Raw genomic sequence first — 57,671 nt, 5'->3', positions numbered from 1 at the left:
ACTTCTGATGGCAAATTGACCAGCGCAGGTCTTGGCTTCTTCGTTGATGGCAAAGGAACACAGCTGCGTGTCGCACACAATGGATCTCAGGAGAAAGCGAAAACACGCCTCGTGATTTACCCGAACCGTCGCGACGGAGTTGTCGTGATGTCCAACAGCGAGAATGCTGATCCCGGACGGATTACGACAGCCATCTATCAGGCCCTTTCACAACCATAGCACTGTGTTTACAACCATAGCACAGTGTTTACAACCGGAGCCCAGTGTCCACTCATGCCCGGTGTCCGGAATGCCGCGTGATCCCCGCAAGGGATTCCATGAAAAGAGGGATTGCCTGCTTCGGCACCTATCGCCTCTGACAGGATATTGATTTCAGGGAGAGATCAGTTTCGGCCGGATATCAGCGTCGAATGTGAACTGTGACAGGTGGCGATGTAATACCATTGACTTTCGACTGCAGGTAGAACATGCGACTTTGTTCGGGAACCCAGTTTGCGACAGTGATGAAGATCTCTCTCTCGCTTTGTCCGGGCAGCAGCATCAGTCCATTCAGGCCAATGTTGTCGACGAAAACACCATGTGGCAGATTCCGTCCGGCATCTTCCTTTCCGAATTCCACATTGCCATCAAACCCATTCCGCACGACTCGAAGCAGGGCTCGTGTGGTTTGTCCGACGGGCAGGATCAGTTCTGCACTGTGGTCGCCGGACGCCATTCCGCTGGCATCCAATTCGTGAATGGAGACGGTGATTCTGGGTTGGTCGGTCAGCTTCAGTTCGGTCAGACCGCCAATTTCGTGGGAGATTTCCTTCCCATCAATCGTCGCCTTTGCAATGAATCGAACTTTCTGAATTGCTTCATCGCCTGGCTGATTTGCATCATCATTTGCCAGAATTGTCGCAAAGGCCTGAAGTTGCTGAGGTTCTATGCTGGTTGGAAGCGATGTTGAGAATCCTGCTGGCAGATTCTCTACCGACAGGTCAATCGGTCCGTCATAGCCATCAATTCGTGTGGCGGTAAATGAGAGTTCCTGACCTGTTCCCGGTTTGACGTTCACTTTGCCGCCCCCCAAGGCGATGGAGAAGTCGGGTTTTGGAGACCGCAGGGTGAGCTGATAACGAAACTCGTCTCCGGAGAACCCTCGAGCATCCCGAATTCGGACGATGTATGTCGCATCTTCGGGGGCAATGAATGTCAGGCGAGAATCACTGCCCCACATGCGCAACGGGTCGTCATCGTTTTCATAAAATACCGGGAACACCGGCAGACCATTGTCGACAACAGGCCTTCCAGGGCGAATGGGTTCAACAATAAACGCGGGTGCCTGAAGGGCGTGTGATGTGGGTGTTGTCCCGAAGTATGTGTAGCGTTTTCCGAATCCCGGATAGACTTTGAAACCGGAATCCGGCCCTCGTGGGTAAAGCCACAGTTTGACGACCTCTCCATCCGAAAACAGATACTGGTTCAGTTCCATTTCCCGCCAGTTAAACATTCGGAAATCGTCACTTGTGTCTGAGTCCTTTCCGCGGAAGGTGAAGTAGGAGTCGCGAACCGCCTGAAGTTGTGCCTGCAGAATTCGATCACCATTTGCTGTCAGGACTTCGATATGTGAATCCAGTGGTGATTTGTCCTGCGCGGCCCGGACTTCGATTTGAATTTGTTGTCCCCGGACAGCAGCGAATGCATAGTAATCACTGCTGTCGGAATCGGAACCAGCGAGGACTGTGTCCTCCGTTTCCTGTTTTTCCGATGGGGCACTGGGGGAAATGGTTCCAGTGATAACAGCGGGAAAGGCGACCAGTTGCGCTTCTGCGGGTGCATTGTTTGGTTCGGCTTCAGCAACAGTATTCAGCGGTTGGTCAGTAGCGAGCACGATTGCTGACATCTTGTTGCTGCCGGAATCGATGGTTGATGACGTTTCCGTCGGAACTTCCAGAGTTTCGATCTTTCCGGAGATGGTGCCAATGAATGTCTTTGGTTGCGCCGGGTGGAACTTTAATGACGCTGGCAGATCGTTTTGCAGCTGGGTGACGGCGATTTGTGTGAGGCTGTCTGAATTCCAGATCTTGATTGAACCATCTTCGGCTGCTGTTGCCAGGTACAAGCCGTCACCGGAAATACTGATCTGGCTGATCGCAGCTTCATGTGCGAATCTGGCTTCCAGTAACGGATTAATCCGGGGTTCTGTACGACTTACCAGTTGCCACTGACGAATGCGGTTGTCGGCCCCGGCAGCATACAAAAATCGGCCATCAGGGCTGAAGACGCAGGCATATTGTTCCGCCTGGGGTTGGCTTAAAGTATCGAATCGTTCGCCGGTCTCAGCGTTCCATATCTTGATGGTCCCGTCCGCACTGGCACTGGCAAGGATCGAAGTATCGGGACAGAAGGACAAATCAAAGATGGCTCCGTTGTGTCCGGTGAGTGTTCGCAGGATTGTGCCGCTTTGGCCGTCGTGAATCCGGATCAGTCGATCATATCCAGCGGTCGCGATGAGTCGGCCGTCATTTGTTGCTGCAATGCTGTAGACAATGTCTGTATGTCCGCCGAATTCCGTCTGAATGGATCCATCGGGCAAACTGATGCGCAGACCTCGGCCAGAGAACCCCGCAATGCCCGTGGAGATCAGCAGCGAATCGTCGGATTTCGGGTCCGGCTGAGCAGACGTAATTTTCCCTCCCTCGACAGTGACGACTGCTGACGCCTGATTGGAGGAGCCTTCTGATAAGTTGGCGATGTGGACGCTGCGGAATCGTCCCTCAAATCTCTGATGTCCGTTTCGACTGAATGCCAGACTGAAGACCGATGTCTGGTGGCGATTGCCCGTGGGAGAAATCGGAGGCAGAGTCTTCATCAGCAAATGGTCGCCGTCGAATTTTGCTCCCTGATGAAGCCATTGTCGGATCAGTTCGATTTCGGATTCTTCCGGCTGAAGTTCGTCTGCCGGGGGCATATGGTCATCGCCGTCGGATGTCAGAACTGAGAGCAGCAGGCTGTTGGCAGGGTCGTCTCCGGACAGGAGGGGACCATTGTCGCCGCCGGCTTGTATTGCCGCTTTTGTGTGAAGCGAAACGCCTCCTTCGGTTTCAGACGAGTTATGACACCCGAGACAATACCGCTGAAGGATCGGAGCCACTTCCTTTTGATAGGACACGGCAGTCGGCCTGCTTGAGCCAGTTTCATCGACGGCCAGCGCGATGGTGCAGAAATGGAAGAAGAACAAACAGCAGGGGCTGAAAAACGCAGATGCGCGGAGCATGGCAATGTTTCCGGTACGCATGGTTTGGTCTGTGTGATTGGTTTGAAGGACGGCACAAAACGCAGGCAAGCCGTCGGCAGTGAGCCAACTGCTGAAAATGGCGGGGCGATCACTCTAACGGTTATGAAATGTTGTGGCCAACGATCCGGACAACTTCAGATCCGGACCGACCACTGACAAATGCGATCCACAATTTCCTGAAAGCTTGGAGACGGAGGGCAGGAAATGGTGATTTCCTTCTGCGTCCACGGATGAACGAACGATAGTCCGGTTGCCGCCAGCATCAGTCGACTGAGTCCAAATTGCTGCCTGAAGAACCGGTTCTGCGTATTGTCGCCATGCGTCGTATCACCGATGACGGGATGTCCGATTCGGTTAACGTGCCGCCGGATCTGGTGCCAGCGACCGGTTTCCGGATGCAACGTTGCCAGGCTGCAGCGTGTGGTGTCGTAGCGAGTTGATTTGAAGGGCAATTCGTAGCGTGCGTTGGTTACGTATCGAGTGCAGCATTCCTGTTCGGGCAATTCCACATTGGAAATGGGGACGGACTTGTCCGCTGAATTTGGCTGTCGCGGACGAAGCGGAAATTCAATTGTACCGCAGTCGTCACAGTATCCCCGAACCAGTGCGACGTAAGTCTTTTTCACACGCCGTTCGCGAAACATTGCATGCAGTTCAGAAGACGCTTCTTTGGTTTTCCCGAAAAGAACCACACCTGACGTGGCTCGATCCAGGCGATGAATCGTGTAGACGCGTTGCCCGATTGTCTTCCGGACTGTCTGCAGAAGCGGTGTGAGATGGCGATCCCAGCCATCGGTTCGGTGAACAAAGATCCCCGTGGGTTTGTGCACCGCTGCAAGATGCTCGTCTTCGAAAATTACGAAGTCTGGGTGAGATGTGCCGGGCATGGTGTGAAGTTTCCGAAACAGAAATTGAGAAGAACCCAGCGCGAACTACGTCGGGATTGCCTTATTCATTGCGTAATTTTGTAATTGGGGGTGGGTAGGGGTTTCCCTATTTTGCCTGAATCTTGTCCGGTTATGTCCGTTTGCTGCGATGGACTTTCTGTGCAACTTAACGGTTTGCAACCCGTCGTCGACTCTTCAATTCAGGGAAGAAGCAGAGTCCCTCAATCTGTGCTATTGCGGACGCATGCAACCTCATCAAATTGATCCGGATGTCAATTCTGCGCTGATTGATTCGCTGTGCTGGTCCGATTGGACTGCCTGGTGTTTCTTACAGCGAGGTGAGCCCGCGGTACGCCATTGCTCGCGCGGATTCCTGAAACTTTGGTCGATCGAGCTGCCTGAAAAAGCGGTCGCAAACCACTGCCCGCACGTCAGCGAAAAGCAATTCCGGTCCTGCCTGACTCAGGCTGGCGTAGACGCAGATCTGCTGGATGAGATTCGAAAGCATGAGTTCGACGCAGAGGGCAAGTTTGAACTTATCACAAGTACAGGATTACCGATCGACCTTCGCTGGCGGACGGTTCTCGATATCGAAGCGGAAGCTCGGGGGTGGTTGCTGAGGTTTCAGACCGGCTCAACGGAGACAGAAGAACCCGGATTGCCGACTGCGATCACCGGCCGTATTCAGGATGCCCTGATCCGGTTAAAGTCGCTGACGGAACGGGAAAAAGAAGTTCTGGATCTCTTGTTCGAAGGTCGAACAAACAAAGCGATTGCTCTAACGATTCATATCAGTGAAAAGACCGTTGAAAAACACCGCGCGAGAATTATGCAGAAACTGAACGTTTCAAACCCGGCGCAGCTGTTTCGCATTGCTTCGCACGCTTCCCTCGCGCGGTTTGTCGATATTAGTGCCGACTAGGCAGAGCTAGTTGGCTGGCTGGCCCGCTTCGGCTGGCTTCGTGCGTGAGACTGCAGGATTCAGCCGAAAACCGCCAACAGTCGAAGTGTAGGGCTCCGGTTCCGGCAAGTCTGCGGCCTGCATTTCAATCAGCCCCCATCGGGCTGCATGTGGGATCAGGCTTTCGGCAGATTCGACATCGTAGGACTCTTTGAGAACGTCGATCGCTGAATCCGCCTGAATCATGCCCAGGGCTCGGATGCAGGTGTTGCGGACGATGGTCCATTCCGGAGGCATTCCATCGCGATCCCGCGCTCTCGAAATGAGCTTCCCGGACAGACCCGCGTTTCCGGATTTCTCATTCAATAGTCCCAGCGCCCACATGGCCGCTGCTCGTTTCTCAACAACACCGGGTTCAGCCTTGCTGAAACTGTTTTCAAGTCTGGGCTCCACGCTCCTGAGCCTCTGTAATCCCGCAAAGTGGAACAAATGTGTGACCTGGAGCCCGAAGCTTTCACCAGCGGGCATTCCGACCCATTCGCCGGACTTGACCAGGTCATCCTTTCGACTGATAAGTTCCAGGACCTGATCATTCACCCGGTCGTCGGGGTAAAGATGAAGCAGCCATGCCGCAGTGACTGCCACTTCGCTACGGGGATAGTCGACCAGGGGAATGCATCGCTGCGCGTAGGAGGTTCCATGCAGTTGTGCCAGCAACAGCAGGCTTTGCTCCAGACCCTGCCAGTTGGATTCTTCCTTCAGCAGGTTATCTGAAGCCGCATTGACGATGGATGCAAGAAAGTCCTGCGACTTATTGGCAATCAGAACCAGCTGTTCACGAGCTGTATTTCGGACCTCCAGGTGTTCATCTCCGAGCATTTCATTGAGCCACTCGCAGTGTTGCATGGATTCGTATGTCTGCATGCATTCTGCGGCCGTCATACGAATGACTGCGTCATTGTGGTGTCTGCCGGTTTCCAGCAATGACACAAGTCGCTGCGAATCCAGCCTGTAAACCGCAGTCCATGCGGCGGCCGCAACACCATCGTTTGGGTCGATGCAGAATGTTTCCAGAGCCTGAAGAGATTCCGGTTTGTCGATCATCAGCAGATGAACGGCCAGTATCCGTTCCGGAACAGACCCTTTGCCAAGCAGTTGTGCGAGTTCGATGGGCAACAGCGCCGTATTGAGAACAGAGATCGCTTTGGCTGCCGGAAGTCGACGGGCGAATGGTGCCGAGTCGTTCATGACGAGTCCTGCCAGGTCACTGACCGCTTTTGCACGTTCCAGCCGCGGCCAGTCCTTCGCAGGCCAGTCGAATTGATGTGGCTGTGACGAAACGATCGGTCAGTCGTTGTTCCCACATGCCGACAGCTGCCTGGTGTTTCCACCTCGCTAATGCTGGTTCTGCAACGAGTCGACCGGACTCCCCATCAGCTTGAGCGTAGTTCAACAGGATCAGCAGAGTCCTGATCGTCTGCGGCAACCAGTGCCATCGCGCATTGAAGCTGGACAACGGCATCCGGGTTTTCGGTGAGATGCCTGCGAAGAATATCGAATGACCGGGAAATATCTGCGAGTGATTCGCGGGCGAAGGTGGTCAGTCCCACGGCCGCCTGCTCCTGCAGTTCTGAATCCTCACTTTCCCGCAGAACCCGGTCGAAGAGCGGAAGGTGTTCCGGGTGGACCGTTCGATGTTTCGGCGGCGTAAACTCAGGTTCGAGGAACATGCGCATCGGCAATTTGTCGTATCGCGCAATGTGTGGAATCGTCAATGAGCCGGAGAAATTCTGGATGCGTATACAGGTTCAACCGAATCCAGTTTTGCGGTGTCTGCTCGCTGAATCGGTTCGTCGTATGCACGCGGAAGCGTTCAATGCGGTGCGTGAAAGCCCCGGAAACATCAGCCACTGCTACGCGAATAGTTAACGCGGGATGCGAGGTGGCGAGCGTGTCCGGCAACTCTGGGAAGAGGGTCTTGCATGAACGCGGTGCATCAGGAGCTTGTTGAGGTCATTGGTTCTCATTAGTCGGGCTGACTGAGTTTCCAAATGCGAGCGTACAGCACAACGATCAATCCAACGCAAATACCACTCGTCACTTTCCACGCCATCGGGATCAGATCATACGGAACCGGGTGCTCCGAATGGCGTTTAACGCTGCTGCCATGGGGTTGATCGTCAGGCATCGTTCAACAAATGTATGCCGAATGCTGTTGCGGTTCATCCAGATCAGGATCGGACCTGCAAATATAATGATCAATGCGCCGGCGACGCTGGATGTTGCTGCTGCTGTCGCCCGGAAGAACGAACTGACAGTCGCGTCATCAGCATTGAAAGTACGGCTGCAAAAATGAGGCTGATGACAACCTGAGTGACTTGTTCCTGCAGTACCGGCTTGATCAGCATGATGATGGCATACCCAGGCAGCGTTACGCGCAAAGCAGCAGGGCGAGAGAGTGATGCAGACGCTGATCAGCTTTCCGGGCTGAGAATTTAACGGGCCCATCGGGGTGACGCGCAGCAGATTCCATCCGCCTCCTTCAATTTCGCCTGCAATCATGCCACCTGGAGGAGTTCCTGGCGTCATCAGGACAATCAATGAAACTCTGAAGGACGATGATCAGGCCGCCGATTGCTTCGACACCCCAGTCGATGGTACCAAGCGTCGTCGCCAGCGTGAGCAACAAAGACAGGACCGCACAGCCCGCGACAAGTCGAAGCAGCCAGTGCAGCCTCGTAAATTGTCGACTGCGGAATTCCTTGACCATCACGGGATTCAGAAACCACGGGATTCCCGCAGAACGCTTTTGCGGGTCAATCAGAAAAAGACGCGTCGGGCACTGTACGCTCAGACTGATCGTCTGTGATCAGTCCTCGTGATCGGGATCGGTCGAGCAGGGCATGATTCGGCCAGAATCACAATCACGCTTCCGACAACAAAGATGGTTGCAAAAAACAGATACCAAAGCACAACATCGCGTTGTTCGAGCAGGCCGATGCCGGTTAACCGATTCCGATTCCACAATTCGCATCAGTGCCGGAATCGGGGACAGTAATTTGAGCTAATGAAGGCCAACGGCGAATATGCTTTCACCGCCACGCAGAAAGTAATCCGGAAACACGGTGACCACCAGTAGTCCGAATGTCACACCATAACCTCCATCGAAGCCGCAAGCTGGTGGATCGGCACCAGGTACCGACCAGCATTCCGATGACGGTTAACTGCAAACAGACAACCAGCAGAAACAGATAGAGCCGCAGAACATCTTTTGTCAGAGAGGGTCCACCCATCAGATAGCAGTACGACATCGCGGGCAGGGTGGCGGAACATCAGCATCAGCACAAATCCCATCATCGCCGACTTTGCCGAAGTAGATTGCGGGCCGCGAGAGTGGGAGAATTCAGGCAGTAATTCCAGCGTTCTCCGCTGGACTTCCTTCACGAGTGAGGTTGCCGGAAACACGGGATAATCAGGATGCACGCAATCAGCATTGCAAATGTCAGCTATTGAAACACCTGCTTACCGAGCAGACTGTCCTGATCTCGCAACGCTGTTGGTTGGCCATTTCAGAAATAATGACCAACGCAAAGCCAATTGCCACGGTGAGCAGTATGGCCAGGGCTTTCGAACTGCGGAGCAGTGCCAGCAGTTCGCGTTCGATAATCACCACCGCGCTCGCTTACGGACGCTCCTGCCGTCGTTGCTTTCGGTGTCCCGGTTCGTTCGGCATCCGCTTCCCGCGCTGCTGACGTAAACGCTTCTTCCAGGTCACCTGCAACTTCACGGAACTGTGAGATCTGACATCCGTCCCCCACCAGTGTGCGAAGTAACTGGGACAGGCGTCTTCATTGGCTTTGGTGCGGCATCGAATGATGGATTCGGTCTCTGATACGCTGATCTCGACTTCGTCTCCGAGAATCTGTCGGATTCTGGCTGCCGCGTCCGGAGAAGATCCTGCGACGGAAGGAATTGCATCTCAATAGTTTGATTCTGCGATAATTCCCGGGTTACTTCCTGAAGCGTCCCCATCGCCCTCAGTTTACCTCCACGGCGATAATCGCTACCAGATTACAGATGCGAGACAGTTCCGGCAGGATATGACTGGTGACGATCAGTGTTCGACCTTCGGATGCCAGCCGAAGCAGAATCTCCGCATTTCGATTCGAGCCTCCGGATCCAGTCCGTTGGCGGGTTCGTCCAGAATTAAAACTTCCGGATTGTGAAGCAGCGTTCGAGCGATGCCAATTCTTTGCTGCATCCATGACTGAGGCTTTCGACAAAACGGTCCTGCATCCATGTATGGCGTTTGTGAGTTCCAGAACTTCGGCAATTCGTTTCTGCCGTTTCCTTTCGCAGGATGCTGCTGAATGCCGCTAGCAAATCCAGGTACTCACGGACTCGCGTATTATCGTACGAACCGAACTTATCGGGCATGTAGCCAACAAGCTTGCGGACCTTGGCGAATATCATTCACGCAGTCGATTCCTGCGATGGTCGCGGATCCTGACGTTGGTCGAGACAGTCCCACAAGAATCTTGATGGTGGTTGTCTTTCCGGCACCATTCGGCCCGATGAACCCCAGGATATTGCCGCGTTCCAGCGTCAGCGATAGTCAGTCCGGAAACGATGAACTCCGTAGTGCTTGGAAAGGTTCTTGATATCAACGACCGGAGCTGCATTCGACATGAAGCCGCCTTTGCGATGTGGTCAGGTTCTGGAAATAAGTTTCAGCCTCGACCTGCCTGCAGCCCAGTTTCATCCGGGGCCGTCTGCTGTCGGTGTTTCTGCGAGTGGACTACAGGACACTTTCAAGATGACGCATTGTCTCATCCAGTGTGTACTGCAGGTAGCGATCGACATCGTGGTTCAGAACTAAGGCCGTCTCCGCAGCAGATTCGGTGCGGCGGAATCAGGTCATAAAAGCTGCATGCACGCACAGCTTCCGAACGGACACGAGGATGTTCGTCGTTGATTCGCTGCTTAATAGGTTCAAGCGAATCCGGGATCTTGTCGCCAGGCACTGTACCCGAACAGCCGCTGCGCGCGCGTGGTAGTCGAAGTCAGCACGGCTTTCAGGATTTCGGGTCTGGAGAGTTGTGCGTCTATGAAGCATCCACAGGCCTTTTCCAGCAAATACAATTCGTAGTCAGCTGCCGTAGTATTCAGACCCGCGATCCAGGTCCTGACAGCGGGCACAACGATTCGGTTGGCCGCTCGGCCAGTTCCCGCCGTGCTCGATAACGAACATGACCTTTAACCTCTTTCAGAACTTCCAGCAGTTTGGCAACAGGTTCTCCTGAGATGGCGGGGGATTTCAGGAGTGGACGATTCTTACAGCGTATTCGCCAGATGCGTCCGTGCAGATGATCGCGATACGGTTCTCGCAGATTATGTTGCAGGTGCCCAATCAGAGCGTTGTGCCAGTCGACAATATACAGACAGCCATCGGAGCCAAACTGAATTTCAATTGGGCGAAAGTTTCCATCGTCGCAATAAACCAGGCTGGAGTTCTTTCGGTGCCTTCAAACCCCGCTGCCGCTTCTTTCATGCTGTGTTGCAGCACCGCCCGATCACCAATGACATTGGTCAACAGGGAAATCGCCCTGCATCTCTTCCAGGTACCGACTGTAGACCATTTCGCTCCCGGCTGGGGCGGGATTCGTTTTGGAAAGAACGTCGGGTAAACATCGCGACCCCGCAGTGCTGGCTGTCGCAAAGTTATTCACACTGTCATTGAATGATGCGCTTGCATGCTTTGCCGGGTATTGGACCTTTCCGCTGATTGGAGTTGCCCAGTAGTTCTGACCGGGTGATGCATCGGAAATGAAAATCCTGCCCCAGCGGATCGTAAGAATGTCCCGGTTGGCAAATGGCATTGAAATATACGAACCAAATTCTTCGGTGGGGTCGTATCGCCAGACGCCGGAGCCATGCATGCGAGTCAGTCCATAGGACTTTCAACCTGAGAATACTTGAAGGTTCCCCTCCGAAAAATACAGTGCTCCATCGGGACCCCATTCGAGCCGCCGACAACCCGTGATGCGTCCGTATCAAAACCGATCAGCTGACGAATCCGTACGTCTTCTTTGTCGTCACCATCTGTATCTTCTTGCGGAATAGAACGTCAGGTTGGCGACGTAGACACCGCCCCGTCCAATTTCAAACCCTGTGGGCTGGTGCAAATCCTAATCCGCGAACACTTTGCAAAGGATCCATTCGACCATCGCCGTTGTCGTCTTCAAAGATCAGTAGTTTGTCTTCCAGCCTGGCCTTTGCTGCCAGTGCGGATAGGACGGCATCGTCGAAACCCACAAACGACCTGCTGTTTCAAACTCAGGCAACGGGGTTGGCGAGTTCCGGAAACTGTTCTTCTGAGGCGACGATGTCGATTTCGAATCCTTCCGCCATCTTGAAAGTTTCTGTTGCTGTTCTTGTTCAGGGTAATCCAGCGAACCAAGCTTTCCCGCCTTTCGATTCTTGTCGTCTTCACCTCCTACATTCGTCTTTACCGTGAAGAAGGGCTGGGTGTTGCTGTCATCAACTTTCTCCGAACAGATTTGCCCTGAGCGACTGCCCAGATGCGTTGATCGCGGTTGGCCGTCATTTCGTCCAGAATCTCGCGTTCGCGTTCCATCACTTCACGGTTCCGGTAGGTTCCGTCAGATCCGGCTTCACCTCGCGCTCCGTAGATGGAGTATCCATTTACCGCCGGTAGCGGTGCCACCAATGGAAATTCTTGTCGTTGACTTCCGCGTGCAGTTTAGGGTCCGCATGTGGTCGGCGTCTGACCAAACAACGCAGACATCAGGACAGCGCGCGAGCCGCTTTGTAGCCTGAACTGGCTCAGGTGCGAACCATTCAGCGTCAGTCGCTTTTCGGTGGCTTCTGAACAGAGCCAGCGTCGGTGTGTAGATATCGGCAAAGGCCACACCTGTTTCATCGGCCACACTTTTGAGTGCCTCTGTGTACATTTTCAGGCTGGCATTCTGGCGGGTACCATCGGGCAGGTTAGGTCACCGTGTTCTCGAAGGGCAATCGGAGAGATCAGGGCACGCGCGCGGAGCCCGGTGCCGTCATAGTTTTTCCCTGAGTCTCTTTAACCAGCCGGGTCATCTGTTCTACGACCTGGATCCAAACCCCGCCGGCGTGATCACTGGAAGCCGAAGAACATGAATCACGCTCGCCTTTGCTGTGCGTCAGGTGCTTGTCAGGTTCACCAGCGCCCGAGATCGATTCGTTCGAATGGCTCATATCACCCGGCAATAAAGACCGCGCCAACCAGATTTTCGTCGGAAATTGTGCATGCAGCAGCGTCTCCCAGTGATTGTGGTGCCGCATCCGTTCTCCCAGGGCGCGCCGACAAGGCAATATGGTCACCTTTCTTCAGTGAAAGGGATTCCGCGTGCAAAGTGGGCGAAGAAGGACCGAACGTTGTCAGAATGGTCAGCAGGCAGAGGAAGTATTTGGTATGTTCGATCACTTGTTACAGGCGTGCGAAGAGAAAACAGATTCAAATCAGGTGAACAGGGTCGCCCAGCATGGGGTGTTCACTGCATATTTCAAGTGAGCGACGGGCGCAGGCGGAGATCCCCAATAGAACACCGAAGGCTCTGGAATGATTGCCAGACAGCCACCAGAGCGTGAAGACTGAAGAGCAGCGGACAACAAATCGGCCTTCCAAGACCATGTCAAAGCGATCATGACGGCATTTGCAGGAAGGAACGCGAAGATTCGCGTTTCCAGACTTCGCCAGGTCAGCAGTATGCCAATGATTGCAAGCACCAGAACAATGAATTCGGTGACGGAATGCGGTCGATATTCATTCACGATTTTCATGGGACCGAGGCGGACAGCATCCACCGGATGATCGGCGATCCACTGTAATGCTTTTGGCCTTGCTGTAGTCAGCCCTGGCGAGTCATGTTCGATTCGGGTCATTTCCACTGTCTGAATTCCGGCAAAGAAATCGGAATTGTCCAGATTGAACCAAATTCCGTCTCGCCGACAGCTTCGTCAATGAGGCCGCGGACAATTCCATTAACCCTGAGTTCCCGTGGGCATGAATCGATTCAGAACCACGCAATTCCGAATGCCCCACGAAGCGCGTAGATGACAACAGCGGTCGTCATTACAAGGCAGATGTGCTGGACATCGTGGTCTTCAGGGTATCGTTCGGTCGTCTGATTTTCGGGTAACAAACGCCATCCCCAATACGATGAAAGGCAGCCAGAAAACGATGATAGTCCGATTGAGCAGAGAAAGTCCAATGGTACACCCGATGGCGATTGAATAGCGGAGCCGAGGATGTTTCACCCACTGACTGAGCAGGATTGTCAGGAACGTTGCCAGGAGTAATGCGAGTGATTCGGTGAGAATGGCCCGTGCGTACAACCGACCCGCACATCGACACGACGAAAAGAGCCCACCGCCCAACGCCGCCCATTCCCCTGATGATACCGGACCCAGCTAAAGAAGTGATGCTGAAGAGTACCTATGGCAGCGATGTTCATCGTTCGGGTAACCAGAACTGCCGACCACACAGCCAGTCGGCCGCAGCGATGGGTCAGCGGAAAGCGGTGGCCGATAAGACGATTCCCGCCGCGTCCGGAAGTACCGGCCTGATTTGTTCCTTGCAGCTTCCTCATAGGGTTTTCGGAATTCGGATTCGTGAAGTTCCTGTTGAAACCGTTTCCCAGGGTACCGCAGCCCGATGGCGTCGTAGGATTGTCTGTCGCCCGTTGGCTTATGGTGGCGAATTCAATCCAAATCGCCGCCACGCCTGTCATCACCAGCACCGTCTGGCACAAAGATAAGAACGCATAGCCTGAGTTTTGCTGTCGCTGAGCGGGAGGTTGTCGTGGCATAATGCGAGGATATCGTTGGTATATACCGTTGGTCGCAGCGGGTGAAACCAGTCGTGCGTTGAAGCTGTATTGTGGTGATGTTGTTGGATCATGATCGGGGCCATTGCCTGTTGTAAAGTCAGGCGGTACGCTCACTTCTGGCTATGTTGATTGCTGCTTACACTCCAGGAACCATCACGAATCTGTTTGCCCATCGCCATCGTCGACGATCTGCCGTCATGATCATGTTCGTGGCGTTTAGTGGTTTCCTGCGAGGACGTATTTGGTCAGGAACGACCGCTCAGAGCTTTATTCTGGCTGCGCCCAACATGCAGGGACACGCGAAGGCAGACGCTGGAGTCGATGCGCTGGAATCCATCTGCTGCGCCGTTGCTGGATGACCTGTTGGATGAAGAAGAAAGCCAGTCGTTTGCGAACGCGTCTGGATTTCTTCGCTGGATCGGCAGATGAAGAGCAGGTTGGCCGCCTGACCGTGGGCTATGGAGCAGCGCGGCGGGCGGTCCCAAGATCGGCCCGGAATAACACTTTTGGTCTCTACGCCTCGAAGCTGCTGGATGAACCCATTTTGATTACTGGACCGCGTGGGGAGGTGGCAGCCTTAATACGACTTTCGTCCAATTGTGCGGGTCCATACCAGTGGAGTTGAGCGCAGATCGAAAAACTGGAGAGCCAGAAAAAGACATCGCTCAGATAAGCAACAGACAAGACTAATGCAACCTGGCTGGTATCGACTAATGATCGATCATGTCAGGGAATGTTCTGAGCGACATCAAACGTGTTGTCCCGGACTATCAACCGGCCCGCGGCTATCAGCTGGCTGGTTTTGTCTGGTTCCGTGGCTGGAATGATATGGTCGATAGCGGTACCTATCTGATCGCGGTCAACCCGGGGTATGACCAGCAGTCAACTGCTGGCTTCCAGTTGATTCGTGATGTCCGAAAGGATCTGTCCGCTCCGGAGCTGCCTTTTGTTATTGGCGTGATGGGAGTCGGAGGGCCAACCGATAAGTACGCCGGTGAACAGCGTTAGCGTGCGTCTGTGCATCAGAGTTTTCGTGATGCGATGGCAGCTCCCTCGATGCTTCCGGAGTTTCAGGGTCGTGTCGTCGCCGTCAGGACAGAAGAATTCTGGGATATGGGAAGTTGTCCGCCTGCGCGAGAGACTGGAAAAGACCATCAAGCCGAAAGTCGATGCACTTCAACAAGCAGGTCAAAGACTCGTGTCTCGGGAAACGGGACACCACGCATTGATGAACTCTACGCTGCGACGTTCAGCTGCGAGCTGTCAGTTCTGAAGCAAAGCGTTTCCAATTTCGATTTTCACTATGGGGCTCTGCCGGAGTCATGACGCAAAATTGGCAAGGCCTTCGCCGAATCGGCAATCGAGCTTACGAAGGATTCCAGGTGACGTTCAGATCATCGCGTTTCAGCCCGCCCGCTGGAGAAGTGCGGCCCGGAATGTTGCTGGAATTTCAAACGGCGATCAGCACGTACATCATGGCAAGGATGATCTGCAGAACAGCAAATGGAGCGGCCGCTTTGACGAAACCCACGGTGAAGGTGAGAGAGAGTGAGATCCAGTTTCTGGCGATGGATGATCGTCATTGCGACTACCGTCGACAGCTCCGATGGGCGTCAGTTTCCTCCCAGATTTGCACCAAAGATTACGCACCACCAAAACGGCGAATCGCCCGGTGTCTGCCGCATGTTGCCAAGCACGCGAGCCAGAACAGCCTTGAAAGTGGGATATTGTCGGTTACGGAACTGGCAATCGCGGAACTCACGACCGGTGACATCGAGTTTATACCCGATGGAAGTTGCAGCAATGCCGAGATGCCTCGACCAGAACGGCCAGCACCTGGGCGTGTTCAAGCACATGGATGACGACAAACAGGCCGGCTAAAAGAATGCGAAGAGCAGGTCCCAGTCAACAACAGCATAGAATTTATCGACTTCGTGCTTGTAAGCCAGAAGCACAACACCCGCAAAAACAATGCCACAAAACCCATGTCCAGCTGGTTTCAATCCGAATGGAAGCGCGGACTGTCCTGCCAGGCAACCGATGAATGCGACAAGGGCAGCCACTGAAAACCAGAAGAATGATTGACTGGGGACGCTTTCCGTTGCGTCGAAACTTCCACCAGCCTTCGTGCGTCTGCCTTATCGGTTTTCCGTCTTCAGCCCCGTGATGCTGAATCTCCACGGCCATCAACAACGTGGCAGCGGTCATGACAAAAACGTAGGGGCTGCTCACGGGAAAACTTTGCAAATGAAATTCCGGCGACCTTCCCGATGATGTTGGGCACGCTGCTGATTAAAGTCAGCAGGCCGCCGACGTTGGTGAGCATACCCTCAGTCAAAGAAATCAGCATAACAGGTCATTGCGGCCAAGCTTCCGGAGCGAAACGGTTGTCAGCGATCCGATGATCATGGCTGTCACGTTGTTTAACACAGCCGAAAAAGACAGTCAGCAAACCATAGAAAATCAAAAGGCGAAATGGATCGCCGCCGGATTTCCGCGTGAGATAATGCGCCATCGAGGTGAACACACCGGATCGACTGGTCACTTCAACAAACAGGCTTGCCCCCAGAATGATGGTGATCACGCCCCAGTCAGCGACTCAACGTAGATTGGCAGGTCCGCGTTTCCGTCTCCCTCGGATCCGTTTGTGTGCCCGATGAGCCGTAAGTACACCCAGAATCATGCACAGTCCGGCAAACGTCCCGACGATAATTGATTTTTTCGCGTGCAGTTTTTCTTCCAGAGCCAAAGCCGCAATCATGGCGGCCAGAATCAATCCGAATAAGATCGTGGCCCGAGGTCGAAACAGCGTGGTCACCGTTGCAGCCGCTGTCGCTGTTTCAGCAATCAACAGGAAATCTATCATCGTTCAATTTCTATCTTTGCTCAGTGTCTGTTGCATCTGCATCCCAACGGGGCCTGGCGCGAAAGAGGAATTTCGGACGAGCTGCCACCGGCAACGGCGGTTCAAGGCTTATCACAACAGAAAGGTTATCACATTGAACAGACGCTCGGATTGAGTAGACTATTGCCGCTCGATCCGCAGCCGCTTTTCGGCGGTCATAACAACAGCATGGGGACATCGGTCAGTTCCAGCACTCATCGAGTACGCGCGCGGCCGTTCATCGCCAGCTGGTCATCATCTTTTGTGTTCATCACCAGCAGGTCAATGTTTTCCGGAATGGATGAGGCGTCGATAATCCTGCAGATGATGGCCTCTGGCGCCAGCGCGTGGCTAATGTCACGGTGATGTCCGCGTGAGACGTGCTGATCACTTTTTCGCATGCTGAAAACTGGCGAGCGTCGTGTAACGGTGCGATTCGAGGCCGAATAGTGTCATCAGAATCCAGCTCGGAATCCGGCGAATGGCAGCGGCGGCGTATCGCTGGAAAATGCGATCGTCTTCGACATGACACTAACCACAGACTGCCCCCTGTTCGACACAGTTTCACGCCGTAATTGATCAGACGATTGTCACCGGAAATATGATCTGCCACGATCATGTGACCCGATCGCAGTCGCCGTCATTCAGCGACAGCAAATCAGCATGTGATAAACCCGGCAATACGAGTACCGGAATCGACGTGGTCTGAGTCAGCATATCCAGGTAAACGCCCAGGCTGTGCACAGGCAGCATGTCACGTTCATGCAGGTGACGATAGGTGACGATCAGATCGGTTTGCTCGGTATCGATCATCTCCAGCAGCGTTTTCACATTGGAAAACTCCGCGCCGGAAATAATTCGCCACGAGTTCGCACTTTGGAGCGGCCGTACAAACGAGCGCACAGCCTCTGCTGTCTGTTCTCCGGCGGCTGCTTCTCCGTCATCACAATTGTGACAGATTCGATTGGAATGTCGGCAAATTCGAAACTCTGCTTCTCAGCGCGACGAGAAGATGGATTCAAATTCATCGATAGCATCAGGCATCAGTACAACTTCCGTTCAACGAATGACTTTGGCAGGGAATTGAAACGAAGAACGATCCTGTCCACCCCCATTTAAAGTGAGCTCAAACTCGAAACGCGGCGACATCGCCCGAAAGATGCGTGCGTGCACCTGTTTCAGTTAAGACTCTTACCAGACCGAATCGCAGTGTCATGGCTGTCCAGAGTACGGATCGCTGCAATCCACCGCGCTCCTCACGATTCGTAGCCACCCGCGTGATTGGGCGACCAGCGGCATCATAACAAAAGTCAGCAATGGGGCGGTTTAATATCAACGACTTCGTTGGTATCGCCCGACGAGCGACTCTGAATCTTGCGAAATGACCGCGGAACAACCGCATTGCGGCATTCCTTGTAGGCCCATGCTTTGCCGGTCTGGAGTTGCGGGTCGTATGTGGCATCAAAGACCTCCTGCTGCTTTGTGCTGAGATTCTCATGGCTGGTCAGCCAGACGTACTTCGTCTTGCTGAGACGGTCATCGCCCTTTTGATCAGAGTCCGATGTTCGCCTCGACGGACTTTGTCGACCGCCTTTGTGGCCATCTGCATGACGTGAAACCGATCGTGGACAATCTTGTGCTCCGCCAACGGAATGACTTGCTTCGCCGCTTTGACGTAGGCCGCATTCATGTCCATCGCAATGGCTTCGACAGACTGGATCTGATCCTCAGAAAGTTGAGAAAGGCAGGCGATTCCGGCCTCCGTGTCGTTTCCATCGGAGATCGCTTCGACCGTGCTGTTGTCCAGATCGTAAAGCAGAGTGATGTAGTTTTGCCCTTTGAGAAAAGCCTTCTCGTCGATCCCCAGTCGAGGCATCGGCTGCTGCTCCTTGCGAGCCTTGCCTCGAGCCACCGCGCGTTCAATGATCGACCAAGTCTGATCCCATTTCGTTCCCAGAATGCTCATGGCGCCTTTGACGGTTTGAGTCGCCAGAAGCACCTGAATGGCAAACCTCTCGAAGAGAATGGTAAAGCGACTGCCTTTCTCGGCCCATGGTACGCGAACCTGCTTCACGCCATGCCTAGCCTAGCCTAGCTGTATGTTGAAAAACCGGGACAGGCACGCAGGACGACTGGAAACCATCGTGTTCTAAGGTCTCCTGCTCGAGCCAGTCCCGTTCTTAACAGGCTGCTAGGGTTGCGTCGGGTCACCATGATCGGTGAGCTGCTCCGGTGTATCACCTTGCATCAGGATGAATCTGTTCTTGTCGGTCCCCCAGATTCTTACAGCCATGGGTGACACAACAGCAATTCGACGAGAGCTGAAGTATCGACTCCGGGGATGCTCGGAGTAAAAGCGAATCAATATGGAAGAGATGAAATCCATAGCGACGTTCATGTCGTCATCGCACTTGCTTTTGGGAATCGAGAACGGGCTGGATTCCCATAATGCTTTCGCCTCCACGGGGGAGGTTTCGTCCCAGTTTCCGGTTCCCTGAAGTACAACCTGAAAATGTCGGTCGGATTCCGTGAGCCTGTATCGAAAATCCTTGCAGCGACCGGGTGGCTTCCGCATGCCACCCTTCCAGGTCCCAAAGGCGGCGAGATAATCAACGCCACCAAAAATCCTGTCGCCAGTGCGATGAACGATCAGCCTGCTATCGGAATCGACCTCCAGAGAATCCGCTTCAAACGAGTCCTCGGAATCAAAGTTGAATCCATCGTCCAGAATCATCACGTGTACGTACTGATCATTCGTTCTCCCAATGAATTCTAATTCTCCACTTTCAATGCGATGCTCAATTCCGCAGCGAAGATTCAACCCGGAAAGCAGTTCAAATGAACGAGGCACGCATTGCTGTAATTCGGTCACAAACTTTCGGCAGCCTTTACCATTTCTGACTGCCGGAGCAATACTCCCGCTCCACCACGTCGTGACAAGGGGAGGGACGAAGCGCTCGCGAGGGTCCGGAACGAACCAGCTGACATCCACCTGTTCGATGGCATCACGCTGATAGATTTCCTGATGAGCCGTCGAAGCAAATTTACAAAACAGCTGAAAATCAAACAGGTCTTCAAAGGCCGTCATGTCATAGACCGCCAGATACAGACTTCGCTCACCGTAGCGTTTCCAGCGAATCGTCCGGCACACCGATTTCGCGGGGAAAGGACAGAGTGGCCCGTTCGCCTCAAACTCATGGCATCGCTGCATCGCGTGGTTTACGAAGTCAACTTCGCTCTCAAACTGCCGACGACACTGCAATTGCTGGCAGATTTCTTGCAGACCCATGAACAAATGCCTTTCAGCCCTTCCATCACCCAATCCATAAGACGGCCCGCGAATCGTCGCAGGCAAGAGCCCTTCAGTTTACCTGACGACGCGGCATTCAGGAGACGACCTGCAGCAGAATTCTAACCAGAACGCCGATGGCTCAGGAGTGATAATTTGCCCCGAAACGGTACACAGAATTTGTCTTGACGGGTGGGGTCCGAGTTTCCCCCTTCGACTCAAACGATGCCTCTCTTGTGCCAGGCAACGGCAGCAAACCACTTTCGGACGAGCCTCATCAAGAAAGTCGGGTCAATATCGACAGATTCGAAAACTCACCTTCTTTCCTGCGCCCCGAAATGGACAATGGATAATGAGTGACTCATCGGTTGAGCATCTGGAGACGCAGATGTGTCTCAGAGGCAATCAGTGAGAATTTATTACGAGGAGGGCAAATCGATGCAGACGTGGCGGTGTCTATTTCTTTTGACGTTCGTGATGACACTGGGATGCATTGTCGGCGACCAGTTGACAACAATCACCATCCAGCCGGACGGTTCGACAGACGTGGTCACATGGCGATCCAATCAGCATTCGACTTCGACTGGTGATGACGCAGTCCGAGAACTCGCAGAGTACAAGGCCCGATTCGAACAACAGAATGGGGACGAATTCAATCACATTCGAAGAGCCGATGGAGAAATCATTCAGTCAGTCTGGCTCCGCGAAAATGCGCCATTCGCAAACGTGATCAAAGCCAGGCTACCCAGCGCAGAATCGCTCGAGAAGTACTTCAGCAATCCCCCCGAAGATGCTCAGTTCTCCATGGTTGGGACATTCAGGCAGGATGGCCTTCAAAGAAAACTGACGATCCGCATCCATGTTCCTGCGGACCAGACCGGGAAATCGTCTGCAACCAGTCAAAGCGTCTCCGAATTGCTGCAGGAGTCCGCAAATGGAATCTCGCAAACTCGCATCGCTGTTGCCAACGGCACGATCATTCAGGCGAAAGGATTTATCGTCGCGAGTGACGGCCAGTCCGCACTGCTGGACGTATCCAACATTCTGAACACCTTGCAGTCCGAAGGAGGGAACAGTGAGTTTTGGCTCCTTTGGAAGATCAACCAGTAACGTTCGGTATGTCATCAGCAATTAGAAACAGGGCAGGTTGAATTCAACCTGCCCTGTTCTTTTGGAATTGAGTTGGCTGCAACAAGATCTACTTGCCGCCGATCCAGCTGCTCAGATCTGAAGCCTGATGGCCCGTATTTCCCGTCCACAATTGCAACTGATTGTGGTGCTGAACGTTGTGGTGCTGAACGTTGTGGTGCTGAATGTTGTGATGCTGAACGTTGTGGTGCTGAACGTTGTGGTGCTGAACGTTGTGATGCTGAACGTTGTGATGCTGAACGTTGTGGTGCTGAACGTTGTGGTGCTGAACGTTGCTCTTTGTCTGGCTTCCGAATCTTGCATTGATTCGGTTGTTGTTTTGGGAATTGCTGCTGCCGTTCTTAAATCCACGGAAGTTGCTACCCTTGGAATTTCCTGCATCACAGGAAGTAGCTACGCATACGGTCAGGATGACGGCGATCGTGGTAGAGACGATTGATTTCATGGCTCAGATCCTTTGTTTGTGAGGTTTCGTGTGGGACTAAACACTCACAGCGAGATCTGAGCGATTGTGTTACACAGAACTCAGAAAAAATCTGAAACGGTGCCTCCGGGCGGCATTCCTGTTGGACTCAGGCCGATGCGCCACCGGCGAAAATCAGTAAAATCCCCGTCAAAACGGCCCAGAAACCGCGATTTCGAACCGATAGGCTTCAATTTGGGAACATTTCGTGGTTTCGTTCCCCACGGCTCAGCAGGTAGGCGAGCAAGTCGAGGACTTCTTCCTCATTCATCGTGTTCAGCAAGCCTGTTGGCATCATAGAGACCCGGGATTCTGTCATTTCATCGATCTGCTTGCGATCTACGCCCACAAGGGTGCCCGGGTCGAGCATGTTCGTCTGAATCCGGAAAGAATCGCCGGCAAGGTTGATGATACGGCCGCTGATGATTTTGCCATCCAGAGTCACGATGTTGACGGACCCATACTGATCACTGATGACTTTACTGGGTTCGACGATGGATTCGAGCAGATCTCGCGAGCTGAATCGCCCGGATAAGGCCGTCAGGTCAGGACCAACGCTGCCTCCCTGATTGTCAAAGCGATGGCAGGCGAAGCATGATGCTGCTGCAAACATCTTCCGACCGTGATCAAAATCACGATTCTTCAAGCCTGCCTGCACAAGCGGAACAAGCTCCTGCATCGTCCATTCTTTCACAAAACTGCGAGGCGCAGCGGTGAAGACAGGAGCGTCAGACTCCGGTTTCTGGTCCAGAAGGGGCTGCAGTCGTTGTCGATCTTCGGCATTCAGATTTGCGACAGCATCATTCTTGATGTTATCAATGTACAGCGCAAACGTAGCACCACCTCGATACGTGGAAGCACGTACAAACCAGCCAAAATACGCATCCTGTAACCGGGGTAACCAGCCGACTTTCAGGTGCCGCAGACTGCTTGCCAGGTCAATCTGCTCTTCCTGTGTTGGTGCGTCGAGCATCATCGGCACAAGCTTCTCTGCGGCAAAAGGTGCCTGCAGGTAAACCACAAGCTGAGCCAGCAGACTGTTCAGTTCAGGTGACTTCGCCGGCAGCATTCCTTCGACTCGACGGATAATCTTTTCTCGTTCGTCTGCGTTTGGAGGAGCAATGCGAACAAACGTCAGCGTGATGGCTCGCAAGACGTCAATCTGCTGTTGCACCGACAGGGACCTGGTATCCAGCGATGCCAGCCTTTCGAGCACTTCCGATGTGATGGCCGAACGATTCACGTCGATAGTAACCGAGGAATTTGACCAGTCAGGAATTGGTGAGTCGATTGAGTCCTTGTCTCCCATGTTGACTCTCTCATGCGACCGAGCCCGGGCGATCACTGAACCAATAACCGCGTTTGGATCACGGAGATTGCCAGCCCAGTCAGTCCAGGCGTTCATCGCCCGATGCTCCAGAGCAATACGAGCCGCATAGCGAATCGATCGATCGGAGCTTGCCAGTCCATCACTGATCTGATTCAGAATCGCCGCATCAACGATACCAGCATTGGCAGCCTGATGCAGGACCTCCAACCCGCGGCGTTGCTGACGGGCAGTTGCAAATTCGTCGTTCTGCAGAAACCGATTTCTGGACGAACCGAACCGCGTCACAGTTTTCACTCCGCACGATTGCGCAATATCCATGACCTCAACAAGTGCACCATGTGCCGAATCCGGATGGGTCGCGACACTTAGCGTGCTGTTGGCATACCGGCGAAGCAATGTTCGCAGCGACTCTTCGTCTCCAATGTCGCTGGCGCTTGTCCACACCGTGTTTTCAGCATCAATATGAATCGGCACGGTCACGGAATTCGCTCGCGTCTCTTCCAGATCGACCTGCAATTTCAGTCCTGGCAGGGACGTCGAAACAATTGCTCCCCCGTCGACGGCGGCGATGCCGGACGTGAGCGACGCGATTCTTTCATGTCGGTTTTTTGCCCGCAGAACGTCGGCTGTGTTCTGTTTCTGATTTGCAACCAAAGTCGATTCATGTGTCACCCGATACAGCCCCGACTGCACCTTGCGACCGCCAATCGCGAAGTACATGGCTCCGTCCATCGGATTGACAACAATGTCCGTGAGAGGCAGGGGCGTGCCGGTAATGAACTCTTCCAGATCAGCCGTAAACGTTGCACCCTGTGGCTTCAGATGTACGGCATAAAGCTTGCCGTAGCTCCAGTCGCACGCATAAAGGGCTTCCTGATATCTCTCGGGAAAAGCTGCCCCATAGCCGAAGCAGACACCTGTGGGAGAACCAGGGCCGATGTTGACCACCGGCGGAACACTGTCGGCGTAGTAGACCGGCCACTTTCCGGCACTGCTGCGCCAACCAAAATCGGCACCACTGACCACATGACAGATTCGCGTTGGTCGATACCATGGCGCATTGATATCCCACTCCATATCTGCGTCATAGGCGAACAGTTCGCCTTCTGTGTCAAACGCTGCATCAAACTGATTACGAAAACCCGCAGCAAGCAGTTCCCATTCTTTACCGTCCGGATCGATTCTGTAAATGCATCCGCCCGGAGCACGCTTGCCCACCATGAAACGGCCTTTTACACGTGGCAGAAGCAAGTCTTCGTCCCACGATGGCAGCCTTGACGAAGCGATCTCAGTCAGTTCCGTACCGTTGCCACAAACAACCACCAGCGACTTGCCATCAGGATGAAGAAGCACAGCGTGCGGTCCGTGTTCACCACCACCATTCAACGTACGAAGCGTCTCAACGGTATCCAGTTCGTCGTCGCCATCCGTATCGCGAACACGGTAGAGCCCACTGGCAAACTTCTGCCCCCGGTTCACACTGACATAAAGACTATCAAACGCCCACAATAGCCCCTGCGCTTCTCCAATTTCGACATTGATGGGTTCGATCTTCAAACCAACGTCTGGTGATCGTGCGGCGTCTGTCCCTTGACCATGTTCCTGCTCAACAGGCGGTAAAGTGACTCGATACAACGAGCCATACTGATCAGAAACGATCAAACGCCCGCGGGGATCGACGCACATATTCACCCATGACCCCTGCTCTCCTTTTGGCACAGAATACAACAGATCAACATTGAACCCCTTCGCTACTTTTAATGACTCAGCCGGGGTGGCCTCAGGATCTTTCAATGGAGCGGCCGCAGCCAGCGTTTCGGCAGTAACCTTATCTCCCCAGGGCCCACTGCCCAGCGCGGCGACCACTTCTGCATTTCCCCATGGCTGTGAGGGCCTGAATCCGGTCTTCATCCAGCCGTCCTCCGGCTTTGTACTGACTTGCCAGGAAGAATCACTGACCACTGTCCATGCGTCGCGCCAGCCGGATTCCAGATCCAGTTTCAGGACAAGCCCGGCTGCGCTCCTGCCATTCCCGCCTTCGATCGCAATCACATGATCTTTGTTCGGGTCATCCAGATCCAGTTGCCCGGTGATGTCAACAAACACGGGTTTCTGCCAGTTGTTTCCTTCTGCGACCAGAGTACCATCGACGTAGATTTTCATGACGTCATCGCAGGCAGCATACAAACGAGCCGCTCCCACACCCGCTGAACTCACCTCCCGCCGAAAAAACACTTTGTCTTCAGGAACATCGCCATCGTTCAGCCAGATCCACTGGGGTGTCGGGGCGGCCGATTTGTCCAATCGCGCATTTTGCGAAGCATTTTTCCCCCTGGTTGGCTTCTTCGCAGGCGACTTCATTCCGGTTTGTGGCTTCACCGGATTCGGCGGCAGTTCCTTAAGACGGATATTTCGGAATTGAGCCTTCATTGCCGGGCCGCGATGCACCTGAAAGGCCAGAACACCCTCCATTTCACGTTCATCTTCCTGATCGTCAGTGACTTCAACAGTGACGACGCCGTTAATCTTATGAACAAGGTGATTGCCCTGGGCGATGATGGTAAGCGTATGCCACTGCGTCAGATCGATCGCTTCCTTACTGACCTCCAGAGTTGCAACCTTTTTCCGACCATCAGCAGTGATCACAACTTTCTGCCCGCGTTGAGCGATAATCCCGCGGCCTTTCTCGTCGTACAGCATTCCCGTGTAATTCGGATTCGCATGGATGTCGGCCTGATAGCCAACGCACACAAAATCGCCCTTCGATGGATCCTGCTGACTACGATACTGCACCCCGGAATTGTTCCTGCCTTCCAGCCTGAACTCGCATCGAAACTCGAAATCAGAAACCTTTCCGTCCCAGATCAGAAACTTGTTATACGCAAGATGATCGGGACCGTTCGTTGTACCCGTGATGCAACCGTCTTCGACCGACCATAATTCGGAATCTCCCCGCCAGCCCGACAGATCGGTCCCGTTAAACAGCGAACGAAATCCCTCTTCCGTTTCTGGAGTTTCGGATTGCGCTACCGCAATCTGAGATGTCAACATACCAGCGACCAGAACCAGCAATGTCATGAAACGCGGCATGAATACCTCCGCATGTGTGAGCCGTATCGAACAGACGAAGCAAAACTTCAGCATTGTTGTCTGAGCAAAACGTTGAGTCGAGCGACCCACCTGATCATCCCCGGCCACCGAACAAGAGCGGCGCGTCGGTCGAAAACGAAACTTCAGCATCTCTGTCCAGTTTCCGTGGCCTTCAGTTCCATCTGGAACGGCCAGCCGATCGCTGAAACAACGGCTCAACGAACTTGCCGGAACATTCAATGTCGTCAGTGCAAGCCGGTGTCAGTTGAGCATTCAGGCTGCCTTCATAATTTCCGTTCAACAAGTTGCAAATTACGGATGTATGAAACGTGCAGCGTTCAGCAGGCAGATTCATCAGCACAGTCCGCGCTGCAGAGCAATCGAGTGCAGCTTCTTCCTGATCAGCTGATCGAGCATACAGAAATGCTCGCCAAAGGAGTGCTCCTGCCATCGCTTCGTCATCGGCTCCACGTTCGAAGAATTGAATGGCCTCACAAATACAGGATAATGCCGTTTGCATCTGACGGCGTCGAAGAAACAACACGGAACGCAGCGCAAGGATATCGCCCATCAAATTCATGTGTTCCACAAGGGTCAACGACCGGGTCGCCGGTGAGAATGCGACGCTGTGGACGAGAACGGATCTGATGGAATGAACAGCTCGACGGAGCTTCAACCCCTGCTGCGGCATCGTCACATGCTGCCACTGCACCTGCAGCCAGTGCAATCCAATCAGACGCGAAGAGCGAAGGGCTGGCCGACGAAGATGCTGATTCCGGCGCACTGGTCATTCGTGCCATCGATCGCTGAATCACATTCCAGCCTCTGCGTTGATCGCCGGCGTCCAGAAGGATCAGCCCGGCCTGAAGGCCGCATCGGCCAGACATCTCCGGCGTGAGCGAAGGATCTTCGGCAATCCGGAGGATTGCGACGGCAGCGTCCCCGGCGGCGGGCAATTCGAACGCTGTTCTCGCCAAATGTCGCAGAGACGGTGAAAGGTCTCGAAACGCTTGCTGGCGCGGACGCACCAGTGAAAAAGGCACACTGGGTCGAGCCACGGTGCTTTCTGAAAGCCACTTGGGCAGCAGGCGATCCTGATTGGTTGCGTCGCCCGATGACAGGGGGCGAAGGAAATTCAGAGACGAAAAAACTTCGCGAGGGATTTTCGATTGCACGGCACAGTCCCAGCATGGAACAAGCTCACTGCCAACTGGCAGCAAGCGGTCGAGATTTCGACGTGCCCGGTTCAGGAGAGAAAGAGAGTGGACAGGCTATCGACGCAGTCAGGACGTTGCAACGGATTTTTCCGATTGTACTGGCTATTCCGAATATACCGGCGAGCTATCGAAACCATCGCATGTTCCATCGTCGCGCGGGAGCCCTTGCTTCAGACCTCGAAGGCAGGTCCCATTCGGGTTCTTCCGCAGGCGGCAAATCAAACTCCGGCGTGTCTGGAACGGTTTCAGCAGCGACAGCAGGGTCAACATGACTGGACCTGCCGGTCAACTGAATTCGATCTGACGGCAGGCTCCATTCGGATTCCTCACTCGTATTGAAGGAAGCTTTGCCGACTTCACCCGGGGGCGAGATACCGCGGAGATACCTCTGACTATAGTCCAGGTTTTCGGAGAGAGCACTGTTCAAAGAAGGTGGGCTCGGCAGGCTGGCAGTTTGTGTCGATGGCCACCCTCGGCCATCCCGATCACTGTCAGTGATCACGACGTTTCCCGCAGCCTGATGGGTTGCAGGACGATGCTGCGCAACCTGAGAACGAATGTGAGCCCCCAAATCAACCACGGGCGTATTTCTGTGTTGCGGAACGTGCCACAAAGATTCAGCCAGGACGCAATTCGTTTCAACTCGGCTCAGTTGAATGGTCAGTTCGGTGTCCATTTCCGGAAACTCAAGTTTCACGGCCTGGGGCAGAAGGTACTGATTCACAGCCTTGTGATTCCTGACCGTTGCTCGCACCAGGGGAGATCGCTCGTGATCGTAGATGGTATGTTCCCGAACACGTCCTGTAATCGTACTGACTTTGATAACGCGGCGCAGTGACTGCCCATTCGCATCGTCTGTCACCGATGTCAGCCACAGTTCCTGCGCACCGGCAGGACCAGGAGCCACATCGAAATCTCCTGAATCGAGCGGCATGACGCCGAGCACAACCATCAGCCAGTCGGGATCAATTCGGGGAATTCCAACGGACAGTTGCTGAAGCAGACACGCGTCCTCGTGTTTCCAGGTGACAACCTGCCCCTCTCCTGGTTTTGAGTAAAACCAAACACGCTCTTCATTCGTACCAAGGTCAACATCGGCGGCAAAATTGGACGCCCGCAACCGAAACTTATCTGGGGCGGCACACGCGATATTCGCCGACAATCGCAACGGCAGACCATTTGGCAACCTCGCGGTCACTGTAGCGTCTGTCGACCGCCAGGCATGGAGTCCATGGGTTTGTCGATTGAGATGATCAATGAGTTCCTGGCACGACATGCTGGCAGGAAGCACTGGATCGACGTACCGAGTCTGCTGCCGCGTTCCCGTTAAATTGCAACCGGCAAACGACAAGACCATCAGCAGGGCCAGCGAAAGTCGAGATTGGAGATCTTCCATCAATAGAACCCCGCTTTGCCTGCTTGCCAGAAGCAACTTCTTTCCAGTCTCATCGCAACAATTTTCAGAGGTGGCTGGCGAATTGATTTTCACGCCGCCGTTCGATCACTGGTCTCAAACAGCTGTTGCTGCAGACGCTGAATCTGATCTTCAGAAAGCTCCTCTTCCGGCACATCAAATGGGCCTTCGCCACCGGATCCAACTAATCGCATCACCGGGCGATCATCAATTTCGCAAACCTCTTCCAGAATTAATCGGCGTTTGCGAAGCAAAAGCAGAGACAGCACATACCGGTATTGCTGCTGGATTACATTCGGAGATTCATTCAGCTGCAGGAAGTACTCGAACAACGAGTCAGCGTCCAGCTTGATTCGACCACTGTCACTTCCGGAAGGCACTGTGCACCTCCAGTGACCGATCGCACCTTCGGGTGGTCCCTGCCATGCATCCGCGCAGATATCCTGACGGACGAGCTTTCCATCCTGTTCAATCAGGACCGACCAGCATGCCTCACCCGGCTGCAGCATCCTTCCGGATTGGACGCACGACTTCCCGATTGGGCGAATGTTGAAATCCATTTCGAGATCGCCTTACAGGGGCTCCGCCCCTGACCCAGACTTGTTCAGCCAGCCGGATTACGTCATCCAGGCCAACTCACAGTTCATCAATTCCCACAAACTGTTCCATCGCTGTCAGCGAGTCATCGAATTCCACGACGAACTCCCACAACTGTTTCAATCTTCCCGTTCCTGCAGGACCCCTGACGCGCGAGAATTGCCGGACTATACGAAACGGACTCAGGTAGACCAAGATGAATTTGGATCCGGCAAACACAAGCGGCCACTCAGGTTCTGCACCTGAGTGGCCGCGGGATTGTCACGAAATTGTAGAAAGTTCCGTTCCATCACCAGAAACGGTTTCAGGAACTCAGCAGACAAAGAGAATCCTCAGAACTCGTGCTTCTGCGGAATTCTCAGGCAATTTGGCCGTCCTAGTAACAATGATTGTGGCCGTGGCCATATCCGTAAGAGCCGTAGGACGGATAGCCGATTCCACCGTTGTAGTATCCGCCGTGGCGAGACCCGAATGACGGATAGCCATAGCCGGGATATCCACCGAAGGAACGACTTCCTCCGTAGTAGGGCGTGTATCCGCGACCATAATTCAGGTTGAATCCATTACCGTAGCCGCCATAGCCACCGGACCCGAAGGAGATTGAGAATCCGCTGCTGCGGCCCCTGGAAAAGTGTCTGTGATCTGCCTTTGCGGTCATTGTTGAACTGACAGCGATTGCACCAACGGTCAGTGCACACAGGATGAGATGTTTCATCTTGAATCATTCCTTTTTGAAGATTGGTGAGTGAGAGTCCGGAAGACCCGGTCGAGCCAGGATCTCGGGGAATTCCCTGAGACGGTTGCCATCTGCTCAGTGGCCAACCGCGAACGACTGCGACCGGGTCAAGTTTCGTCCATTTATAGAAGTGCCCGAATCCCTTCAGGATTGCTTGGTCAATGCTGATTACAGGAAGCCAATACTGTGCCAAACGGCATTTCCTGCGCATCGGGATTCCATAAACTCATACTGGAAAGGCGATTACGGCAAATTATGCCGATATCCGCCATCGCAGGGAGGGTGACTGATGCGCCATCAAATCGATTCCCGCGAGATCAAAACGATGCCTCATCGGCCAGTCTTGACCCGGTTTGCTGAATTCAGGCATTTTCGCCAGAGCCCGTTGCAATCCGATCAACGACTTGACAGAAAAGGGTCCTGTGCGTGTAATCAGCGTTTGAAATTCCACTGAATCGAGCAGGACCTCGACCAGTGGTTGCTGGGCATGTCTCAGCCGGTGCTTTTTCTCCTCAAACACTGATTGGTTCTGACGATCCAGCGGGGGCTGGAATAAATCGGACGAACCCCTCAATTTGTGTGTGAATGGCGCTATGGGAGTCGTTTTCTGGGGAAAACTGCTCCTGAGATCCCGATACATCCTTATGTGTCGGGAAGCTAAGATGGGTCAGATCGATTGATGCGGATATCTCATTCGATCTTGTGGTAGGGCATTCTGATGACTGGGCACGCGCAGTACGCGTGGTAGTGACCGGTGTCGGTGTGGTTTCACCAATCGGCATAGGGAACGATCGCTTCTGGGATAGTCTGGTACAGAATCGATCAGGGATCGACTTTCTTCAGGCATTACCGGCAGATGGACTTCCATCCGCTTTCGGGGCTGAAGTTCGCGATTTCGATCCAGCGCTTCACCTTCGGGATCGCAAGTTTCTGAAGGTCATGTCGCGCGACATTCAGCTCGGTGTATCCTCCGCAAATTTAGCCGTCAGGGATGCCGGGATTCGAACCGGTGACATTGACCCGCTGCGATTTGGTGTCGAGTTCGGCGCTGGAAGAATGACGTGTCACCCGGCAGAGCTGGCAGCAGCGGCACGGGCCTGTTCTGACGCGAACGGTTTCAATCCGGAACTGTGGAATCACGAAACTCTCAACGAGATTGCTCCACTCTGGCTGCTTCGACAACTGCCGAATATGCCCGCGTGTCACGTTTCTATTGACCACAACGCGATGGGACCAAACAACACCATCACATGTCGAGACGCTTCAGCGATTCTCGCGCTTTCAGAAGCGGTACGCGTGATCGAAGCAGGTCGGGCAGACTGCATGATCGTGGGAGCATGCAGCTCAAATATTCACCCGGTGGATGTAGCAAAATTCCATAGTTTTGAGGGACTGTCAAAAAGATCAGATGATCCTTCGCGAGCCTGCCGCCCTTTCGATTTTGAACGTGACGGAGCTGTTGTCGGTGAGGGAGCGGCATCGTTCATCATCGAAAGCTATGAACATGCCGTTCGTCGAGGAGCGGATATCTACGCAGAGATCATCGGAATTGGCGCTGGGTGCGACGGCAAGGGCCACGCCAATGAATCCGGCGGTATAGGATTGGTCAGGGCAATGGAATCTGCCCTCAGGCGATCGGCGATCCGCCCGGATGAAATCGGGCACATCAACGCACAGGGCAAAAGTACACAGGCCGACGATATCGTTGAAGCGCGAGCGTATCACAGAGTCATGGGCGACAGTATCCTGAAAGTGCCTGTGACCGCCATGAAGAGTTTCGTTGGGCATTTTGACGCAGGAGCCGGTGCCGTAGAGCTTGCCGGCACGCTGCTTTCTCTCAGGTACGGCGAAGTTCCGGCTACACTGAATTACGAAGTCCCTGACCCACGATGTCGGTTAAATGTTGTACGCGAACATTCGCGTCGACTGGCCACCCGAACTGCGATTTCTGTAAACCGAACTGCGATGGGACAGAGCGCTGCTGCCGTACTGCGAGCGATCTGATCCTGCCCCCTTCAAATTCGCAGACGTGTTCTCCAGTAACAACCATCGCACGGCACTGCCGCGTTTTGGATGCGCCTTTCGCGTGTCCCCGATGCGCTTCCGCTCGGTAGATTTGAGCTATCCCGTTCCGACATAACTCTCTACAAATCCCGGTTTTCAAAGCGGTTTCAACGATTGGGGACCCAGGGGGCATGGCGGGAAGAGAGAAAGCAATGTTTGATGGTGCGGGTCCAAAGTCCGTCGTTCTGCGCGACCTGAAGGATGCAACGACCGACGTCTTCCCTTCCTGCAAACCGCTGGATATCCCGGCATTTCATCCGGCTCCGGGGCTTTCAAACGCCCACGTCCAAACCTGGGCTGGCACCCTGTTTCCGGGGAAGTCGCAGCTCACCGGAACCACGCAAAGAAAACTTCGGCTGCCGGACGACGATTTCCTCGTGCTGCATGATGACCGCCCGACAATCTGGGAACGCGGCGACCATGTTGTGCTGATGCTGCATGGACTTTGCGGCAGCCATAACAGCGGATACATGGCTCGCACGGCCGCGAAACTGCATCAGCGGGGCGTACGGGTCTTCCGCATGGATCATCGCGGTTGCGGAGCGGGCGCAGGACTCGCGAGGTCGCCTTATCACGCAGGGCGAACGGAAGACCTGGACAGCGCGATCCGAATGGTTGAAAGACTGTGCCCTTCTTCTCCCATTTCAATCGTTGGTTATTCGATCAGTGGTAATCTCGTACTTCGCTACCTCGGGCAGTATGCGGGACAAACACCCTTCAGTCTGTTTCGTGCAGTCGCAGTGTGCCCTCCGGTTGACTTGTCCCACTGCGTCCAGTCGCTCGGTCAGTCGAAGTTCGGGATGCGTTATCATTGGTATTTTACTCGCCAGCTGCTCTCACATGTGGCTGAAAGTCCGCTGTGGCGAAATGATCTACCGCTGGCGACCATGAAGTCTCTTCCACGAACTCTGCATGAGTTCGATGATGCCTATACGGCACCGGCCTCAGGCTACGAATCCGCGCAGCATTACTACGAAGCAGCATCTGCGATCGGAGTCATCCCGGATATTCGTGTTCATACCAGCATACTGGCTTCGCAGGACGACCCGATGGTTCGCACCTCAGCATTACAGCGAAGTCCACTGCCACCCAATGTTCGGTTGTATGTGACGCAACACGGCGGACATCTCGGTTTTATCGGGCGCCGAGGAGTGGATCCTGATCGGCGCTGGATGGACTGGAGAGTAATCGACTGGCTGCTTCAGTAGATCACCTCGACACCGCATACAAGATCTGGTGCTGCAAGACAAACTTAACCGCAAAATGGCGATTTCGTTTGTAGTTGCAAATGATCTTGACTAATCTCCCGCCCGTTCGGAAGAGAGCAATGGAATTGAGCTCTTCCGGATACGCTTGATCCGGGGTTGTCTGAATCAATTCGACGAATGCTTTTGATCGTCGACGGACCAAAGGAGTTGGTCTCGTAACAGAAAGGAATCTGTCTTCGGCTTCGTTGTGGCACTTGCTTCATGCGGCTTTTCGTTTGCGGGCCGCGCCATAACTCAATTGTCAATCACTCGGCTGAATTCGGCACCCACATCACATTTTGGACTGCACTGCAGTCGCAACGGCTCACCTGGGAGGGAACCTGTTTCATGAGCACTTCAAAACCTGTTATTGGTATCACTGGCGATTTTCGACCTGAGCGCTACGACGGAGCGGCACTCAGCTGGTTCAACACCGGCTATTACGACAGCGTCATTGCCGCTGGGGGCCTGCCAATTCTCCTGCCACCGTTCGAGGACGAAAAAGACCTCGAAGCCATCATGAAAAAACTCGACGGAATCGTCCTCTGCGGATGCAACCTCGATCTGGATCCAACCCGTATCAAGATGCATCCCCACCCGGCAGTCAAGGTGATGCCAAAGCGACGTGAGGATTTTGACCGACGTCTGACTGAGATGGCGATTGCGAGACGTCTCCCCATTCTGGCAATTGGCTCCGGCATGCAGCTTGTGAATGTCCTTTGTGGCGGGACTTTGTTTCAGCATATTCCAGAGGATCTTCCGAAAGCCCTGCACCATCGTGACCCTGTGGAAAAGAACCTGCGGCACGTTCTGGAAGTTGTGCCCGGCACTCGAGTTGACGCCATCTACGGTCCGGGAGAGGTTCGAGTCAACAGCAACCACCACATGTCGGTAAAGCAGCTCGCAAACCGCTTCCGAGTTTCCGCAACCTGTCCGGACGGCGTTGTCGAAGCCTATGAATCCATTGAAGATGACTGGTTCTGCCTTGGTGTTCAGTGGCACCCGGAAAGCACGAATGCATCCGCTCTGGATCTGCAGATTTTTGAAGCGTTCGTCGATGCTTCCATGAAAGTGGCAGAACAGGAACTGGAAACACGGGACATTATTCCGATGTCAACCGCCGTTCACCGAGCCGCCTGACCAACAAGTCGTACCCGGCTTTTGCCGCAACTGATCATCGCGAAAGGCTCAGCATATTTGTATGCTGAGCCTTTCTGCATTTGACGCGGCTCTGCGGAAACCTGCCACGAATCATTTATCGTCAGAAGCAGACGAAGTAAGGGCTACGAAAGGCATGAACTCGAAGACAAATCAGTCGCCGTCCAACTGCGGAAGCCCGGAGCACACGATCCATCGGCGATTGTTTCTGGAAGGCACTCTGGCTGGCGCTGCAACAGTCGGAAGCTTCAGCGGATTATTCTCTGTACCTGCGATCGCAGACGAAGCCAGACGCCATTCAAAAAAATGCATCCTGCTCTGGCTCTGCGGGGCTCCCAGCCAGTTCGAAACCTGGGACCCTAAACCTGGAACTCCAACGGGAGGACCTTTTGGTGCCATCGAAACGAGTCTGCCCGGTTTGAGGATTTCTCAACTGATGCCGCGCTGTGCGACCATCATGGACAAGCTCGCAGTCGTTCGATCGATGTCCACTGAGCCAGGCGAGCATTTTCAGGGTATTGACGTACTGACAAGAGGCGATAAGCCCAGACCACCATTTACTCGACCCATTCTGGGTTCTGTTGTCGCACAGCAATTGGGGCACCTTGACAGTCCGGTTCCTCAGTTCGTATTGCTGGACCCCTGTCCTGAGGGTAACGAATTCAAAGCATTCAAAGCCGGCAACTGGGCCGGATGGATCGGAGCCGAATATGGTCCGGTAAGAGCTGGCGGTGAGTATTCCATTCCGGATATTCTGAAGCCGGACAGTATTAGCGATGCCGATTTTGCCGACAGAGAAGCATTACGACGGTTTCTCAGCCGCAAGTATGAAAATGATCGCCGAAGCGCAGCAGCCGCTTCCTACAACGCTGCGTTCGAACGCGTGAAGGGGCTGATGAGTTGCGCACCGTTGTTCGATCTGGATTCTTTGCCGACAGAAGATCGCAGACGCTATGGTCCAGGCGCATTCGCCCAACATGCCCTTCAGGCACGGCACCTGATCGAGAATGGTTCAACCTTCGTCATGGTTGCCAATGGTATGCCGTGGGACAATCATGTTTTCCAGCACGAGATGCATCAGATGCTGGTACCTGAACTGGACAACATCTTGTTTCAGCTGATCACAGACCTTAACGATCGAGGCATGCTGGAAGACACGCTCGTCATTGCGATGGGAGAATTTGGTCGAACACCATGGCTGAACGAAGCACGCGGGCGTGACCATTACGCAAAGGCATGGAGCCTTGTGATGGCTGGAGCTGGTATCCGGGGGGGCGTCGTCCATGGAGCAACCGACGAACTGGGTTTTGAGGTGACTGACGGACGAATGGACAATCGACAACTGTTCGCAACAATCTTCGCATCGCTGGGGCTCGATCCTGGTGCTGAGTACGACCTGGGAAATGACCTGCCGACTTTTCACCATGTCGAAGGAAAAACCTCTCCCATCTCCTCTCTGTTGTTGTAAGACCCGTTGTTGTAAGCCCTGTTGTTGTAAGACCCGTTGTTGTAAGCCCTGTTGTTGTAAGCCCTGTTGTTGTAAGCCCTGTTGTTGTAAGCCCTGTTGTTGTAAGCCCTGTTGTCGCCGGACCAGGTATCTGCAACCGGATGACCTGGATTGCGATGGTCCGCTTGATCGAATCCCCGGCGGAGTGGAAGTGAACACATCGCAATCAAACGCGACGAAACGCTCCGCTATCGTCCAGAAGGAGATGCCGACTGGCAGGTCGAAGCCTCCCATGAAATCTTCCGATGGAAGGTCTTACGCCGCCGCTTCGTCGTTGTTCTTTCGCGTCAAGAGCGACACCACAACCAGCGTCAGAAAGCCCAGCGGAATAGTCACCATGCCCGGCTGACTGAAGGGAACCAGGGCGTCAGAGGCATCCAATCCATAAACTTTCGAATACGTGTCGCCACTCAGAAGAATCCAGCCCAGCGAACTTACCATTCCGACGATAATTGCTGAGATCACGCCTTGCCTGGTAACGCCTTTCCAGAACAGGATCATCACCAGCGATGGCAAATTTGCTGAGGCAGCCACGCTGAATGCCCAACCGACCAGGAAGCTGACGTTCATGCTCTTAAACACGATACCCAGCACAATCGCAATGGCGCCAACAAAGACAGACGAGATCTTTGCTACTCGCACTTTTTCATCATCATTCATCTGAACGCCGAATCCGCTGCTCAGTAAATCGTGGGTAACTGCTCCGGCAGACGCCAGGATCAGTCCGCTCACGGTTCCAAGCACAGTGGTGAACGCGATTGCCGAGATAGCCGCGAATAGCCAGGTGTTCATGCTCTTTGCAAGCAGTGGCGCTGCCATGTTGCTGCTGGTTACATCCAGCGCCCCACTGGTCATTGCACCGAGTCCCAGGTAGAGCGTGAGCACATAGAAGAACCCGATACTCGCGATTCCGACAATGGTACTCTTGCGCGCACTGCTTTCATCCTTCACGGTGTAGTACCGAATCAGGATATGTGGCAATGATGCCGTCCCGCAGAAGAGTGCAAGCATCAGCGACAGAAAGTTCATGCGGTCCATCAGCTTATCGCTTCGGATCCCTTTGAACGTGGGATGCTCGCCTGGCCTGAGAATCTGCGAACCAGCGGTCGGCTTTTGGTAATAGACCGAGGTCTTTGTACCGTCTGCCTCCGTAATTTTCTCTTCCCGCCAAAGAACGACTTCGCTCTCCTGCAGAGTGCTGAAAAAAGACAATAGCCCGAGCGGACCAGTTTCAGTCCTGCCTCCCGGCAATTTGCTGACCCAACCAATCGGGTGCAATTCGTTCTCGCCCTTCTTTACCCCTTTTGGTTCGCCATTTACCAGAACAGAACCTGCAGAATCTGTACTGACAGTCTGTGTCTCGGTTAACGTGGCAGTCGATGCACGATCATCGGATGTCACATGCCAAACTGAAATTCGTCCGTCTTCTCTTTGCCTGAGTCGGACAAATCGGTCTTCAACATCAGTCCAGCCACCGTCGGCGGGTATGACTTCGTATTTCCCGTCGATCACCGACCCGGCGGACAAATCTGAGATGGCCACTGACAGAGGCTGAAACGTGTAACCATCATTGCCGCCGTCTTCGACATGAAGCCCGCGACCAAGAATCATCCAGGTGAGTAAAGCGCTGAAGAAAACAAGCAGGGAGCCTTTCAGAAACTGCACCCATGTTGTCGACACCATCCCAGCCGTCACAACGATCAGGATCACCACGGTACCGACGATGACAACGCCTGCTTCGTGTGGCAGATTCAACAGAGGCTGAACGAGAACGCCAGCCCCGACCATTTGCGGGATCAGATAGAAGATGCTGACGGCAAGAGTACTGATTCCGGCTGCGAGCTTGATTCCGCGCGAGTTGAATTTTGCGTCAAGCGCATCAGCAAAGGTGAATTTACCAAGCCGCTTCATAGGCTCAGCAACCACAAACAAAGCGACAATCCAGCCTGCAAGATATCCGATGGAATAGAGGAAACCGTCGTAACCGTAAAAAGCGATCATTCCACAAATCCCCAGGAATGACGCTGCAGACAGGTAATCTCCGGCAAAGGCTATCCCATTGACGAACCAGGGGATCTGACCATGGGCTGCAAAATACCCGGCCGAAGATTTTGCCTTCCGCCCCAGCCAGAAACTCAGCCCCAGCGTAAATCCTACGAAGAGACTGAAAAACACGACTGCAGACCAGGATGTTTCGTAGATCACGATTTCAGCTCCTGTTCAACAGAATCCACCGATGAGGAGCCTGAGGTCGCGGAATTGTGGGAGGGCAATGATGACGGTCGGTGCAGTGGGTTTCTGCAAAGTGCGCCATAAACCAGAGACATGACGAACGCACCAATGATCAGGGCAAACCCGTAAAGGATGGCAATGTTGAGCCCGGCGAAAGGCGTTGATTCCATCATGTCCGCGGCGAACGCATTCAGAAATACGAATCCGCCGTAGAGCACCAGGTAGATGGTGAACAGAATAATGCCCATCCTTGCATTGTGATTCTGAATCCTGCGGACTTCTCCATCGTCCGTTTGAGCCTCATTGTCTGATTGCATTTTCACTCTCGCCGGAAAGATCAACTCTGCTCAGGAAATCGCAGTTGGGAAAGAAAGCGGTTGAAGCCAGTTGAGCCCGACAGCATATCTGGTGAAGAAAGGATTCCAAAACAACTGACCGTCCCATTCTAAAATGACGGCAACTCATTCAGACCCAGGCTATTGAGGTAAGACGAGTGAGGAATCCGGTGAGGCCGGGCTACCGAGAGCCCTGAAGATGAGTACGGCCAGCAGTGCCCCAAGAATTGGCCCAACAACCGGAATCCATGAATAGCTCCAGTTGCTGTCCCGCTTACCGGGGATGGGCAGGATGGCGTGCATGATGCGAGGACCAAGGTCGCGAGCAGGGTTGATGGCGTATCCGGTGGTACCTCCCAGCGAAAGTCCAATACCAAGAACAGTCAGCCCCACCGGCAATGCATGCAGCGCAGATGGATTCTGTGGATCGACTTTGTAGAGAACAACCAGAATCAGAACGGCTGTTCCGGACACTTCGCTGAGAAGGTTGCTGAAAAGATTCGGAATGGCGGGGGAGTTGCAGAAGGCCGAGATCTTCGCATCAGGATCTGTCGTTGCTTCGAAGTGCTGGCGATATTGAAGCCAGACGAGCGTCGTTCCAACGGCTGCTCCGGCAAACTGTGCTCCGATATAGGTCGCAACAATGCCCCAATCGAGCTTTCCGGCCGCTGCCAGTCCAACGGTAACTGCAGGATTCAGGTGAGCACCACTGAACTGGCCTGCAATCATCACTCCCACAAAGACGGCGATTGCCCAACCCCAGGTGATCACAATTAGTCCCGAGTTATTACCCTTGGTCTTGTTCAGGACAACATTGGCGACCACGCCATTTCCCAGCAGCAGAAGCACGGCGGTACCGAGGAATTCGGCAGCAAAGACGGACATAGATGACTCCGGCAATCAACCTTGTGAATCAGTTCAGGGCGGCACAGCCCGAAAAACGGGGGTATCCTAGCGGTCGTCCGGCACGAACAAAAACCAGAAACGACTGTGTACAGGTCTCTGAATGGTCAGTAGGTCGCGGAAAAAACGATCGATCGGGCGATTTGACACACATTTTCGGCGAATTGACAACGTAGAAGGAGTCACTCTTGCTGAACCATGGGTTTCGTTACACTGTCAACACCGCTGCCAGCCGACGATCCGTGTGCGTTCGGTTGCGGCGAAGAGAGTGAAAAAAGTTGCGTGCGCGAGGAAATCGATGTCGAAGAAAGTTTATATCGCGGGGCGGATGGTTCCTGCGGAAGAAGCGACGATCAGTGTTTTTGACCATGGTCTGCTGTATGGCAACGGAGTCTTCGAAGGCATCCGTGTGTACAACAGCCGCGTCTTTCTGATGAAGGAGCACATCGACCGACTCTACGAAAGCGCACTGGCGATTCGGCTTGAGATCCCAATCACCCCGGCTGAGATGACGAAAGCCGTCGAGGACACCGTCCGGGCGAATGAAATCGTCGATGGCTATGTCCGCCTCATTGTCACGCGCGGGGCTGGTAAACTTGGGCTGGACATTCGCCATACGAGTCATCCTCAGATCATCATTATCGCGGATACGATCACCTTGTATCCACGGGAGCTGTACGAGAACGGGCTGAAGCTCATTACCGCCAGCACGATCCGAAATCATGCCGGGGCGCTCAGCCCACGGATCAAATCGCTGAACTACCTGAATAACATCATGGCGAAGATCGAAGGTACGGACGCAGGAACCGTCGAGGCTCTGATGCTGAATCACAACGGAGAAGTCGCCGAATGCACTGGCGACAACATCTTCATCGTGAAGAATGGCATGCTGAAAACTCCCCCCGCGACAGCGGGCATTCTGGAAGGCATTACCCGAAACGCTGTTATGCAACTGGGTCGCGAAGCTGGTCTGAATGTTTGCGAATGTTCGATGGTACGTCATGACATCTACACCGCCGAAGAATGCTTCCTGACCGGAACGGCGGCCGAAGTCATACCCGTGATCAGCCTTGATGGCAGGCAAATCGGGACCGGGACGCCTGGCCCTGTCACCAAAGATTTGCTGGCCCGTTTCCAGAAACTCACTCGAGGCCAGAGTCTCTGATTCAATGGCGACGGGATCACAGCAACAGACGTTTCTGTTCCCGTTGTCATTTTCTGTAAAGCATGCAGCTCAATCGCCTGATGAAAGTCCACTGAAAGTTCCGACATGCCACGGTCTCGAGACCTCTTCGACGACACAACGATGAGCTTTGGTGAGCACCTTGAAGTGCTGCGAGTTCATGTCTGGCGGGCACTGGTGGGAGCAGCCATTGCGATCGCCGTCAGCCTCTTCTACGGCGATCGCGTTTTCTCTGTCCTTCGGGCACCGATTGAAGAAGTTCTGATTTCGAGAGGAATTCAAGGGATCGAAAATGATGCCCCCACGGAAGACCTCTGGACCTACATGAAAAGATGGTGGAATGGAGAATCTGATCCTGAAGAGAAAGCCCCGGAACCTGCGTCGATGGATTCGCTGAAACCCGACGAACTTCGTGTGACGATTAGTCGTGCCGAACTGGAACGTCAGGGGCTTTTCTCTAAACCGGGGCAAGCGCAGGACACTCCAACCTCTACAGGCGAGGAAACCTCAGCACAGAATCAGAATTCATCTGTCAGCATCGTGATTGCAGCACCGGAATTTGCCCAGTTGCAGCGGGTTGTTCGCGACATGAATCGAGTGACAACGCTGAAGGCAGAAGAAGGTTTTATTACGTATATCAAGGTCTGCACAATTGCCGGACTCCTGATTTCGTCGCCGTGGATTTTCTATCAAATCTGGCTTTTCGTCGCTGCCGGCCTCCATCCGCACGAACGAAAATACATTTACGTCTACCTTCCCTTAAGCCTGTTCCTTTTTGTTGCTGGTGCACTTGCAGGCTTCTATTACGCATTCCCCCTGATGCTGAAGTTTTTCGTAGCCTTCAACGAGTGGCTGAACATCGTCCTGCAACCGCGACTGAGCGAATACATCAGCCTCGCACTTGTGATGCCTCTGATGTTCGGCATCAGCTTTCAGTTGCCGATGGGGATGCTGTTTCTGGAGAGAATCAATATCTTTACCGTTGATGCGTATAAGAAGAACATCCGAATGGCCGTCCTGGTCATCTCTATCCTGTCAATGCTGTTGACTCCGGCGGACCCGGGATCCATGCTGCTGATGATGGTTCCGCTGATTTTTCTCTACTATTTCGGCATTTTGCTGTGCGGGATGCGAGTGAAGACGCCACCTGCTCCGATTCGCTAGTCAATCCGGCGGTAGCTTGTTTTAGTCCGAAAGACTTGTGCGAATTCCTGGAAGGCTTAAGTCCATGAAGACACTGGCATTGAATCGAAGTCAGCACTTCAAGGTCCCAACCGCCATTCTGGGAGCTTCGCTTTCGTCGGATAGCAAACTGCTGGCTGCAGCCTGCATGGATGGCATTTATCTGGCAGATCTGTCGACCGGGACACACGAACAGATCGGACGTCACAGCAGCTATGTGAGTTCAGTCGCCTTCCTGCCCTGCCAGTCTACCGTCGTGTCTGGTGGCTATGATGGAATGTTGCAGTGGATCCATGTGGCAGAAAAACAGATGCTGCGGCAGGTCAGGCTTCACGAATTCTGGTCGTGGGATATGAAACTTTCGCCGGATGGATCACTGGCCGCTTCTGCGACCGGGCAGTATCTGGCAGGCGGTTACAAGTATGAGCCTCAGGCGGAGAAGGAACCGTCGATCCGGATCGTGAATACAGAGTCCGGTGAAATCGTACAAAGCCTTTCCCATACGCCATCGGTGCAGTCCGTTGCCTTCAGTCCTGATGGGGAATTTGTGGCCGCAGGAAATCTGATGGGCGAAGTCCGCGTCTGGAGTTGTCGTACAGGCGAACAAAAGTGTGAATTCAAAACACCCGACTTCACCAGCTGGGGAATCATCAAGAGCCACTGTTATCTGGGTGGAATCTTTGCACTTCATTTCACACCTGACGGGAAACAATTACTGCTGGCCGGTATGGGGCCAATGAAAGACCCAATGGCAGGCAACGGCAGACAGCTTTGGCAAAAATGGTCGTGGTGCGACAGCGAACCAGTAATGGTCGATGAAACACACGCCGGTGAATCTGGCGAAGGTCTGATGGAAACACTCGCCATTCATCCGACCGGAGAATACTTCGTGATGGCCGGTCGGCTTCGCGGGGGTGACTGGAATGCCGCCCTCTTTGACCTTAAGAGTGGGCACAAGCTGACCAGCCTGAAAACCGGTTATCGAATTACTCAGGCGCTGTTTACTTCGGATGGTTCGCAACTGGTTCTTGCGGGAACTCAGGGACAACCCGGCAAGATGGAATCGGGCGTGTTTCCGAACTTTGGGCGGGTGGAAGTTTACGATGTTACAGCCGAAGAGAAAACTTCAGGTGAGCAGAAAGAGGCTGGCAGCGAGTAACAGTACGCCGCCACTCCGGCTCTTGCAGGTACTGATATAGATCTCGCTGCCAGCACATTGTCTGGATAGCCGGGCGCGTTTGAATGGTGAGCCAATATCAGGTTCTTGAGCCGAACTCTGCTTATTTCTGCCCAGGAAGCGGGGATCACTCGGCCCCGACGGGCAAAAGACACGGTGCAATTATCAGACTCGGTGCGATGGTGAGCCTGCCGGACGACAATCGGTGGAGTTTGAGTCTATCCGTCGAGCGATAAAGTCAGATACGACTCAGCGCCAGCGGCAATGAAAGGTAGAGCGCTTCTTCTCGGACGTTTCCCCCAGCATCAAAAACATTGTTTCTAATGCCGGTTGTCTCTTCCTGGGAAGAAGCGGCTCCATAGCGTATCGGCTGTCCATTTGACCTGACGACTATCACGCCCTGTAACCGGGGTGAACGCAGTCATTGTCAAATGAACAGCCTGTTGGGAGAGCCTTCATGCAATCTTTTGCTCTGCATGAAGCACTACCACAAAAAAACCAGGGTGCCGCTTCAATGAGGAGCGTCTAGAATGAGGGAGCCCCGGACCTAAACGCCAGGATGAAAAAGTCATCGCGTTTTTTTTCTCGCTGCCAGGCAGGAATTAAGTATTAACCCCCGGGCAGCAGACGTGCCTGCGATCATCGTTGGGGGTGCGTGCTGCAGGATTGTCGAACTATCCTGTCTTTTGTTTGTCCCGATCTCAGGTCGATGAAATGTTACCCCCAACCGAAGATTCCAAAGCGAAGACTCAAGAGAGTCCACACAATCCACATCGTGGTGGAGTCATCCATTCGTACCAACAGTACGATCCGGGGCAATATCCGTCGCCCACCCAGCCAGCCCCGGACCTGGTATCGCCAGCGTTCGAGCATATGCTGGCATACGGATCAATGCGGGAGTTCTCGGAAGAAGAACTTGCCAACGCCATTCGCCTGGATCCTGGCCAGTTTGCAGGTCTGGGGCCTAGCCTCGACGCATTAATTGCCATGCTGAAGGAACGTCGCGAAAAAATCCTCGCCACATGGGAAACGGATTCTGTCCAAAAGAAAGCCGACAAACAATTTTCTCGCATCGCTCAGAATGCACGCCCTGGTTCGAAACTGGCCAAATCGTACTGGCAAGCAGTCAAGGATGAACAAATTTATCAACTGGAGGCCATCTGGTATCGAGCGGAACGCTCCGACTCAAAATTTGCGTCTCAGGTTCTGAGCGTCATGGAGTCTTTGGGCGAGAAGTACCAGATCGACTACCTCGCCTCAAACTGGGAATTTAAAGGCCGGAAGGGGCTCTCAATTCCTGAAGCACTGGAGATTCTGGATGAGCTGAAAAAGATCGAAGAATTGCTCAAACAACTGGAAGATGCCAAAGAGAATGCTCAGCTTGCTGTTATCGACCTGGAAGACCTTGGCGAGTTCGCCGATCCCGAAGCGATAGCCAACATCAGTAAGTATCAGGAAATGATCCAGCAATACCTGAAAGAGATCATGGAAGGTCAGGGGCTGTCACAACAGAAAGGTCAAATACAGCTTGCGCCCAAAGCTTATAAGCTGTTCCAGGGTAAGTTGCTCGATCGCATCTTCAGCGGACTTCAGGCATCGCGCACCGGGCGACATCAGGGCCCCATTGAAGGTGACGGCGCGGTCGAACTCCAGCGTACGCGACCTTATGAATTCGGTGACTCTGTGACATCCATGGACATTCCATCGACAATGATCAATGCGATGCTGCGGCAGGGAAAAGAACGTCCCCTGCGACTGCATTCCGACGATATTGAAATTCATCGCACACGAAACACACCTCGCTGCGCGACAATGGTGCTCATGGATATGAGCGGCTCTATGCGATACGACGGCCAATACGTGAATGTCAAACGGATGGCCCTGGCGCTGAACGGTTTGATCACAAGTGAGTACCCGGGAGACTTTCTCCGGTTCGTGGAAGTAGCAACATTCGCGAAGCTTGTCCCACAGGGTGAACTGCTTTCATTGATGCCAAAGATCCCGACTATCACAAATCCGGTCGTGCGTCTTCGTGCGGACATGAGCCGGGAGGAAATGAGCGAAATTCATATTCCTCCGCATTTCACGAACATTCAGCATGCCCTGCAGATGGCAAGGCAATCACTGGCAACACAGGACACGCCCAACCGTCAAATTGTACTCATCACAGACGGACTACCCACGGCTCACTTCGAAGGCAGCCAGCTTTACATGCTCTATCCGCCTGATCCCCAAACAGAGATTGCAACGATGCGCGAGGGTCAACTGTGCAGGAAAGAAGGCATTACGATTAACATGTTTCTTCTACCGAGCTGGTCTCAGTCTCATGAAGACGTTCAGTTTGCCCATCGGCTGGCAGAGAGCACCGGGGGACGTGTGTTCTTTACCGCAGGTCGCGATCTCGATCGCTACGTTGTCTGGGACTACGTGAACCAGAGAAGAGAGATTATCAGCTGAAGTCATTCGCGGACAGCACGTCGCCGACGGATGCATGCTAACTGTCCGTTGAAAACCGGACAGGCACGCAGGACGACTGGAAACCGTTGTGTTTTACCTTCTCCTGCTTGAGCCAGTCCCGTTTTTCAACAGGCTGCTATCGATGTCGACTGACAGCAAGCGAATGTGGGGGTTTGTAATTGGGATTGAATGATGGGTGTTGACACGTTTTCGTGATCTGCGAAATTGCCTGCCATGAATCCCTTTCTGCTGATGACCCTCGTTTTCTCCCTTGGCTTCCCTGTCGGGTTAGTTCCAGCGGGAGGCAGTGCGTCAGCTTCGAAAGACCAACTGCCTTTCGAGGAAAAGGAAGAGGTTGGCGGTGATGCCCTGGAGATCTTGCAGTCGCTGAACGATATTGCAATTCTCGACGGTGACGCAGTCTCTCTGGCGCACGACCAGATGGCAGATCGCGTCATCACCTACCCCCGCACCATCGGAACGCCTGTTGGTCTGATCTCGCATTTTTGCCGTCCACCTCCCGGAAGATGAACAACGGTACGGTTGAAGCCTTAACAGCCTGCTGAGAAACGGGACTGGCTCGAGCTGGAGACCTGAAAACACGACGGTTTTCAGCCGTCCAGCGTGCCTGTCCGGATTTTCCTACGGACAGCTGGACTTGCGGCTGTGGTCGCCCCGAAATGATATCGACCACCGGGCCGTCGCCAGACCGAAGAGGTTGCTCCGGGTACCAATCCGAAGACGCTGGAGGCACTTGTGGCATTGCCTCGTATTCCCACGGCGTATCAGATGTCCCTTCTCGTCCGCTCTGCCCCGTTATCGACAAACACGCTTTGAACAAAGATCCGGTCTATTGCATGCCAGGCATGGCTGAAGGTGATGCGGTCATGCATCGCAGAATCGGGCGGTTTCAGCATCATCCACAATCGGGAGGTATGAACATTGATCAAACGATTGGCTACAGGTTTCCAGGGATCGTTTGCTGCTGTCCTTCTGGCGACCAGCATTCTCATCCCTCAAACCCCGGCGCCGATTCGTGAATCCATCGGCAGGATCTTGCAGTCACAAGCCACACAGTTCCGAATGGAAAGTCCTGCCGCAACGTACCGGGACGCCAACAGGTACTCTGGTTACTCCGTCGGGGAGAGTTTTGAGATCGCGGAGGGTGGATCGCTGACAATCGATTTGGCCTGCCCGGACAAACTTTCACCACTCGCGCTGATTTGTGGCCACGAATCGAGCAGTGTGAACAATCTATATGAGTCCACTTGTAACTTTAACGCGTGTATTGGCGGTCAATGGAGGCCGAACGCCCGGTGGTTCTCACGGGTAGCAAATGACCACCACGTCCGCAAACAGTCAACCAGGCAGGGCCGGCCTGTTAGTGAGAACGCTCACCCTGTCAGCCGGATCCGTGACGAATGTACCGACAGCCGAACCTGGCATGATCCGGACCTCCCCTGGATACGAGTTTGTCTACCCACAGTTTTTGATCAGGCTCAGGGGGTGATCGATGAGGCTCAAGGGCGATCTGCGTTCGAACACGAGCATCGGCTTGCCTCCGTGCCGCCTTCAATCGGCAAATTCGGGCCCATTGCAAGCAAGGAAAGTCGATTTGAAGATTTTTCACAGGCAGATCCTGAACACAACGATTTGGTGAATAACACCTGCTTACTCCGTCACCAACGGCGGACTTCAGAGCTGTTTCCTGATTGCCGGGTCTTCATAGACTGCTACGCTTCAAAACGGCACGCGAAGAATTCATCGATTCCGGAACGACTATTGCAACCTGTGATCCGCATATGTGCCTGAATCAACCTGGGATATGACTTTTCCATGGTCGACGGCGAAATTTATGATTGTGGCAACAAACGGCCCCTGACAGGCCATTGAAAAACGATACGAAAGGCAGCCCGAAGCGTTAGCGAGGGATATTCTCACAGACCTTCCAGGGCTGGCAATCCCTCGCTGACGCATCGGGTTCTTTTCTTGAAGGGGCTACTGAGCCTGATGTGACTTTCCGGGGTGTTGTCAGGGCGTCCATTGGTCCTGATACCGGTTTTACGGTACGAATGGTGGAGACGAATTATCTGATGCAATTGCTGTTTGCTGTGAATTCAACACCCGGAGATTTTGATGGCATCATCGAGAGCAGCTCCACGATCGCACACCTCGTCGTTGGTAACCGAGGGCGACTTGCTGGCCCGCGGCTCGAACCGAATCGGATGCCAAATAAAGAAGTCAGGCAGAAGAATGGAAACCTACGGATTTCAGCCGGGCTCTGGTTGAATCGTCTCAGCAGTGTGGTTCCGGAGTCCACCTGGCGTTTGCGTCAGTTCATCCTAAAGATCGTACGAAATGACTATCGACCGATTGTTTGAGCTTTTTGGTATCTGCGTTGTCGTCAGCCCGGCTCTTCTTCTGCTTGTCTTTGGACTCACGTCACTTGCCGGACGGCCACTTGGCGAGCGCGCCTTGGCGAAGTTTACCGAAGCCGCCGTCGTGTTGGGATTGATCTCCGCAATCAGTGTCCTCGTGTTGATGCTGGCATTCAATCGGCGACACGTGCCAATCGAGATGGGCAACTGGGTTGTAATCCCGCAACAGCACTTTCACTTTCATCTGAAGTTTGTCTTTGACCGTCTTTCGGTTCCCTTCGCCATACTGTCGTACGTTTTGTGTGGCACGATTGGTGCGTTCGCGAGCCGCTATCTGCACCGCGAACCTGGCTTTCACCGTTTCTTCTTCTGCTACTCAATTTTCCTGCTCGGCATGGTGATCTCCACTCTGTCCGGAACGATAGAAACGCTCTTCTTCGGATGGGAACTCGTTGGATTATCGTCAGCGTTACTGGTTGCATTCTTCCACGAACGTCCGAATCCAGTCCGCAACGGACTACGCGTCTGGGCTGTTTATCGCATCGCGGACGCAGCATTCCTGCTGGCCGCGTTATCACTTCACAACCTGACGGGAGCCGGCGATTTTGATGGACTGATGGGCACCGGCCCCTGGCCGGAAGGTCAGGCAACAATCACCCAGAGTAATGCCCTGCTGGTCGGGTTACTGCTTCTGTGCGCCGCCGCAGGAAAATCGGCCCTGGTTCCATTCTCGGGATGGCTGCCACGTGCGATGGAAGGTCCGACGCCGTCCAGTGCAGTTTTCTATGGATCGCTCTCCGTACATCTGGGGGCATTCCTGCTGCTTCGTGTCAGTCCCGTTTTGGAAGTTTCACCACTTCTCAGTCGAATTGTTATCGCGGTTGGAATTGCCTCTGCCATCTTCGGAGCAATTACCGCCCGCGTCCAGACGGATATCAAGAGCGCTCTTGCATTCGCATCTTTGACCCAGGTGGGGATCATCGTCGCGGAGATTGGTTTTGGCCTGAGGTACATCGCGCTGATTCACATTATCGGTCATGCCTGCCTGCGCACACTTCAATTGCTGCGAGCTCCCTCACTGCTGCACGACTATCACACGATCGAAAACGCAATTGGTTCACATCTGCCCCGTAGTCGTTCTTTCTGGGAACGGCTATTGCGTCCACGAACCCGGCATTGGTTCTATCGTTTTGCAATGGAACGCGGTTACCTGGATGCTCTGCTTGATGAATACATCGTGAAGCCGTTTGTAACCGCATTTCGATGGTGCAACCGCGCCGAACAGAGATGGACCACTTTCCTTTCCGGTCGCGAACCCTCGGCACCAGGCAGACTCCGGCAGTTAAAGAACTCCGCCAGTCCACCCATATGTGAGTCCGATCAGCCCGCACTGCCTCCGACAGAACGTCCCTCTGCCATCGCATCTGCAACTCAAAACGAAAATCAGGAGGCCTAGCGATGCAGGAACTTCATTTGCCGTGGCTTGAGTTATCCGTCCTTGTTCCGCTGATCGGGGCAATTTGCCTTCACTTCGTAAAGAATAACGATAGTTGCTATCGATTAGCCGTCATCTGCTGCTCGATCACGCTTTTCTTTACCGCCGGAGAATGGATCGACTTCTGGTTCCTCCAGACATTTGAGGCACACGATCACTGGAATCTTCTCCACGGCATTCTCGGGCCGGATGTGTTTGTCGTTGACGAACTCAACGCACCATTGCTCCCGTTGACGGCCGTGCTCTATCTCGTCACCGTACTTTCGACATTGCGAACCAAAGTCAATCGATTTTCGTTCTCAGCAACGCTGTTGTCTGAAGCTATGGTGCTGATCATGCTCAGCAGCCGCGAACCTGCAGCCATCATTCTGCTCAGCGCTTTGACGATCATTCCTCCATGGCTGGAGATTCGAGCCCGAGGTTATTGCACCCGCGTTTTCTCTATTCACATGGGTGTCTTTCTGGCGCTTCTGTTGCCAGGTTGGCTGCTCCTGCCGTCCAATGCAATTGGACATCCGGAACAAGCCCAGACAACAGCCACATATATTGCGGGCGGCATGTTGACAGCCGCTGCACTTATGCGGAGCGGAGTCGTCCCGGTCCATTGCTGGATGACGGATCTCTTCGAAAAAGCCACCATGGGAACAGCTCTGTTATTTGTGACGCCGATGACCGGTGCATATATCGTTATGCGTATTGTGCTTCCCGTGGCCCCACTTTGGGCATTACAGAGTATTGCAATTATCTCTCTGGTAACTTCGGTGTATGCAGCAGGAATGGCCATCGTACAGACAGATGCCCGGCGATTCTTCTGCTACTTATTCCTCAGCCACTCGTCGCTTGTGCTTGTTGGTCTTGAATTGTTGACTCCAATTGGCCTGACAGGTGCCTTATGCGTCTGGATTTCCGCGGGACTGGCCATGGGCGGCTTTGGTCTGACGGTGCGCTGTGTTGAAGCGCGAATTGGTCGATTCACACTGACGCAGTTTCGAGGACTCTATGAACACATGCCGACTCTGGCGGCCTTGTTTCTGGTGACGGGACTCGCCGCGATTGGCTTTCCGGGCACGATTGGATTCATTGGTACGGAACTGCTGATCGAAGGCGCCGTCAAGGTTTACCCTTTGATAGGGACAGCAGTCGTTGTTGCAGCAGCGATTAACAGCATCGCAGTGATGAAGGCCTATTTTAAGATCTTTACAGGCACTCGCTACACCGTGTCAGTATCTCTTCGTGTTCGGCCGGCCGAACGTATTGCAGTTTTGCTTCTCACCATTCTGGTGCTGGGTGGCGGGCTGTTTCCGCAGCCTGGCGTCGCTTCGCGATATCATGCCGCGGTCGAACTCCTCCTGCATCGCGACCCGGATTCGGAAGCCAGGATTTATCACGACGACCTGCATAGCGTTCATGAGCCCGCAGCAGATTCTCACAGCCACGAATAACCATTCCTTTACGGATTCACAGCAGCATCGCAATTTCGCGATTTTTCTGTCATTCACCCAGCCGAAGAGCTATCTCCCAAATGCCAAACTCATCAACTCCGGTCCCGCGCGGAAACGCAGAAGGATTTGTGACCTACATCAAGAACGACATAGTGTCGGGCTTTCTGGTGTTTCTGATCGCACTTCCTCTATGCCTTGGAATTTCCATTGCCTCGGGGTTTCCTCCGGTTGCTGGCATCTTCACAGCGATTGTCGGGGCCATCGTTACGACATTTATCAGTAACAGCGAACTGACAATCAAGGGCCCGGCTGCAGGGCTGATTGTCATCATACTCGGCTGCGTCGAGGCTTTCGGTGGCAACGGTATGGCGGAAGGCTGGAGTGAAATTGATGCCACCGCTTATCGATCAGCATTGGCTGTGGGAGTAGCAGCCGCCGTGTTACAGATTCTGTTTGGGGTGTTTCGTGCAGGTATCCTGGGCGAGTTTTTCCCAACGGCTGCGGTTCACGGGATGCTGGCGGCCATTGGTGCCATCATCATGATCAAGCAGTTCCCCGTCGCACTGGGCGTATCCGCTTCCGGATCTCCGTTCAAGATGCTGGCCCATTTTGGTCAGTATATTCAGGAAGCCAATCCGGCAATTGCAATGATCGGGCTCGTGGGGCTCGCGATTATGTTTCTCTGGCCGTCCGTCCGAAAAAACGTGAAGTTTCTCAAACCAATTCCCGCACCGGTGGTGGTACTTCTCGTCACAATCCCGATGGGAATCGCCTTTGATCTTCTGCACGAACATTCGTATACGTTTATGGGCAATTCCTATGATCTCAGCGAACAATACCTGGTCAAAATGCCGGACCAGGTATTCAAGAGTATTACGACACCCGATTTCACAGCATTAACAAGACCAGTGGCGTGGAAGTGGGTCCTGATGTTCTTCATTATCGGATCCCTCGAATCGCTGCTCAGCGCGAAGGCGGTCGATCTTCTTGACCCGTATAAACGCAAGTCCAATATGGATCGGGACATCATTGCGGTCGGGGTCGCCAACCTGGGTGCTGCCTTTGTCGGTGGGCTCCCGATGATCTCAGAAATCGTCCGCAGTAAGGCCAATATCGATAACGGAGCGAAGACACGTTTTGCGGATATGTGGCACGGCATGTTCCTGCTGGTGTGCGTTGCGCTGTTTCCGGCATACCTGCACCGAATTCCGATGGCAGCACTGGCGGCTATGCTGGTCTACACAGGTTCTCGGCTCGCACACCCAACCGAATTCATACACGTCTATCGCATTGGAAAAGAGCAGCTGGCAATTTTTGTGACAACAATGATTGTCGTCCTGGCCACCGACCTGTTGATTGGCGTGGCCGCCGGCATCATTCTCAAGATGATTCTGCACGTGGTGAATGGCGTACCCCTGAAATCACTTTTCAAGCCATTTATTGAAGTTCAGGAAGTCGATGAAACGACCAGCATGATCGTAGCCAGCGAATCTGCGGTCTTCAGTAACTGGATACCGTTCAAACGTCAGATTGAAGACATTGGGCTGGTACAAAAACGAAATCTGATCGTAGACATTTCGAATACAACACTGGTTGATCACAGCGTGATGGAGAAACTGGAAGAAGTACGAGATGACTTTGAACAGGAAGGCCTGAAGTTTGAAATTCGGGGACTGGATACTCTGCAGCCCGTTTCATCCAATTTCCTGGCGACACGGCGTCGCGGGCTTGCATCCGTGCGCCGTCTGACCATTGTCGCTGATGCATCTCTGGAAGACACCCTGGAAGCCGGGATCGTCAATTGTGGCGCATCGGGTTACAACACAATCCCGTGTCAGGGCGCGGGGCGACATGATCTCGAACGCGGTCATGACACGAAGTCTGCGTGTGTACGAATAGAGGTCGTTGCGACGCATCGTGTGGCAGATGCAATTCTTGTCTGGCTTCAAAACGAGATCCTTGCGACACACAACGTCACCGCTTGTATTGAAACTGTCGACGTCGTGCGTGCCACAGATTTTGCCGCAAAGTCAGAAGTACTGGCGTCGCATTAACAGAAGTCGTGTTTCATCAGGAACGGCAGTTTGCTCCGCAAGGTGATCCTGACTGCAGCTGTCATAGTCCTGTCCGGCCGCAGTTGGTTGCTTATCGCCCAATCAACTCTGCAACATCCAGAGCAAAGTAGGTCAGGACGCCATCAGCCCCGGCTCGCTTGAAACACTGCAGGCTTTCCAACATGGCCGACTCGCGATTCAGCCAGCCGTTGGCGGCAGCGCCAGCAATCATCGAGTACTCGCCACTGACCTGATAAGCAAATGTCGGTATCCCGAATGTAGACTTTACACGCTGCACAATATCCAGATAGGGCATTCCGGGTTTTACCATCACCATGTCTGCACCTTCGCCGATATCCAGCGCGACCTCTCGCATCGCTTCGTCGGTATTCGCCGGATCCATCTGGTAGGTTCGCTTGTCGCCGGTTCCAAGATTCTTCGCAGAACCGACGGCGTCTCGAAATGGCCCGTAGAATGCGGATGCATATTTCGCGGAATACGACATGATCTGGACGTGGAAGAATCCTGCTTCATCAAGAGCGGAACGGATTGCAGCAACGCGACCATCCATCATGTCGGAGGGTGCAATGATGTCGCAGCCTGCCTGAGCCTGAACGACCGATTGCCGGCAAAGAACCTCGAGTGTTTCATCATTGACGACGTAGTCATTGCGAACAAGCCCGTCCTGACCATGCGTGGTGTAGGGGTCGAGAGCCACGTCAGCAATCAGTCCAATTTCAATGCCCGCATTTCGAACGGCTCTCATCGCAGAGCAAATCAGGTTTTGAGGGTTGGTCGCCTCATCGCCATCAAACGATTTTCTCCCGGCAGGAGTCACCGGAAAGATGGCAATTGCAGGGATGCCGAGATCTGCCGCACGTGCAACCTGCTCAACGAACCGATCGATCGTGTAACGCTCCACACCGGGCATCGACGCCACTGGCTCCGATCGATTATCTCCTTCGATAATAAATGTTGGCCAGATCAAATCGCTGACCTGTAAAGAGGTTTCCCGGACCAACCGCCGAGACCATTCGGTTCTGCGATTCCTTCGCATACGAATACCCGGAAACTGTCCACCCTGAGTGCCGTCGGCCATTGCCAACTCTCCAACCTTCACTGGTTTCAAACTGAAAGTAACAAACGACAACGAGCCCTTTCGAGAAGGGCTCATTACGGTCGTGTCTGACTTTCGGCAGCATATGCGATTGCTGCTTACGAAACCAACAGAATGCCGAACATCAGTATCGGCGTGGATTCCAGTAGAAGAAGTAATTCAGTCCGCTGCCAGCCTGATTGTAGCGGTAAGGGGCAGTAGCGACTGGAGGCGCCGGACGCGGAGGTCGGTAATTGGTGTGTTTGACGATCGTTTGATGACGGCCAATGCCAGTGAGAATCTCCATGGTCGCATCGTGTCGATACGAAGGGTTGGCATTGTATTCCGCACGATTGAATGGGATTGACCTGAAGATTCGTTTGTAATCGGCAGGATCAACAATGGGACTTCCGGACACAACTTCGCCCGGATTGACGGACGCTGGTGCAACGGGAGTCATCATGGGGACTGGCATCTGGTTGACGGCCGGTGAAATATCAATCGACCAGTTTTCTGTAACCGGAATCTCTTCAGCGAATGCTGGCACGCTGAAAGTGACGATGGCAATGGCCGTCAGGAATCGTCGAGGGGAAAAGTCAGGCATGGCGTAAATCCTCATTGAGAGTAAGAAACGTTCAACGCTTCTGAGGATGAAAACCGGGCCGACCAGAGTCAATTGCAGAGATGTCAAAGACAAAGTTTTGAATTTGCCGGTATGGTATAGATTTACTGTTCCGGTTTTTCCGGTTTGTAGCCGACATACACCGTCGCAATACCGCCCGTGAGCGGCACGAAACTAGCCCGTTCGAGACCAGCCTCTTCCATCAAGTCGGTTAACTGAGACCCTGATGGAAACTCAGATACAGATTGCGGCAGATATTCGTAAGCCGCCTGACGATTCCGCACGAGCAATTGACCGAGTCGCGGAAGTATGTTTCTGAAGTACCACTGGTAGATGCGACTCAGCAGCTTGTTGTTCGGCAGCGAGAACTCGAGCACAAGCACCTTTCCACCGGGTTCGCAAACGCGAGTCATCTCCTTGAGTCCACCGATCGTGCTGGAGACGTTCCGAAGTCCAAAGGCAACAGACACGGCCTGAAACGTGTCGTCTGAGAAAGGCAGCGCCAGTGTATCGGCTTCCATGAAGACGACGTTCCGTTGCTGCCGTTTTTTCTCAGCCAGTTGAAGCATTCCGTGTGTGAAATCCGTACCGAGCACTGGTGCTCCGCCGTCGATTTTCTTCCGGAATGCAAATGCCAGATCTCCCGTTCCCGTACAAACATCCAGTAACGGACTCTGGTTAAACGGACCAGCCAAACGCACAGTTCGCCAGCGCCAGTAGATGTCGGTGCCACCGGACAGGAAATGATTCATGAAGTCATAGCGACCTGCAATTTCGCTGAACATCTGGCGAATTCGCGCGCTGGACTTGTCGACTGGCATGGCACTCTTCATTTGTTAACGGAAACAGACCTGCGGGTATTTTACCCGTTGTGCATTCCAGGTGTTAACGTACGAGAGGTCTCCATCATGTTCGTTCCTGGAATCCGCGACAGGATCGACGAACCGGAAATCATCCTGAAGCGACGGTCCGAACGTCTGGACGCCTCACCAATGAACTGACTAGACTTCCGCGTGAGTCATCGATTGTCTCACCCCGCAGTCTTCGTGATTCCCCGTAGTTCACATCTGAATGAAACGATGTCCGCAAGCGAACAACAACCAATTCTTCCGGAATCTTCCTGCGGAGGCTCTTCATCCGTACCGGTGTTCAACTGCATAGTCATCCTGAGACGTGATCCCGGCGGACGCCTTCACGGTCGAGTGGCTAACCTGCCGAATATAGAAGCGGAAGGCACCGTCGAACGCGACGTGCTGTTTTCCATCACGCGACAGTTTCGCTCTGCTATTGATAGCTGGATCAAGAGTGAACAGGCAATCCCATGGCTTGAGCCCACAGCAAAGGCCGGTCCAGGGGAATTTGAGCGATTTATCCCAATTCACCTTTAGCCGCATGGATGGCAACCCACGCGGCGATTCTCAGGAGAGTCTATTATGTCGGTTCAGGGAAGTCATTCAGTGAGCCGCCAGAAGATTGTGAAGACTCGCATCATCGCCACGGTCGGCCCCGCCTGTGAATCGGTCGATATCCTGCGTCAACTGGTAGCGTCAGGTGTTGATATCTTTCGACTGAACTTCGCTCATGGCCAATACGAATGGTTAAGTGAACTGGTCAGGAAGATCAGACAGGTCTCGCTTGAACTGTCGTGTCCGATCGGGATCCTTGGTGATCTTTCAGGCCCCAAAATCCGGCTTGGAGAAATTCCCGGGGGCGAAGTTCACTGCCAAGAAGGTGCGACCTTTTCGTTTGTGCGTGGCGACATTTCGTCAGAACCAGACCAGCTGACATGCACATACGAACCGCTCATCGATGACGTCGCCCCTGGTGACCGAATTCTGCTTGCAGATGGCACAGTGGCGATGGTGGTCATTGAAAAGTCTGCAGACGCAGGCCACATCCGGTGCATCGTTACACAAAGCGGAAAAATCAGAAGTCGGCAGGGCGTGAATCTGCCGGGCGTCGCACTCAGCACTCCCAGTGTGACTGAAAAAGATCGAGCTGACCTGGAATGGGCGTTACAGCATCACCTGGATTTCATTGGCTTGAGCTTCGTGCGGCAGTCAGAAGACATCAAACTTCTCCATCAGCTGATTGCGGCACACAAACCAACTGTCACACCGCTGATTGTCGCAAAGATTGAAAAGACAGAGGCAATCGATGACCTGGATAATATTCTACACGCCACTGACGCCGTGATGGTCGCCCGAGGCGATCTGGGGGTGGAAGCGGAAATTAGTCGGGTCCCCGTGTTGCAGAAACATATTATCCGCAGATGCAATCACTTTCGAATTCCGGTAATCACCGCGACGCAGATGCTCGACAGCATGCAGACCAATGACCTGCCTACGCGAGCGGAAGTCACGGACGTTGCTAATGCTGTGATTGACGGCACAGATGCTGTCATGTTGTCCGGCGAAACGGCCATTGGCCTGCATCCGGTGCAATGCGTCCGAATGATGGACAGGATTGCTTCGGAAGCCGAGCCACTGGTTCCTGTCATGGACCTTCCGGATTTTGCCGGCGAAGAAGCACGACGAGCGCGGCCCATCACCGAAGCGGTAACCCGAGGCGCAATTGCTGCCGCAGAATACCTGAAAGCAGATCTCATTGTTGTTGCGACTGTCACTGGAAGAACGGCTCTCGCACTTTCCCGTCATCGCGGTGGGGTCCCTATTCTGGCAGTGACAGATCATGAAGCAATTGCTCGTCGAATGTGCCTCTACTGGGGTGTCACTCCTATCCTCAATACCGAAGTCAATCAATCGGCTGACGCTTTGCTACAACTTGTCAAAGACTGGGGCCATCATAATGGCGTACTGAAGAGCGGCAGCAAGATTGTCACCGTCGGTCACACCAACTGGCTGGGCGAATCGCACGACCTGATGATGGTCCACGTGATGCCATAGGTTTCTTGATGCCTCACGAGTCAACCTGAGGCCACAGCCAGCGCAAAGAAAAACACGGCACACAGTTTTCCTTGACGGGGATTGCTGTGTGCCGTGCTTTCCGAAACA

General features: G+C 53.7%; 55 protein-coding genes and 1 pseudogene (1 of these 56 running past the window's edge). 26 read left to right on the top strand and 30 right to left on the bottom strand.

What is annotated here, in order from left to right:
* Window positions 1-219: the final stretch of a serine hydrolase domain-containing protein gene (locus R3C20_17905; protein ID MEZ6042382.1), read on the top strand. Its footprint begins 894 nt before the window's first position; only the last 219 of its 1,113 coding nucleotides appear in the window; the start codon falls outside the window, past its left edge; the stop codon is at window positions 217-219.
* A 181-nt stretch (window positions 220-400) separates the two neighbouring features.
* Here R3C20_17905 and R3C20_17900 read toward each other — a convergent pair whose 3' ends face one another.
* Together R3C20_17900 and R3C20_17895 are read right to left on the bottom strand one after the other, a co-directional pair.
* A complete protein-coding gene (locus R3C20_17900) occupies window positions 401-3,259 on the bottom strand; it encodes a c-type cytochrome domain-containing protein (protein MEZ6042381.1) in 2,859 nt (952 codons plus the stop codon).
* Window positions 3,260-3,414: 155 nt separating this feature from the next.
* Window positions 3,415-4,167, bottom strand: a complete 753-nt coding sequence (locus R3C20_17895; protein ID MEZ6042380.1) for a pseudouridine synthase — start codon at window positions 4,165-4,167, stop codon at window positions 3,415-3,417.
* Window positions 4,168-4,411: 244 nt separating this feature from the next.
* On the opposite strand from R3C20_17895, the gene R3C20_17890 reads away from it, so the two are divergent.
* Entirely contained in the window at window positions 4,412-5,089 is a 678-nt protein-coding gene (locus R3C20_17890) for a LuxR C-terminal-related transcriptional regulator (protein ID MEZ6042379.1), read from the top strand.
* A 6-nt stretch (window positions 5,090-5,095) separates the two neighbouring features.
* Here R3C20_17890 and R3C20_17885 read toward each other — a convergent pair whose 3' ends face one another.
* From R3C20_17885 to R3C20_17855, 7 genes are all read right to left on the bottom strand, one after another.
* A complete protein-coding gene (locus R3C20_17885; GenBank protein ID MEZ6042378.1) occupies window positions 5,096-6,316 on the bottom strand; it encodes a hypothetical protein in 1,221 nt (406 codons plus the stop codon).
* A gap of 185 nt (window positions 6,317-6,501) precedes the next feature.
* Window positions 6,502-6,798 (bottom strand): hypothetical protein, encoded by a 297-nt coding sequence (locus R3C20_17880; protein MEZ6042377.1) that lies wholly within the window; start codon window positions 6,796-6,798, stop codon window positions 6,502-6,504.
* A 296-nt stretch (window positions 6,799-7,094) separates the two neighbouring features.
* A complete protein-coding gene (locus tag R3C20_17875; GenBank protein ID MEZ6042376.1) occupies window positions 7,095-7,256 on the bottom strand; it encodes a hypothetical protein in 162 nt (53 codons plus the stop codon).
* A gap of 70 nt (window positions 7,257-7,326) precedes the next feature.
* The gene (locus R3C20_17870; GenBank protein ID MEZ6042375.1) at window positions 7,327-7,476 is read right to left on the bottom strand and encodes a hypothetical protein; all 150 of its coding nucleotides are present in this window, start codon (window positions 7,474-7,476) and stop codon (window positions 7,327-7,329) included.
* A gap of 684 nt (window positions 7,477-8,160) precedes the next feature.
* Complete coding sequence (locus R3C20_17865; GenBank protein ID MEZ6042374.1) at window positions 8,161-8,379, bottom strand: hypothetical protein; 219 nt, start codon at window positions 8,377-8,379, stop codon at window positions 8,161-8,163.
* An 895-nt stretch (window positions 8,380-9,274) separates the two neighbouring features.
* Window positions 9,275-9,541, bottom strand: coding sequence for a hypothetical protein (locus tag R3C20_17860; protein MEZ6042373.1), 267 nt, complete (start codon window positions 9,539-9,541; stop codon window positions 9,275-9,277).
* On the bottom strand, window positions 9,495-9,644 hold the full coding sequence (locus R3C20_17855) for an ATP-binding cassette domain-containing protein (GenBank protein MEZ6042372.1): 150 nt from the start codon (window positions 9,642-9,644) through the stop codon (window positions 9,495-9,497). Before R3C20_17855 ends, R3C20_17860 begins: the two co-directional genes overlap by 47 nt.
* A 111-nt stretch (window positions 9,645-9,755) precedes the next feature.
* Between R3C20_17855 and R3C20_17850 the strand changes: the two genes are divergently transcribed.
* The gene (locus R3C20_17850; protein MEZ6042371.1) at window positions 9,756-9,947 is read left to right on the top strand and encodes a hypothetical protein; all 192 of its coding nucleotides are present in this window, start codon (window positions 9,756-9,758) and stop codon (window positions 9,945-9,947) included.
* A 694-nt stretch (window positions 9,948-10,641) separates the two neighbouring features.
* Here the strand turns inward: R3C20_17850 and R3C20_17845 are convergent.
* The 4 genes from R3C20_17845 to R3C20_17830 form a co-directional block, all read right to left on the bottom strand.
* Window positions 10,642-11,007, bottom strand: coding sequence for a hypothetical protein (locus tag R3C20_17845; protein ID MEZ6042370.1), 366 nt, complete (start codon window positions 11,005-11,007; stop codon window positions 10,642-10,644).
* Window positions 11,008-11,230: 223 nt separating this feature from the next.
* Window positions 11,231-11,383 (bottom strand): hypothetical protein, encoded by a 153-nt coding sequence (locus R3C20_17840; GenBank protein ID MEZ6042369.1) that lies wholly within the window; start codon window positions 11,381-11,383, stop codon window positions 11,231-11,233.
* A gap of 193 nt (window positions 11,384-11,576) precedes the next feature.
* Window positions 11,577-11,795 carry a hypothetical protein gene (locus R3C20_17835; protein ID MEZ6042368.1) on the bottom strand — a complete coding sequence of 73 codons (219 nt, stop codon included), beginning with the start codon at window positions 11,793-11,795 and terminating at the stop codon, window positions 11,577-11,579.
* 791 nt (window positions 11,796-12,586) lie between these two features.
* Window positions 12,587-13,015, bottom strand: a complete 429-nt coding sequence (locus R3C20_17830; protein ID MEZ6042367.1) for a hypothetical protein — start codon at window positions 13,013-13,015, stop codon at window positions 12,587-12,589.
* Between the two features lie 437 nt (window positions 13,016-13,452).
* On the opposite strand from R3C20_17830, the gene R3C20_17825 reads away from it, so the two are divergent.
* From R3C20_17825 to R3C20_17800, 6 genes are all read left to right on the top strand, one after another.
* The gene (locus R3C20_17825; GenBank protein ID MEZ6042366.1) at window positions 13,453-13,884 is read left to right on the top strand and encodes a hypothetical protein; all 432 of its coding nucleotides are present in this window, start codon (window positions 13,453-13,455) and stop codon (window positions 13,882-13,884) included.
* 194 nt (window positions 13,885-14,078) lie between these two features.
* Window positions 14,079-14,315 (top strand): hypothetical protein, encoded by a 237-nt coding sequence (locus R3C20_17820; GenBank protein MEZ6042365.1) that lies wholly within the window; start codon window positions 14,079-14,081, stop codon window positions 14,313-14,315.
* An 8-nt stretch (window positions 14,316-14,323) separates the two neighbouring features.
* A complete protein-coding gene (locus R3C20_17815) occupies window positions 14,324-14,581 on the top strand; it encodes a hypothetical protein (protein ID MEZ6042364.1) in 258 nt (85 codons plus the stop codon).
* Between the two features lie 98 nt (window positions 14,582-14,679).
* Window positions 14,680-14,964: a hypothetical protein gene (locus R3C20_17810; GenBank protein MEZ6042363.1), complete on the top strand. Its 285-nt coding sequence runs from the start codon at window positions 14,680-14,682 to the stop codon at window positions 14,962-14,964.
* Between the two features lie 9 nt (window positions 14,965-14,973).
* The gene (locus R3C20_17805) at window positions 14,974-15,282 is read left to right on the top strand and encodes a hypothetical protein (protein ID MEZ6042362.1); all 309 of its coding nucleotides are present in this window, start codon (window positions 14,974-14,976) and stop codon (window positions 15,280-15,282) included.
* 110 nt (window positions 15,283-15,392) lie between these two features.
* A complete protein-coding gene (locus R3C20_17800) occupies window positions 15,393-15,818 on the top strand; it encodes a hypothetical protein (protein MEZ6042361.1) in 426 nt (141 codons plus the stop codon).
* Window positions 15,819-15,833: 15 nt separating this feature from the next.
* Here R3C20_17800 and R3C20_17795 read toward each other — a convergent pair whose 3' ends face one another.
* The 6 genes and pseudogenes from R3C20_17795 to R3C20_17770 form a co-directional block, all read right to left on the bottom strand.
* The gene (locus R3C20_17795) at window positions 15,834-16,019 is read right to left on the bottom strand and encodes a hypothetical protein (GenBank protein ID MEZ6042360.1); all 186 of its coding nucleotides are present in this window, start codon (window positions 16,017-16,019) and stop codon (window positions 15,834-15,836) included.
* A gap of 536 nt (window positions 16,020-16,555) precedes the next feature.
* The gene (locus R3C20_17790) at window positions 16,556-16,822 is read right to left on the bottom strand and encodes a hypothetical protein (GenBank protein MEZ6042359.1); all 267 of its coding nucleotides are present in this window, start codon (window positions 16,820-16,822) and stop codon (window positions 16,556-16,558) included.
* A gap of 233 nt (window positions 16,823-17,055) precedes the next feature.
* Window positions 17,056-17,241, bottom strand: coding sequence for a hypothetical protein (locus R3C20_17785; GenBank protein ID MEZ6042358.1), 186 nt, complete (start codon window positions 17,239-17,241; stop codon window positions 17,056-17,058).
* A gap of 214 nt (window positions 17,242-17,455) precedes the next feature.
* Window positions 17,456-17,671 (bottom strand): hypothetical protein, encoded by a 216-nt coding sequence (locus R3C20_17780; GenBank protein ID MEZ6042357.1) that lies wholly within the window; start codon window positions 17,669-17,671, stop codon window positions 17,456-17,458.
* A gap of 479 nt (window positions 17,672-18,150) precedes the next feature.
* Window positions 18,151-18,914 (bottom strand): annotated as a pseudogene (locus tag R3C20_17775) (transposase).
* Between the two features lie 117 nt (window positions 18,915-19,031).
* Window positions 19,032-20,129 (bottom strand): hypothetical protein, encoded by a 1,098-nt coding sequence (locus tag R3C20_17770; protein ID MEZ6042356.1) that lies wholly within the window; start codon window positions 20,127-20,129, stop codon window positions 19,032-19,034.
* Between the two features lie 438 nt (window positions 20,130-20,567).
* Between R3C20_17770 and R3C20_17765 the strand changes: the two genes are divergently transcribed.
* Both R3C20_17765 and R3C20_17760 read left to right on the top strand, forming a co-directional pair.
* Window positions 20,568-21,239: a hypothetical protein gene (locus tag R3C20_17765; GenBank protein ID MEZ6042355.1), complete on the top strand. Its 672-nt coding sequence runs from the start codon at window positions 20,568-20,570 to the stop codon at window positions 21,237-21,239.
* A gap of 127 nt (window positions 21,240-21,366) precedes the next feature.
* Complete coding sequence (locus R3C20_17760) at window positions 21,367-21,717, top strand: hypothetical protein (GenBank protein ID MEZ6042354.1); 351 nt, start codon at window positions 21,367-21,369, stop codon at window positions 21,715-21,717.
* Window positions 21,718-21,931: 214 nt separating this feature from the next.
* Here the strand turns inward: R3C20_17760 and R3C20_17755 are convergent, their stop codons facing one another.
* From R3C20_17755 to R3C20_17735, 5 genes are all read right to left on the bottom strand, one after another.
* Window positions 21,932-26,161, bottom strand: a complete 4,230-nt coding sequence (locus R3C20_17755; protein MEZ6042353.1) for a family 16 glycoside hydrolase — start codon at window positions 26,159-26,161, stop codon at window positions 21,932-21,934.
* A 491-nt stretch (window positions 26,162-26,652) separates the two neighbouring features.
* Window positions 26,653-27,336: a hypothetical protein gene (locus R3C20_17750; protein MEZ6042352.1), complete on the bottom strand. Its 684-nt coding sequence runs from the start codon at window positions 27,334-27,336 to the stop codon at window positions 26,653-26,655.
* A gap of 166 nt (window positions 27,337-27,502) precedes the next feature.
* Window positions 27,503-28,774, bottom strand: a complete 1,272-nt coding sequence (locus tag R3C20_17745; protein ID MEZ6042351.1) for a hypothetical protein — start codon at window positions 28,772-28,774, stop codon at window positions 27,503-27,505.
* 89 nt (window positions 28,775-28,863) lie between these two features.
* Window positions 28,864-29,352 carry a hypothetical protein gene (locus R3C20_17740; protein MEZ6042350.1) on the bottom strand — a complete coding sequence of 163 codons (489 nt, stop codon included), beginning with the start codon at window positions 29,350-29,352 and terminating at the stop codon, window positions 28,864-28,866.
* 413 nt (window positions 29,353-29,765) lie between these two features.
* Window positions 29,766-30,104: a hypothetical protein gene (locus tag R3C20_17735; GenBank protein MEZ6042349.1), complete on the bottom strand. Its 339-nt coding sequence runs from the start codon at window positions 30,102-30,104 to the stop codon at window positions 29,766-29,768.
* Between the two features lie 768 nt (window positions 30,105-30,872).
* Here R3C20_17735 and R3C20_17730 point away from each other — a divergent pair.
* From R3C20_17730 to R3C20_17715, 4 genes are all read left to right on the top strand, one after another.
* Window positions 30,873-32,129 carry a beta-ketoacyl-[acyl-carrier-protein] synthase family protein gene (locus R3C20_17730; protein ID MEZ6042348.1) on the top strand — a complete coding sequence of 419 codons (1,257 nt, stop codon included), beginning with the start codon at window positions 30,873-30,875 and terminating at the stop codon, window positions 32,127-32,129.
* Between the two features lie 212 nt (window positions 32,130-32,341).
* Window positions 32,342-33,397, top strand: a complete 1,056-nt coding sequence (locus R3C20_17725) for an alpha/beta fold hydrolase (protein ID MEZ6042347.1) — start codon at window positions 32,342-32,344, stop codon at window positions 33,395-33,397.
* A 387-nt stretch (window positions 33,398-33,784) separates the two neighbouring features.
* Window positions 33,785-34,576 carry a gamma-glutamyl-gamma-aminobutyrate hydrolase family protein gene (locus R3C20_17720; GenBank protein MEZ6042346.1) on the top strand — a complete coding sequence of 264 codons (792 nt, stop codon included), beginning with the start codon at window positions 33,785-33,787 and terminating at the stop codon, window positions 34,574-34,576.
* A 154-nt stretch (window positions 34,577-34,730) separates the two neighbouring features.
* Entirely contained in the window at window positions 34,731-36,062 is a 1,332-nt protein-coding gene (locus tag R3C20_17715) for a DUF1501 domain-containing protein (protein ID MEZ6042345.1), read from the top strand.
* 294 nt (window positions 36,063-36,356) lie between these two features.
* Here R3C20_17715 and R3C20_17710 read toward each other — a convergent pair whose 3' ends face one another.
* The 3 genes from R3C20_17710 to R3C20_17700 form a co-directional block, all read right to left on the bottom strand.
* Entirely contained in the window at window positions 36,357-38,306 is a 1,950-nt protein-coding gene (locus tag R3C20_17710; GenBank protein ID MEZ6042344.1) for a cation acetate symporter, read from the bottom strand.
* Window positions 38,303-38,650 (bottom strand): DUF485 domain-containing protein, encoded by a 348-nt coding sequence (locus R3C20_17705; GenBank protein ID MEZ6042343.1) that lies wholly within the window; start codon window positions 38,648-38,650, stop codon window positions 38,303-38,305. Before R3C20_17705 ends, R3C20_17710 begins: the two co-directional genes overlap by 4 nt.
* Before the next feature lie 159 nt (window positions 38,651-38,809).
* Window positions 38,810-39,553 (bottom strand): MIP/aquaporin family protein, encoded by a 744-nt coding sequence (locus tag R3C20_17700; protein MEZ6042342.1) that lies wholly within the window; start codon window positions 39,551-39,553, stop codon window positions 38,810-38,812.
* Between the two features lie 316 nt (window positions 39,554-39,869).
* Here R3C20_17700 and ilvE point away from each other — a divergent pair, with 316 nt between their 5' ends.
* From ilvE to R3C20_17655, 9 genes are all read left to right on the top strand, one after another.
* Window positions 39,870-40,736 carry a branched-chain-amino-acid transaminase gene (ilvE, locus tag R3C20_17695; protein MEZ6042341.1) on the top strand — a complete coding sequence of 289 codons (867 nt, stop codon included), beginning with the start codon at window positions 39,870-39,872 and terminating at the stop codon, window positions 40,734-40,736.
* Between the two features lie 105 nt (window positions 40,737-40,841).
* Window positions 40,842-41,918 carry a twin-arginine translocase subunit TatC gene (gene tatC, locus R3C20_17690; GenBank protein ID MEZ6042340.1) on the top strand — a complete coding sequence of 359 codons (1,077 nt, stop codon included), beginning with the start codon at window positions 40,842-40,844 and terminating at the stop codon, window positions 41,916-41,918.
* 64 nt (window positions 41,919-41,982) lie between these two features.
* Window positions 41,983-43,095, top strand: a complete 1,113-nt coding sequence (locus R3C20_17685; GenBank protein MEZ6042339.1) for a hypothetical protein — start codon at window positions 41,983-41,985, stop codon at window positions 43,093-43,095.
* A 732-nt stretch (window positions 43,096-43,827) separates the two neighbouring features.
* A complete protein-coding gene (locus R3C20_17680) occupies window positions 43,828-45,570 on the top strand; it encodes a VWA domain-containing protein (protein ID MEZ6042338.1) in 1,743 nt (580 codons plus the stop codon).
* A 234-nt stretch (window positions 45,571-45,804) separates the two neighbouring features.
* Window positions 45,805-46,101, top strand: coding sequence for a hypothetical protein (locus tag R3C20_17675; GenBank protein MEZ6042337.1), 297 nt, complete (start codon window positions 45,805-45,807; stop codon window positions 46,099-46,101).
* Between the two features lie 1,541 nt (window positions 46,102-47,642).
* Window positions 47,643-47,951 (top strand): hypothetical protein, encoded by a 309-nt coding sequence (locus tag R3C20_17670; GenBank protein MEZ6042336.1) that lies wholly within the window; start codon window positions 47,643-47,645, stop codon window positions 47,949-47,951.
* Window positions 47,929-49,404 (top strand): proton-conducting transporter membrane subunit, encoded by a 1,476-nt coding sequence (locus R3C20_17665; GenBank protein ID MEZ6042335.1) that lies wholly within the window; start codon window positions 47,929-47,931, stop codon window positions 49,402-49,404. The genes R3C20_17670 and R3C20_17665 overlap by 23 nt, the downstream gene beginning before the upstream one ends.
* A gap of 2 nt (window positions 49,405-49,406) precedes the next feature.
* Entirely contained in the window at window positions 49,407-50,885 is a 1,479-nt protein-coding gene (locus tag R3C20_17660; GenBank protein ID MEZ6042334.1) for a proton-conducting transporter membrane subunit, read from the top strand.
* 80 nt (window positions 50,886-50,965) lie between these two features.
* Window positions 50,966-52,939, top strand: a complete 1,974-nt coding sequence (locus R3C20_17655) for a SulP family inorganic anion transporter (GenBank protein ID MEZ6042333.1) — start codon at window positions 50,966-50,968, stop codon at window positions 52,937-52,939.
* Between the two features lie 91 nt (window positions 52,940-53,030).
* Here R3C20_17655 and hemB read toward each other — a convergent pair whose 3' ends face one another.
* The 3 genes from hemB to ubiE form a co-directional block, all read right to left on the bottom strand.
* Window positions 53,031-54,038, bottom strand: a complete 1,008-nt coding sequence (hemB, locus tag R3C20_17650; GenBank protein ID MEZ6042332.1) for a porphobilinogen synthase — start codon at window positions 54,036-54,038, stop codon at window positions 53,031-53,033.
* Between the two features lie 142 nt (window positions 54,039-54,180).
* Window positions 54,181-54,639 carry a hypothetical protein gene (locus R3C20_17645; protein MEZ6042331.1) on the bottom strand — a complete coding sequence of 153 codons (459 nt, stop codon included), beginning with the start codon at window positions 54,637-54,639 and terminating at the stop codon, window positions 54,181-54,183.
* Window positions 54,640-54,761: 122 nt separating this feature from the next.
* Window positions 54,762-55,478, bottom strand: a complete 717-nt coding sequence (gene ubiE, locus R3C20_17640) for a bifunctional demethylmenaquinone methyltransferase/2-methoxy-6-polyprenyl-1,4-benzoquinol methylase UbiE (GenBank protein MEZ6042330.1) — start codon at window positions 55,476-55,478, stop codon at window positions 54,762-54,764.
* A 258-nt stretch (window positions 55,479-55,736) separates the two neighbouring features.
* Here ubiE and R3C20_17635 point away from each other — a divergent pair, with 258 nt between their 5' ends.
* Both R3C20_17635 and pyk read left to right on the top strand, forming a co-directional pair.
* Complete coding sequence (locus tag R3C20_17635) at window positions 55,737-56,045, top strand: hypothetical protein (protein ID MEZ6042329.1); 309 nt, start codon at window positions 55,737-55,739, stop codon at window positions 56,043-56,045.
* Window positions 56,046-56,090: 45 nt separating this feature from the next.
* Window positions 56,091-57,563: a pyruvate kinase gene (pyk, locus tag R3C20_17630; protein ID MEZ6042328.1), complete on the top strand. Its 1,473-nt coding sequence runs from the start codon at window positions 56,091-56,093 to the stop codon at window positions 57,561-57,563.
* Window positions 57,564-57,671: the final 108 nt, after the last annotated feature.

It is taken from the genome of Planctomycetaceae bacterium, assembly GCA_041398825.1.
Classification (GTDB): domain Bacteria; phylum Planctomycetota; class Planctomycetia; order Planctomycetales; family Planctomycetaceae; genus F1-80-MAGs062.
This window is presented reverse-complemented; position numbering and strand designations above follow the sequence as displayed.

Excerpts from the sequence above, each read along its gene's own strand:
- R3C20_17810 (MEZ6042363.1), top strand. The coding sequence starts at position 14,680 with ATGTCAGGGAATGTTCTGAGCGACATCAAACGTGTTGTCCCGGACTAT.
- R3C20_17770 (MEZ6042356.1), bottom strand. The coding sequence starts at position 20,129 with ATGGGTCTGCAAGAAATCTGCCAGCAATTGCAGTGTCGTCGGCAGTTT.
- R3C20_17745 (MEZ6042351.1), bottom strand. The coding sequence starts at position 28,774 with ATGGAAGATCTCCAATCTCGACTTTCGCTGGCCCTGCTGATGGTCTTG.
- R3C20_17760 (MEZ6042354.1), top strand. The coding sequence starts at position 21,367 with ATGGCCCGTATTTCCCGTCCACAATTGCAACTGATTGTGGTGCTGAAC.
- R3C20_17815 (MEZ6042364.1), top strand. The coding sequence starts at position 14,324 with ATGAAGAAGAAAGCCAGTCGTTTGCGAACGCGTCTGGATTTCTTCGCT.
- R3C20_17700 (MEZ6042342.1), bottom strand. The coding sequence starts at position 39,553 with ATGTCCGTCTTTGCTGCCGAATTCCTCGGTACCGCCGTGCTTCTGCTG.
- R3C20_17895 (MEZ6042380.1), bottom strand. The coding sequence starts at position 4,167 with ATGCCCGGCACATCTCACCCAGACTTCGTAATTTTCGAAGACGAGCAT.
- R3C20_17675 (MEZ6042337.1), top strand. The coding sequence starts at position 45,805 with ATGAATCCCTTTCTGCTGATGACCCTCGTTTTCTCCCTTGGCTTCCCT.
- ilvE (MEZ6042341.1), top strand. The coding sequence starts at position 39,870 with ATGTCGAAGAAAGTTTATATCGCGGGGCGGATGGTTCCTGCGGAAGAA.
- R3C20_17685 (MEZ6042339.1), top strand. The coding sequence starts at position 41,983 with ATGAAGACACTGGCATTGAATCGAAGTCAGCACTTCAAGGTCCCAACC.
- R3C20_17660 (MEZ6042334.1), top strand. The coding sequence starts at position 49,407 with ATGCAGGAACTTCATTTGCCGTGGCTTGAGTTATCCGTCCTTGTTCCG.
- R3C20_17725 (MEZ6042347.1), top strand. The coding sequence starts at position 32,342 with ATGTTTGATGGTGCGGGTCCAAAGTCCGTCGTTCTGCGCGACCTGAAG.
- R3C20_17705 (MEZ6042343.1), bottom strand. The coding sequence starts at position 38,650 with ATGCAATCAGACAATGAGGCTCAAACGGACGATGGAGAAGTCCGCAGG.
- R3C20_17670 (MEZ6042336.1), top strand. The coding sequence starts at position 47,643 with ATGGTGGAGACGAATTATCTGATGCAATTGCTGTTTGCTGTGAATTCA.
- R3C20_17870 (MEZ6042375.1), bottom strand. The coding sequence starts at position 7,476 with ATGCTGATCAAGCCGGTACTGCAGGAACAAGTCACTCAGGTTGTCATC.
- R3C20_17790 (MEZ6042359.1), bottom strand. The coding sequence starts at position 16,822 with ATGATAGATTTCCTGTTGATTGCTGAAACAGCGACAGCGGCTGCAACG.
- R3C20_17765 (MEZ6042355.1), top strand. The coding sequence starts at position 20,568 with ATGCAGACGTGGCGGTGTCTATTTCTTTTGACGTTCGTGATGACACTG.
- R3C20_17800 (MEZ6042361.1), top strand. The coding sequence starts at position 15,393 with ATGTTGCTGGAATTTCAAACGGCGATCAGCACGTACATCATGGCAAGG.
- R3C20_17735 (MEZ6042349.1), bottom strand. The coding sequence starts at position 30,104 with ATGAAACATCTCATCCTGTGTGCACTGACCGTTGGTGCAATCGCTGTC.
- R3C20_17740 (MEZ6042350.1), bottom strand. The coding sequence starts at position 29,352 with ATGGATTTCAACATTCGCCCAATCGGGAAGTCGTGCGTCCAATCCGGA.
- R3C20_17820 (MEZ6042365.1), top strand. The coding sequence starts at position 14,079 with ATGTTGATTGCTGCTTACACTCCAGGAACCATCACGAATCTGTTTGCC.
- R3C20_17755 (MEZ6042353.1), bottom strand. The coding sequence starts at position 26,161 with ATGCCGCGTTTCATGACATTGCTGGTTCTGGTCGCTGGTATGTTGACA.
- R3C20_17680 (MEZ6042338.1), top strand. The coding sequence starts at position 43,828 with ATGTTACCCCCAACCGAAGATTCCAAAGCGAAGACTCAAGAGAGTCCA.
- R3C20_17665 (MEZ6042335.1), top strand. The coding sequence starts at position 47,929 with ATGACTATCGACCGATTGTTTGAGCTTTTTGGTATCTGCGTTGTCGTC.
- R3C20_17850 (MEZ6042371.1), top strand. The coding sequence starts at position 9,756 with ATGAAGCCGCCTTTGCGATGTGGTCAGGTTCTGGAAATAAGTTTCAGC.
- R3C20_17785 (MEZ6042358.1), bottom strand. The coding sequence starts at position 17,241 with ATGCGAAAAAGTGATCAGCACGTCTCACGCGGACATCACCGTGACATT.
- R3C20_17900 (MEZ6042381.1), bottom strand. The coding sequence starts at position 3,259 with ATGCTCCGCGCATCTGCGTTTTTCAGCCCCTGCTGTTTGTTCTTCTTC.
- R3C20_17890 (MEZ6042379.1), top strand. The coding sequence starts at position 4,412 with ATGCAACCTCATCAAATTGATCCGGATGTCAATTCTGCGCTGATTGAT.
- ubiE (MEZ6042330.1), bottom strand. The coding sequence starts at position 55,478 with ATGCCAGTCGACAAGTCCAGCGCGCGAATTCGCCAGATGTTCAGCGAA.
- R3C20_17715 (MEZ6042345.1), top strand. The coding sequence starts at position 34,731 with ATGAACTCGAAGACAAATCAGTCGCCGTCCAACTGCGGAAGCCCGGAG.
- R3C20_17720 (MEZ6042346.1), top strand. The coding sequence starts at position 33,785 with ATGAGCACTTCAAAACCTGTTATTGGTATCACTGGCGATTTTCGACCT.
- hemB (MEZ6042332.1), bottom strand. The coding sequence starts at position 54,038 with ATGGCCGACGGCACTCAGGGTGGACAGTTTCCGGGTATTCGTATGCGA.
- R3C20_17635 (MEZ6042329.1), top strand. The coding sequence starts at position 55,737 with ATGTCCGCAAGCGAACAACAACCAATTCTTCCGGAATCTTCCTGCGGA.
- R3C20_17880 (MEZ6042377.1), bottom strand. The coding sequence starts at position 6,798 with ATGTTCCTCGAACCTGAGTTTACGCCGCCGAAACATCGAACGGTCCAC.
- tatC (MEZ6042340.1), top strand. The coding sequence starts at position 40,842 with ATGCCACGGTCTCGAGACCTCTTCGACGACACAACGATGAGCTTTGGT.
- R3C20_17875 (MEZ6042376.1), bottom strand. The coding sequence starts at position 7,256 with ATGCCTGACGATCAACCCCATGGCAGCAGCGTTAAACGCCATTCGGAG.
- R3C20_17845 (MEZ6042370.1), bottom strand. The coding sequence starts at position 11,007 with ATGCATGGCTCCGGCGTCTGGCGATACGACCCCACCGAAGAATTTGGT.
- pyk (MEZ6042328.1), top strand. The coding sequence starts at position 56,091 with ATGTCGGTTCAGGGAAGTCATTCAGTGAGCCGCCAGAAGATTGTGAAG.
- R3C20_17885 (MEZ6042378.1), bottom strand. The coding sequence starts at position 6,316 with ATGAACGACTCGGCACCATTCGCCCGTCGACTTCCGGCAGCCAAAGCG.
- R3C20_17645 (MEZ6042331.1), bottom strand. The coding sequence starts at position 54,639 with ATGCCTGACTTTTCCCCTCGACGATTCCTGACGGCCATTGCCATCGTC.
- R3C20_17865 (MEZ6042374.1), bottom strand. The coding sequence starts at position 8,379 with ATGTCGTACTGCTATCTGATGGGTGGACCCTCTCTGACAAAAGATGTT.
- R3C20_17860 (MEZ6042373.1), bottom strand. The coding sequence starts at position 9,541 with ATGATATTCGCCAAGGTCCGCAAGCTTGTTGGCTACATGCCCGATAAG.
- R3C20_17655 (MEZ6042333.1), top strand. The coding sequence starts at position 50,966 with ATGCCAAACTCATCAACTCCGGTCCCGCGCGGAAACGCAGAAGGATTT.